Genomic DNA, 56,613 nt, shown 5'->3' with positions numbered 1-56,613 from the left:
GAGAACGCGGTGCGTCCAGCGCCGGCGTCGCTCGGCAGCCGCGCCCCACGGCGTTGCTAGCAGCCGGCTTTCTGTCGGCTTTCTGTCGGCTATTGGTCGGCTTTCAGCCGGTTTTCGGCCGGGTTTGCGCGCGGGTCCACGGTCGCGCCGCGTACGGGGCTGCGTGCGGATCTGCGATCGGTCTGTGTGCGGGGCTGCGGGGAAGAGCGTACGGGCTACGCGGCGCGCGGATGGCCACGATGGGTTGCGCGGGGGTACCCGGCTCGGTCCCGGCGGGTTGCGCGTGGGCGCACGGCCTCGGCTGCGGCGGGTTGCGCGTGGGTGCACGCCGTGGCTTCGGCAGGCTGCGCGGCTCGGTCCGAGCGGGGTGCGCAGGGGCGCGTTCCCGGCCCTAGGTCGCCGGGTGCCGGGGGCTGTCGCGCGGCGGCCCCCGGGTCCTAGGGGCTCTCGTGCGGCGGCCCGTCCGCCGCCGCTACTTCACGTTCTCCTTCTCCATCTCCTCCGCGTCCGCTTCGCGGCCCGGAGTGGGCAGGTCGAATTTAAGAATGATGAGACGGAACAGCACGTAGTACACGACCGCGAAACACAGTCCGATCGGAATGATCAGCCAGGGCTTGGTGGCGAGGCTCCAGTTGATGACGTAGTCGATCAGACCGGCCGAGAAGCTGAACCCGTCATGGATGCCAAGCGCCCAGGTCACCGCCATCGACACCCCCGTGAGCACCGCGTGCACCGCGTACAGCGCTGGCGCCACAAACAGGAAGGAATACTCGATCGGCTCCGTAATGCCCGTCACCAGAGAGGTCAGGCCGACCGACAGCATCATGCCGCCGACCTCCTTACGGCGGTCGGGGCGGGCGCAGTGCGCCATGGCCAGCGCGGCGGCGGGCAGCGCGAACATCATGATCGGAAAGAAGCCGGAGGTGAAGATGCCCGCGCTCGGGTCGCCATTGAGGAAACGGTTGATGTCGCCCTGGTACGTCGTGCCATCGGACGCGGTGTAGTCCCCGTACTGGAACCAGACGAACGTATTGAGGAACTGATGCAGCCCCACCGTCAGCAGCGCCCGGTTGGCGACACCGAAGATGCCCGAGCCCCAAGAGCCAAGGCCGGTCAACCAGTCACTGAAGCTCACCAGCGCATCACCCACCGGCGGCCAAATCCACAGGCACAAGGAAGCGAACAGCAGTCCGCCGAACGCCATCATGATTGGAACGAGGCGCCGGCCATTGAAGAAGCCGAGCCAGTCCACCAGCTTGGTGCGGTGATAGCGCTGCCACACCCGCGCGCTGAGCAGGCCAAGGACGATGCCGCCGAAGACCCCAGGATTCTGCGGCTCACCGTCATCGGGGAACTGTGCCAGCACGTTGTGATAGACGAGGAAGCCCGCGACGGCGGCGAGCGCCGTGGAGCCGTCCGCCTTCTTCGCCATGCCAATCGCGACGCCCACACAAAACAAAAGCGGCAGCCCAAGCACCGGATCGAGCAGCGCGCCGCCCGCGCCCGCGAAGACCTTCGCCACGTTCTCCCAGCCAAGCCCGTCGGAACCGAAGACGTCCTTTTGCCCGAGCCGGTTGAGGATGCCGGCCGCGGGAAGCACGGCAATCGGCAACTGGAGGCTGCGCCCCAGCTTCTGCAAACCCTGGAGGAACGATGACGTCCATGACTTCCGCGCCGCCGTCGCGCTGCTTACGCTCATGACCGTCCTCCCGGCGGCAGTTGATGCCCGCCCTTGGCGCATACTGGTGTAGACCACATATCGCCGCGGTAGGGGCATGCCCGGACCGCGGCGGGTGATCGCCATCCTTCGTTAAGTAACGGACATATGCCCGCGAAGTTGGTCTGAACGTGCGTTACGGTATGACAAACGCTCGGCGGGACCGCCGAAGGGCCGAGAAAACAGGAGTGGACATGGCCAGCAAGGCTGAGAAGATCGTCGCCGGGCTCGGCGGCCTCGACAACATCGAAGAGGTCGAGGGCTGCATCACCCGCCTCCGCACCGAGGTCAGCGACGCCTCCCTGGTCGATGAGGTCGCCCTCAAGGCCGCCGGAGCGCACGGTGTCGTGAAGATGGGCACCGCGATCCAGGTCGTCATCGGCACCGACGCCGACCCGATCGCCGCCGAGATCGAAGACATGATGTGAGCCACGCCCCCACCGGCGTACCCCTCACCCCACCCCCCGGCCGCTGACCTCGCGCCCCTCCCGCCCACCGACGCCCTCCCGCGTCACCGGCCCCTTCGGCGCCACCAGCACCCAGGCCACCAAGGCCCCCTCGCGCCCTGCGGGACTGCTCACACGGCCGGCGCCAACTGCCCGGCCACCAGGGCGACATGGGCCACTCCCGCACCGGGACCCACGGCGGGCCTCGCATCGGGCGGCACACCCCCTCCGCGGGGCGTTCCGCACGGAACGAGGCCCGCCGCATTGCCGATAGGCTCGGGGGCATGTCTCGCATCGACGGCCGAACCCCCGAACAGCTCCGCCCCGTAACCATCGAACGCTCCTGGAGCAAGCACGCCGAGGGCTCCGTCCTCGTCTCCTTCGGAGACACCCGCGTGCTGTGCACCGCGAGCTTCACCGAGGGCGTGCCGCGCTGGCGCAAGGGCAGCGGCGAAGGCTGGGTCACCGCCGAGTACGCGATGCTGCCGCGCGCCACCAACACCCGCGGCGACCGCGAGTCCGTACGCGGCAAGATCGGCGGCCGTACGCACGAGATCTCCCGCCTCATCGGCCGCTCGCTGCGCGCCGTGATCGACTACAAGGCGCTCGGCGAAAACACCATCGTGCTCGACTGCGATGTCCTCCAAGCAGACGGCGGCACGCGGACGGCCGCCATCACCGGCGCGTACGTGGCCCTCGCCGACGCGATCGCGTGGGCCCACGGCAAGAAGCTGATCAGGGCCAGTCGCCAGCCGCTGACCGGCACGGTCGCAGCCGTCAGCGTCGGCATCGTGGACGGAATGCCGCTACTGGACCTCGCGTACGAGGAAGACGTGCGAGCCGAGACCGACATGAACGTGGTCTGCACCGGCGACGGACGCTTCGTCGAGGTCCAGGGCACCGCCGAGGGCGAGCCCTTCGCCCGCGCCGAACTCAACGGACTGCTCGACCTCGCGACCGGCGGCTGCGGCGAACTGGCCACGTTGCAGCGCGCGGCACTCGCCGCGGCAGGCTAACGGCGAACCGGTCGCCGCGGGTCGGGACGTCTGGGTCGGTGGTGCGGTCCGCGGGTTGGTGGTGCGGTGAATCGGTCCGCGAGTCGGTGGCGCGGTGGCGCGGTGGGTCGGTGACGCGGTGGGCGCGGGGCCTTCGTCGCGCCTGGTGCGCCGTGCCTGGCTTGTTTGCTCCCCTAGCCGAGCAACCATCGGTGTCCCCGGCGGCGTTTAGTGAGGTGTCAGGCGCGGGAACCGGGACAACGTTGGGGCCCGCGCGTACCCGCTGGGAGGGGACCGTTCTATGGCCACGCGCCGCCGTATCGCCACCGTCGTCACTGCCGTAGCCGCCGTCGTGCTGACCGTGCCGCTGATGGTGAGCTGTGACGAGGTGGACAAGGCCATCGACTGCGCGGAGCTCGCGGTTGACATCTCACAGGACATCGACGACCTTCAGCGCGCCGTGACGGACTCCGCGGAGAACCCCCGGCAGGCCGACAAGGCCCTGGACGAGCTCGACAGAGACATCGACAAGCTCGGCGACAAGACCGACAACGCCGACGTCGAAAAGGCGGTCAAACACCTCGACCAGGCCGTCGAGAACGTGTCCACGGCCATCAAGAACGACAAGAACCCCGACCTGTCGCCCGTTGGCGACGCCGCCAAGGAGCTCACGAACGTCTGCACCCCCGGATAACTTCGCACCCCCGGATAACGGTGCGGGGCGGGCCGCCTACGGCACCAGCGTGCCGTGCGGCATGTGGCGGCGGCGTACGGCATGGGGCGTGGGGGTGCGATGGGGGCGAGCCTGGCGAGCGACGTTCGAGGTCGAGGTCGAAAGAGGGCCGGTTCGTGGGGCTCGACGGGCTTCACGGGCTTTGACGGGCTCTGACGGGGCCTGCGAGACAGGCGCAGCGGGCTGGGGGAGGGCGGGCCGGAGCAACCAGCCCGTTCACCGGCCCGGATAATCACGAGCATGAAGCGCCTCATCCTTGCCACCCGTAACGCCCACAAGGTCACCGAGCTGCACTCGATCCTCACCGCCGCAGGCTTGGACGTCGAGCTTGTCGGTGCCGATGCTTATCCCGAGATTCCCGACGTCAAGGAGACCGGAGTCACCTTCGCGCAGAACGCGCTGCTCAAGGCGCACACCTTGGCGAAGGCGACCGGGCTGCCCGCGGTGGCCGACGACTCGGGGCTGTGTGTGAACGTCCTCGGTGGCGCCCCGGGCATCTTCTCCGCCCGCTGGGCGGGCCGGCACGGCGACGATCAGGCCAACCTTGACCTCCTCCTAGCCCAGCTCGGCGACATCGCCGACCCTCACCGGGCCGCCCACTTCGCCTGCGCGGCGGCCCTCGCCCTGCCCGATGGCACCGAGCGCGTAGTGGAAGGCCGCCTGGAAGGCACCCTGCGCCACGCACGATCGGGCACCGGCGGCTTCGGCTACGACCCGATCCTCCAGCCGCTCGGCGAGACACGCACCTGCGCGGAACTGACCCCGGACGAGAAGAACGCCATCAGCCACCGGGGGAAGGCGTTTCGCGGGCTGGTGCCGGCGGTGCGGGAGTTGGTGGGCTGAGAACACCTCGGGGCGTGGCACGGTGTCGCGCCACGCCCCGCTGGTGAGCCCGGTGGGATTCGAACCCACGACATACCGGACCTAAACCGGCACCCTCTAGCCGCTGGGGTACGGGCCCGCAGCGCCACCTACTTTACTGTGCCATCCCGGGTTGTCGTCGAGGGCCGTGGGTGGCGCGCAAAACCACTGGTCTGACTGTGACACGACGGGCAGAGGTAGCGAAGGTTGCCGATGCGGTTGTCGAGCCGATCGCCGTTGAGGTGATCGATCTCCAGCACGAGCCGTCTGGCTTGCCACAAGTCGCCCACCCCACACTCGGCACAGACGTGGGGCGCACCGCATTCATCCAGCGCACGCCGCAGCAGCGCCGTCTTGGTGCGGGCAGAACCTGGAGGAAGCCGGCGCAAAATCTGCCCGGCGGATGTGCGTGGGCGCGGCCGACCGGCAGGGTGATGTCCCTGGCCCACGAAATGGGCCGTGGAGATGCCGTGGGCCACGAGGCTGCGCCGCAGCAGCGTTCCGTTGGCGCCGCTGCGGGACAGGCCGAGCGTGCGCAACACCTCGGCCAGACTGCGTGACTCGGCGACCGCTTTACGAAGATCGTCGTACGCAATGAGTCGCGGTCGCCCCGCTCCTCGGCCGGTGAAGTGCGAGGTATCGATCTCAAACTGCCGCAGCCTGCGATGGAGATAGCCGTAGGCGCTGTCATAGGGCGGAACACCCAGGTAGTCGAGCATTCCCCGGATGTCGTGGCTGTTCGCCGCTGCTTCTTCGAGGGTTCTTTTGGAGTACGCCATGCGTGGCCGCGCAGGCAGCGGTTCGCTGACGAAGTGCGCGGTATCGATGTCGTAGTGCCGTAGTCGGTCGCGTAGATATCGGCATGGACCGCTGCTCACGGGGACCCCGAGCTTGCGCAGCATGTCCACGAGGCTGGTGGCGGCCGGAGCGGTACGCGCCAGCACGTCACGTGCATACGGGCTGCTCGACGTCACGGCGCGTTCCCCCGCCGGCGCCCACGGTAGGTGTCGGTCACGGAATGGCAGTTGGGACACAACAACCGAAGATTCTCGGGGCGGTTGTCCCACCAGTTGGCGTTGCGGTGGTCAACCTCCAGGCGCAGCGGTTTTTCGTTCCATTCGGTGCCCGTGCCGCACATCGCGCAGAACTCGGGACGGCCGCGCCGGATCAGCGCTGCACGCAATCGCTCGCCCGATGTTCTGCCGTCCGCCGGGGACCCCAGGACCAGCGGGTCCGGCCGCCGCCTCCTCCGGCGCTCAGGGCCCTGCGCCGTGAAGTGCAAGGTGTCGATACCGAGGGACCTGATCCGCCGACTGATATGCGCGTGATTGCCACCTACCTGGTGGATGCCCAGGCGGCGCACCACTTCGGCCACGCTGGTGGAATGGGCGACCGCGGCACGTAATCGCTCCTCGGTGTGGCGGATGCCGGAAACGCGAAGATGCGAGGCATCGATCCCTGCTGCCGCGAGCTTCTTTCGCAGATATCGCCGGCTGTCCTTGCTCGGTTGGCCGCCGCAGGCGCGTACGACCTCATCGATCGTCTGCGCCTCGCGCACCACATGGACAAGCCCCTCCCGCACATACCGAGCCCCCATGCCCCGTTCCCTCTTCCCGTCGATCGTGGTGAGGGAACGTGCGGGGTCTGGCCGTGTCCCGGGTCGCTCACCGTGGTGGTGGTCGCTACTTCAGGGGTACGGCCGCTTGTTGCAGCCTCGAACTCACTAACGAGCCGGGGGCGGGTAGGTTACGCCGTCCGGGGCCCAGTTTCGGCCCGGCGGTCACGCACCCGCCCGACGAGCGGGGATCGCGTGCCTTGGAGTCGGTGCGCGGTGAGGGGGGTTAGAACTTGGGGTCGGGGGATTGGGACGTCACCATCTCCACGGCCTCCTCGTGGGTGGAGACCGAGGGCTGGGAGCCCTCCAGGGGTTGCCGGGCGGTCTCCTTGATGAAGGTGACGGCGATCAACCCGATCAGGGCCGCCACCATCGCGTAGGCGGCGGGCATCATGTCGCTGCCGGTGATGCTGATCAGACCGGTGATGACCAGCGGGGTGGTGCCGCCGAACAAGGACGCGGCGAGGTTGTAGCCGATGGACAGGGAGCCGTAGCGGACGTTCGTCGCGAACAGGGCGGGCAGGACGGCGGACATCGTGCCGAGCAGACACACCAGGGGCAGGCCCAACATCAACATGCCGCAACTGACGGCCACGAAGCTGCCCTGCTGGAGCAGCCAGAAGGCCGGCATGGACAGCACCACGAAGCCACCCATGCCCGCCGCGAGCAGGGGCTTGCGGCCGATTCGGTCGTTGAGCCTGCCGACCTGGTTGACCAGGCACATCAGCACGAGCATGGCGCCGACCAGGATCAACAGACCGTGCGAGTCGTCGTAGCCGAGCTCGTCTGTGAGGTAGGTGGGCATGTAGGAGAGCAGCATGTAGTGGCAGATGTTGTACGCGGCCACGAGCACCACGCACAACAGCAGGCGCTGCCACTGTGCGACGAAGATCTCCTTGAGTTCGGTGCCCTCGTTGGTGATGTGCTCGTCCGCCATCTCCTCTTCGAGACGTTGGAAGGCGGGCGTCTCCTCCAGCTTGAGCCGCAGGTAGAGGCCCACGAGCCCCAGCGGGCCCGCGACCAGGAACGGCACCCGCCAGCCCCAGTCCTCCATCGTGCCGTCGCCCAGCCACTCGGTCAGCCCGACCACCAGTCCGGCCGCTCCGGCGTAACCGGCCAAGGTGCCCAGCTCCAGGAAACTGCCGAAGTAGCCGCGCCTCTTGTCGGGCGCGTACTCGGCGATGAAGGTCGAGGCACCTCCGTACTCGCCGCCGGTCGAAAAGCCCTGGACCAGCCGGAAGAAGATCAGCAGGACCGGCGCCCAGAAGCCGATCGTGGAGTAGGAGGGGACGAGCCCGATGCAGAAGGTGCCGAGCGCCATCAAAATCATGGTGAGCGCGAGCACCTTCTTGCGACCGACTCGGTCGCCCAGTGGCCCGAAGTAGAGCCCGCCGAGCGGTCGTACCAAGAAGGCCACGGCGAAGGTCGCGAACGACGACAGCAACTGCATCGTGTCGTTGCCGGACGGGAAGAAGACGTGCCCGATGGTGACCGCGAGATAGCTGTAGATGCCGAAGTCGAACCACTCCATGGCATTGCCGAGCGCCGCCGCCTTGACCGCGCGGCGCACCGTCTTCTCGTCGGTCACCGTGATGTCGGTCCGCCGCAGTTTGGGGTTTTTGCGGCGGGCGATGGCCCGGAACAGCGGACGGTGGCGTCTGACGGCCTCCGGGTCCAGCGTGGCGTCATCGGGGGGTGTGCCAGTGGACACGACTCGCCCTTCCCTTCGTGTGCTTCGAGCCGCGTGAGGTGCGGCTTTCGTACGACTGGAGCTGCTGCACCCGATCGGGGGTGATCAAACCCCTTGTCCCAGGTATGAGGAGATTGCTCACATTGAGCGAGCCATCCGGGCGCTTGGCCAGCCGAGCTTCGGGCCCCTGGGCAGCTCGCTGGTCGGGTGGCGGCGCGGCGGGCGGTCGCCGCGTTCGGCGTGGGTGTGTGGGCCCGCGGCCCGGGTCGGGCGCCTGCTGTTACGCGATCTTTACGCCATTGCGCGCTGACCGAGGGGCGGTGGCCATGGATTTGTGTGTCCGTTGCGCAAGAGTGTCCGGGAGTGTCGGCTACCTCGCACCGCGGGCGGTTCCTGACGGCTCGCCGCCGCGTCTCGTCATACCGGCCGCTTGCGCGCGGGCTTTCTCGCCCGTGTGGCGGTGTGTGGGTGGAACACTCAGGGCTGCACAGCGGTACAGCCGTACGGCCGTACCCGTTCCGCTGAGAAAAGAGAATCGATGACCGAGCGTCCGCTCCGGCGCTGGGCCCGTGCACGGGCCGCCCTGGTGACCTTCGCCATGGTGACCGCGCTGGCCTTCGGTGGGGTGTGGCTGATGCGTACGGGTAAGGCGGCCGATGCGATGCAGGAGGCTCCGAGGACGGCGGCCGTGCAGGCGTCGAAGCCGGACCGGGTCAAGGCGGCGGGGCTGCCCGGGGTACGGGACTGCGGCCAGGACAAGCCGGTGCTCAAGCCGGAGATCATCACCTTGATGTGCCCCGATGGCGGAGTGGTGGCCAGCGAGGTGCGCTGGGAGCGCTACGCATCCGATGGCGCGAACGGCACCGGCGTGGTGCAGGTGTCCGGGGCCACGGGCGCCGCCCCGGTGAGCTATCGCGCCGAGTTCTCGCTGTACGGGCCGAAGAACGTGGACGGCGAACTGGCCTTCACCGGCCTTTCGGTGACCTATTTCGGGCCCACCCCGTTCGGGGACTCGTCGGAGACGTACTCGATCGCCTGATGATGGGTATCCGGGGCCGAATCGCGCTGGCCATCTCCTTTGTGACGGCCCTGGCCGTGGTGGTTCTCGGGCTGTCCGTTCACCACATCGCCGAGCGTGATCGGCAGCGGCAGGCGCGCGATTACCAGGACGAACGCCTCAGCTCCGCGCTGCGCGTCTACCAGCGCGACAACATGCTGGTGCTCGGTGCGCAGCTCGACGACGCGGCGCTGCCGCCTGCGCTGACCACCGAGGTCGCGGACGGCGATTCCGCCACCTACCTCAGCGGCGGTGACGATCCTCGGGCCTGGGCGGCGACCGGCGTCGGGGACGGTGCGGTGCTCTCGGTTTCGGCGTCCTTCCCGCGCAGCGACCCGGCGCAAGATGCGCTGGATCGGGCGCTGATCGTGGCGGGTGCGGGCACCGTGGCACTGTCGGCCGTGGTGGCCTGGTTCGTGGCGCAGCGGCTGTCGCGGCGGCTGCGGGTCAGTGCGGCGGCGGCGCGCAGGATCGCGGCGGGTGAGCCGCCGGACGCGGCGGCGCTCACCGGCGGCGGCCGGGATGAGGTGGCCGAGCTGGGGCGCTCTGTGCATCACATGGCCGCGTCGCTTGCGGCTCGGGTGGAGGCGGAGCGGAAGTTCACTGCCGATGTGGCGCATGAGTTGCGTACCCCGGTGGCGGGTTTGGTGGCCGCGGCCGAGTTGCTGCCGCACGAGCGGGCGATCGAGCTGGTGCGGGATCGGGCGCAGGCGATGCGCGGCTTGGTGGAGGATCTGCTTGAGGTGTCCCGCTTGGATGCTGGGGTGGAGAGTGCGCAGCTCGCGGCGGTGGAGCTGGCTGCGCTGGTGCGTGGCATCGTGCGGCGTGCGGTGGGGCAGCGCGGGGTGGTGGAGGGTGAGGTGGAGGTCACGGTGGTGGGCGAGGGCCGGATTGTGACTACCGATGCGCGGCGCGTGGAGCGGGTGTTGGGCAATGTGTTGGCCAATGCGGTACGGCACGGGCGACCACCGGTGGAGGTTCGGGTGGAGGGTGCTCGGATCGTGGTGAGCGATCACGGTGCCGGTTATCCGAGCGAGGTGCTGGCGGATGGGCCGCGCCGGTTTCGCACGGGCGCCCCGGAGCGGGGCACCGGGCATGGCCTGGGGCTGACGATAGCGGTGGGGCAGGCGCGGGTGCTGGGGGCGCGGTTGGAGTTCGGCGCCGCCGCGTCGGGCGGCGCCGAAACGGTGCTGCTGTTGCCGGAGCTGGATGAGCCGCTGGAGCCGGCGGCCGGTGCGCCGGTGACAGCGCGTTAGTGGGTGGGCGCGGAGGCGGGATAGCCCGAAAGGTGGGTAGCGCGTTGGCGCGGCGCACAGCCTGAACTGGCCTCACGCGCCGTGCCTACGGCCTGCTTGACCGGCCCGGGTGGGCCCGCATCCGCCCCACCTGGCCCGTAGGGCTATCGGCCTCACCTGGCCCGTAGGGCTGGGGTCGGCGGGTCGGTGCCGGGTGGGGTGCTTAGAGGGCTAGATCCTTGATGATCTTCGCTACGTGTCCGGTGGCCTTCACGTTGTACAGAGCGCGTTCGACCGAGCCCTGTTCGTCCACGATGACGGTGGAGCGGATGACGCCGGTGACCGTCTTGCCGTACAGCTTCTTCTCGCCGTACGCCCCGTACGCCTCCAGGACGCTCTTGTCCGGGTCGCCGAGCAGCGTGACCTTCAGCTCCTCCTTCTCGCGGAACTTGGCGAGCTTCTCCGGCTTGTCGGGCGAGATGCCGATCACGTCGTAGCCGTGTCCGGCCAGGAATTCGAGGTTGTCCGTGAAGTCACATGCCTGCTTGGTGCAGCCGGGGGTAAGCGCGGCGGGGTAGAAGTAGACGATGACCTTGCGGCCCGCGTGGTCGGCGAGCGAGACCTGCTTGCCGTCCGCGTCGGGGAGGGTGAAGGCGGGTGCGGTGTCGCCGGGCTGTAGACGCTCGCTCATGGATCTCCTTAGTGGGTGATTCCGCTGCCCCCGACACTAGCCAGGTCCGCCATGGGGGGTTCCGTGGGGCATGAATCCGGCCGACCTGACAGACTGTCCCACTACGACCATCGAGAATTGACGGAGGCAGCGAGGTGTCGGAAGCCAGGACCCCTGCGCAGATCGAGGCTGATATCGCCCGCAGGCGGCAAGCGCTCGCTGTGACGCTCGATGAGATCGGCGTGCGGGTCCACCCGAAGACGATCATCGGCGACGCGAAGGCGAAGGTGGCATCGGCCGTGGACCGTACGGCGGGGCAGGCGTATGTGGCCGCCAACCGCGCGGTCTGCGATGTACGGGCCCAGTTCGTCTCCGCGGACGGCGCGCCGCGGATGGAGCGGATCGTGCCGGTCGCGCTCGTCGCGGTGGCGGTGATCGGACTGCTCGCGGTCTCCCGGCGCGACAAGGACTGACACCCCGCGCCTGCCTTCGGCCGGCACCGGCCGTTCGGACCGTCTCGGTTCCGTCTTCTTGCGTACGTCACCGACTCGTTGGCTCCCGTACGAGCGACCCATCGGCGTACGGCGGCCGGCGGGGCAGGTACCTTCATGGCGTGAGTGCCAAGACGTCCCACGACAAACTGCCCATCCGGATGCTGCATGACCGGGTGCTGGTCCGCACCGACATTCCGGAGGGTGAACGCCGCTCCAGCGGCGGCATCGTCATTCCGGCCACGGCCGCCGTTGGCCGGCGCCTTGGCTGGGCCGAGGTGGTCGCGGTCGGCCAGAACGTACGGACCGTAGAACCAGGCGATCGGGTGTTGTACGACCCGGAGGACCGGGCCGAGGTCGAGGTGCGCGGTGTTGGTTACGTCCTGATGCGTGAGCGTGACCTGCACGCGGTGGCCGCGGAGCGGCTGGAGGGGACAGAGGACTCCACAGGTCTCTACCTGTAGGGATCAGCGGGCCTTTTGGATGACCGGTGCGCCGCGGGCCGGGCGGTCGGTGTGCCGTAGTGCGCGAAGATGCGCCGCGCCGGCCGTGGCCGCCCGTTGTGCGTCTCGTGGCAGGCGCTGCGTGTGCCAGGGGCGGCCGTGCTGCGGTGGCCTGGGTCACCACGGTCGGCGCGCCGGGTTGCTAGGGTCGCAGACATCCCGACGAGACGCGCCGTACCGGGTTAAGCAAAGACGACGCACCCCTGTTGAAGCACGTGGTTCACGGAGGTGCCGTCATGGCCTGGGTTTTGCTGTTGATCGCTGGTCTGCTGGAAGTGGGCTGGTCGATCGGGATGAAGTATTCGGAGGGTTTCACTCGGCTGTGGCCGAGCGTGTTCACCGCGGCGGGAATCGTCGCGAGCATGGTGCTGCTGGCGCAGGCCGCCAAGTCGCTGCCGATCGGGACGGCCTACGGAGTGTGGGTCGGCATCGGGGCCGCGGGTGCGGCGGTGCTCGGCATGTTGGTGCTCAATGAGCCCGCGACCGCCGCCCGGATCTTCTTCGTGGTGCTGCTGTTGGTCGCGGTCGTGGGCCTCAAGGTCACGTCGGGCCATTGACGGTTCGCCCCTGGGCGCATCGCCGCATCGCCGCCGCGCCGCCTCCTGGTGTTCCCGCCTCCTCGTCACCAAGTGAGCCCCGCCGTACGGCCGTAGCTGCTTGTAGCCGCTACGTTCCGCCGTACGGCGGGGCTGTTGCACGCCGCTGCCGCTGCCGCTGCCGCTGCCGCTGTCGCGGCTGGGTCACGGGGCGCTGGCCGCGTGCCGGGTGGGGAAGCCGTGTACGCGGGCGGCGAGCACCACGACCAGCACGGGTACCAGGAGAGCCAGCACGCTCCAGGGGAAGGACGTGGAGCCGAAGAGGCCGAGGAGGACACCCCCGAGGACGCCGCCGCCGGCCATGGCCGCGTTCCACAGGGTCACGAGCATGGCTTGGGCGGCGTCTGCCGCCTCGCCTGCGGCGTCGCCCACGGCCGTCTGGAGCAGCGTCGGCGCGCCGCCCCAGCCGAGCCCCCACAGTGTCACCGCCGCGTACACCAAGGCGGGGCTGTCGGACAGTACGGCGAGCAGGGTGGCCGCCGCGGCGAACAGCAGGGTGCTGGCGATGGTGAGGGCGCGCAGTCGCCGGCTGATGTGGACGCCCACGATCCAGATGCTGAGCAGCGAGGCGGCGCCGAAGACGAGGAGTACCAGATCGGTGGAGCCGCCCATGCCGAGTCGGTCGAGGTAGGTGGCGATGTAGGTGTAGAGGATGGTGTGGGCCAAAACGAAGACGAGGGTGACGAACAGGATCGGTGTCACGCCGGGGATGGCGAGGGCCCGTAGCACCGGGGCCCGGTCCCGTGTTCGGCTGCCGGGGTAGTCCGGGACGGCCACGGCGATCCAGCCGATGAGGGCGATGGCGACCACGGTCATCAGTGCGAACGTCACCCGCCAGCCGAGCGCCGAGCCGAGGAAGGTGCCTGCGGGCACGCCGAGTGACAGGGCGAGTGGTATGCCGGTCATCACGATGGCGATGGCCTTGCCGCGCAGCGGGGCGGGCGCCATGCGGCGGGCGTATCCGGCGAGCAGGGCCCAGGCGAGTCCTGCGGCGACGCCGGCGATGAACCGGGCCGTCATGGTCAGCGGGTACGAGGAGGAGAAGGCCGTGACCGTGTTGGCGGCGGCGAATCCGGCCATCGCCGTGAGTAGCAGCCGCTTACGCCGCCAGCCGGCCGTGGCTGCGGACAGCGGGATGGCGGTGAGGGCGGTGCCGATGGCGTAGATAGTGACCGACTGTCCCATCGCGGATTCGCTCACCCCGAGGCTGCCGCTCATCGCGGGCAGTACGCCCGCGGGCAGCGTCTCGGTGAGGCTGGTGATGAAGACGGCCGTGGCCAGCGCGAGTAGGGCGGCCAGCGGAAGCTTGGGCTGCTGGGGCTGACCGGACTGGTTGGCTCGCTGGGGCTGTTGGGACTCGTGGGGAGTGGTGGGGGAAGGGGTTGGTTGCGGGGTGTGGGTTCGCATGCTGGTTATGCTCGAACGGTCACATTGATGTGAAGGTCAAGCCACGGAATGTGAGGTCGGCCACATGCGCATCGGAGAGCTGTCCGAACGCACCGCAACGCCGCGTCGCCTGCTGCGCTACTACGAGGAGCAGGGGTTGATCGTCCCGTATCGCTGCGCGAATGGCTATCGCGCGTACGACGAGCGCTTCGTGGACCGGGTCCTACAGATCCGGGGGTTGCTCGACGCCGGGCTCCCGACGCGGATCATCAAGCAGATCTTGCCGTGCCTGGACAAGCCGCGGACCATTCACTTCCCCGACGCGACGCCGCAGATGCTGGCCACGCTCGAAGGCGAACTCGACCGCATGAGCGAGCGCATCGACTGCCTGATCCGTAACCGGGATGCCATCGCCGAGTACCTCGACGTGGTGCGCGGCACGGCCAGCGGCGCTGCTGCCTCTGCTGTCGCTGCCTCTGCCGTCTCTGCTGCTGCCGCTGAGGGGACGCCGGCAGAGGCTGCCCTGCCGTCCGCAGGAGTGTGCGCGGTGCCCGTCGCCTAGCCGTCGGCCGTGCGGGCGCGGGTCCGCCCGACGAGCAGCCGCCCCGCGAAGGGGGCGGCTGCCGTGGGGTGTTGGTGGCCGCGGGGCCGGCTAGCCGCTGTTTCTCGTGCCGCCGCCTGCGCCGGGGCCGCCTGCGCCACCGCCGAGGTCGGGCAGCGTGCCGCCGGTCGGGTCGCCGCCGGGGCCGCCGATCTGGCCGCCGCCCGGGTCGCCCGTTGCGCCGCCAGGGTTACCGCCTGGGCCACCTATCGCCCCGCCGGGGCTGCCCCCTGGGCCGCCGATCTGGCCGCCGCCCGGATCGCCCGTCACGCCGCCGGACGGGAAGTCGCTCGTCGGAGGGGCCGGCGTGGTCGGGTCGGTGGTGGGCGGGTCCGGCTCGGTGGTGGTCGGGTCGGACGAGGTGGGCGGTGGGCTGGAATCATCCGAAGGAGTGTCGCTCGTCGGCGGCGCGCTGGTGTCGGGCCGCGTATCGGAGGAGGAGGATGAAGAAGAGGTGGGCACCGACGGGGTGTTGGCGCCCTTTTCCAGCTTCAGGCTGAAGTCGGTTGCCTTCTTTCCCTTGAGCGCCTTCTTGGTGTACGCGGCCCAGATCTCGGCCGGATAGCCGCCGCCGTTGATCCTTAGCAGCCCCGTCGCCCCGTACAGCGGCTTCTGCACACCGGTGTTGGAGTCCTGGCCCATCACCGCGACCACGGTCGCCAGGTCGGGCGTGTACCCCGCGAACCAGGCGGCCTTGTCCTCCTCCGCCGTGCCGGTCTTGCCCGCCGCCGGACGGCCCGCGCCCTGCGCCGCCGTGCCGGTGCCGCCTTCGACCACGCTCTGCAAGATCGAGGTGGTGGTGTCGGCCGCGTCGCGCGGCACGGCCTGTTCGGCGGTGCGCTTGGGCAGGTCGATCTTGCCGCCGTCCTTGGTGATCTCCACGACCAGGCTGTAGGGGCTGTGTTTGCCGTGGTTGGCGAGCGTGGCGTACGCACCCGTCATGTCGAGGACGCTGGCGGTGGCGGGGCCGAGCGCGATGGACGGGCTGGCGGTGAGGTCGGGGGTCTTCTCGGGGATGCCGAGCTTGACGGCGGTGTCCTTGACCTTCTCCGGGCCCACGTCCTGCGCCATCTGCGCGTAGACGGAGTTGACCGACTTGTCGGTGGCCTCGGTGACGCCGATCTGCCCGTAGGAGACGTGGTCCTCGTTCTCCGGTGAGTAGTTGGTCCCGCCGCTCGGACCGACGACCTCGCGCTTGTTGGTGCCGTCGTAACTGGTGTTCGGGGTGATTCGCTGGCCGCCCTGGGTGACCGAGTCGTTTTCCACGGCCGAGGTGAAGACGAACGGTTTGAAGGTGGAACCGACCTGGTAGTCGCGCCGGGTGGCGTTGTTGACGTACTGCTTGGTGTAGTCGATGCCCCCGTACAGGGCGACCACCTTGCCGGTCTTCGGATCGATGGAGGCCCCGCCGGCCCGGACGTACTTGTCCACCTTGCTGCCGTCGCGGAGCTTGCTCATCAACTGCTTGTCCACCGCATCGACAAACGCTTCCTGCTTCTTCTTGTCGATGGTGGTGGTGATGCGGTAGCCGCCTGCTGCCAAGTCCTTCTCGTTGATGATGTTGTTGCTGGTGATGTAGTCCTTCACCGCCTCCACGAGGTAGCCGCGCTGCCCGGACATGCTGGACGTGGGCTTGGCTCGGTCGGGGGTGGGGAACTTCATGGCCTTGCGGTCCGACTTGCTGAGCCAGCCCTTCTCCACCATGCCGTCGAGTACGTAGTTCCAACGGGCCACCGCGTACTGCTTGTTGTCCGGGTGCACCACCACGTCGTACGCGCTGGGCGCGTTCAGCAGCGTGGCGAGGTAGGCGCTTTCGGCGATGCTCAACTCGTCGGAGTCCTTGCCGTAGTACGCCTGCGCGGCGGACTGGATGCCGTACGCGTTGCGGCCGAAATAGCTGGTGTTGAGGTAGCCCTCAAGAATGTCGTCCTTGCTCACCTCGCGATCGAGCTTGATCGCGATGAAGAACTCCTTGGCCTTACGGGTAACCGTCTGCTCCTGGTCCAAGTAGTAGTTCTTCACGTACTGCTGGGTGATGGTGGAGCCGGACTGCTTGCCCTTGCCGGTCACGGTGTTCCACGCGGCCCGGACCATCGCTGCCGGGTTGACCGCGGACTCCGAGTAGAAGTTGCGGTCTTCGGCGGCGAGAACGGCATGCTGGGTGTTCTTCGACACACTGCTCAGCGGCACGTTCTCGCGGTTGACCGTGCCCTCGCGGGCGAGTTGGGAGCCATCGGAGTAGAGGTAGACGTTGCTCTGCGCGAGCGCGGCCTTGTTCGCGGCGGGGATGTCCACCAGAAGATAGCCGGTGACCAGCGTGCCGCCGATGAGCACGAGCAGCAGCACGAACGCGCCGAGCATCATCCGCCAAGTGGGCAGCAGCCGGCGCCAGCCGGTGCGCTTCCGACGTTGCTTCTTGGCTTTCCTCTTGGCCTTCTTGGCTTCCTTCTTGGCTTCTTTGGACTCCTTGGCTTGCTTGGGCTTCCCCGTGCTGCCGTTCGCGTTCTCGGGTCGCTCCGGCCAGCCATCGGCGGAATTGCTGCCACCGCTCGTCGGCGGCTCGCCGCCACCGGGCCCGCCCGTACCGGCGCTGCCCGTACCGGGTCCGCTCGTACCGAGGCCACCGCTGGCGGCGGCACCACCCGCGCCGAGGCCCGTGCCAAGCCCCGCGCCGCTGCCCGCGCCCGAGCCCCCGGGCGCGGGGCTGTCGGGGCGCCCGGCGGCCTTGCCGAAGGCGACGCCGCCTGCGCTTGCGGTGCCGCCGGCTGGGCCAGCCGTGCTGCTGCCTGCGCCTGCGGCACTGCCTGCGCCTGCGGCGCTACCGCGGGCCGCGGCGTTGCCTCGCGGCGGTGTGTCGGCCCAGAGCGGTGTGGTGCCTCTGGGGGGTGTGGTGCTTCGAGGCGGTGTGGTGCCTCGGGGTGGCGTGGCGTCCGGGCTCGCTGGGGTGACGCCAGTTGGGGCGCCCGCGGTTGGCATGCCCGCCGCGGGGTTACGGGTGTGCGGGCCCTTGCCGGCGTCGGGGCGCCGGGCGGCGCCCTCGCTGGGGGCAGGCCGCGCGATGGCGGTCTCGTCACCCGTACGACCTGTGCGATCCGCACGCTCCGTGCGTCCCGTACGACCCGCGCTGTCCGTGCGGTCCGCGGCGGGCGCGGCTGCGGGCTTGTTGCCCGCGGCGCCGGCCTTGGCGTCGCGTGGAGCGCTCCGCGGCCCGCCACCAGAGGTGCCGGGCTCTGCGGAGGCGGCGGGGGCACGGGATGTGCCGGGGTCGGCGGAGCTGGCGGTTCTCGTGGGGGCGGCCTTGGACGCGGGGCCGGTGGAGGTCCCCTTGGGGGCGGGGCCGGCCGGGCTGGCTTGAGCCCCCTTGGGAGCGGGCCTGGTGGGCCGCCCGGCGTCGCTGGGGTCGGCACCCTTGCGGGCGGGCTTGTCCTGCGCTGTGTCTGCCGGGCCTGGGTTGTGGGGGCCGGCGCCCTGTGGGGGAGCGCCGGTTCCTCCTGATCGAGGCCGGTCGGCGGCGGTGGTGCCGTCGGGGTTGTTGTTGCTACCGGCGCCCTGGGCGCCGGGGGCACTCCCCGCGGCGGCTTCGCCGTCGCTTTCGGCGCTGTGCTGCTGAGGCTCGTCGGTCATGTGTGTAGGGACTCCTCGGCCGCCGCCCACGGTTCTGCCATGGGTTGTGCCACGGCATAAATCCTGTCAAGTCGGGCGATTCGCGTCTTACGCCCCACAAACCACTGTCGCATCATGCGATCCGCGCGGCGGAGGCGGCGCGCACCTGTGACAGCTCTGTGATCGGCCGCATGGCCTGGGCGACTCACCCCACAGAGTGAATAATGCCTGGCTTGCTGCCTACCTGTCGCTCTAGGCTCGTGCGCTTTGGTGTTCAACGCCGGGGAGGGATACTAAGTGCGGCTGTATACGGCCGTTGTTGCGAGCAGTTTCCGACGTTACGCGACCTACCGGGCGGCCACTGCCGCGGGGGTGTTCACCAACACCGTCTTCGGGTTCATCGTCGCGTACACCTACATCGCGCTATGGGATCAGCGACCACATTTGGGAGGCTACGACCTGGCCCAGGCCATGACGTTCGTCTGGCTCGGGCAGGCGCTGTTGGCCGCATCGGCGCTCATGGGCGGCGGCTTCCAAGAGGAATTCCAAGAACGCATCCGCTCCGGTGATGTGGCGGTGGACCTCTACCGGCCGGTGGACCTCCAACTGTGGTGGCTGGCCGGGGACGTGGGGCGGGCGATCTTCCAACTCCTCGGCCGCGGCATCGTACCCATGATCTTCGGCGCGCTCGTGTTCGACCTCGCGCTGCCCGCCTCGCCGCTGACCTGGCTGTGTTTCCTGCTCGCGGTGGCGCTGGGCATCCTGGTCAGTTTCGCCCTGCGCTATCTGGTCGCCCTCACCGCCTTTTGGCTGCTCGACGGGGCGGGGGCCAACATGATCAGCGTCGTCCTGTCGCTGTTCTTCTCCGGCATGATCCTGCCGCTCAACGTCTTCCCCGGTGCGCTCGGCGAGACGGCCAACGCGCTGCCCTGGGCGGCGATCTTGCAGGTCCCCGCGGATGTGCTGCTCGGTGAGCACCAAGGCGCGGGGCTGGTGGGGGCCTTCGCCTTCCAAGTCGGATGGGCCATTGCACTGCTCGCCGCTGGGCGCCTGCTGCAATCCGCCGCCACCCGGAAGGTGGTCGTCCAAGGTGGCTGAGTCGCAGCTCTACCAGGGACTGCGCGCCTACGCCCTGATCGTGGGCATGTGGGTGCGCTCGACGATGGCGTACCGCACCTCGTTCGTCATCATGGCGCTGGGCAACCTCGCGATCACGGCATTGGACTTCGCCGTGATCGGCCTCATGTTCTCCCACGTGGACGCGCTCGGCGGCTTCGACCTGGCCGAGGTGACCTTCCTCTACGGCACCAGCAGCACCGCCTTCGGTCTCACCGACTTGGCGTTCGGCAGCATGGAACGGGTCGGCCGTCGGGTGCGCGACGGCACGATGGACACCCTTTTGGTGCGCCCGGTGCCGGTGCTTGCGCAAGTCGCCGCAGACCGGTTCGCGCTGCGCCGGGTGGGGCGGATCATCCAGGGCGTAGCGCTGCTCGGTTGGTCACTCGCCCATCTCGACGTGAACTGGACCTGGGATCGGGTGCTGCTGCTGCCCGTGATGCTGCTCAGTGGTGCGGCCATCTTCGCCGCCCTGTTCGTGGCGGGCGCTGCCTTCCAGTTCTGGGCCAGCGACGCCGCCGAGGTGCAAAGTGCGTTCACCTACGGGGGAACGACGATGCTTCAGTTCCCGCCGACCGTCTTCACCACGGAGCTGGTGCGAGCGGTCACGTTCGTCCTCCCGCTCGCCTTCGTCAACTGGTTCCCCGCGCTCCATATCCTCGGCCGGCCCAACCCGATCGGCCTGCCCGATGGGATCGGCTTCGCCGCGCCGCTGGTCGCGGTGGCTTGCTGTGCGTTGGCGGGGCTGGCGTGGGGCGCCGGGCTGCGGGCGTACCGCAGCACGGGGAGCTGAACGGGCCGGGCTGCGAGGTGGGGGGGTACGGGCCGCGGGGCCGGTGCTGTCGGCTGCTGTGCGCCTGGGGTGGGAGCGGTGGGCCGGGCCAGGCCGGATCGGCGAAGCGCGACGCCGCGCGAGGGTAGCGCGATGGCACGGCGAATGCGGGGCCAAGCCACGGCGAATACAGCACCAAGGCCGTGCGAATACGGCACGAATGCAGCGCGAGGGCAGCAGAACAACACCGGAACAGTGCGACAAGAAAGGGGAATGAGGCGATGGCGGCCAACGACGCCGCGTTCATCGAACTCGACGCGGTGGAGAAAGTCTTCACCGTACGACGCCGGGCGGGCTGGATGCGGCGAGAGCGGCACGAGGTACGGGCCGTGGATGGGATCAGCTTCCAGGTGCCGCGCGGCGAGGTGGTCGGCTACATCGGCCCCAACGGCGCGGGCAAGTCCACCACTATCAAGATGCTCACCGGCATTTTGGTGCCCAGCGGCGGGCGGCTGCGGGTGGCCGGCATCGACCCGTCCAAGGAACGCACCCGGCTGGCCCGCCGCATGGGCGTGGTCTTCGGGCAGCGCACGACGCTTTGGTGGGACCTGCCGCTGCGGGACTCGTACGCGCTGGTACGACGGATGTACCGGATTCCAGACGACCGCTACCGGCACAACCTGGAGCGGTGCGTGGAACTCCTCGACCTGGCCGAACTGTTGGAGGTCCCGGTGCGTCAGCTGTCGCTCGGCCAGCGGATGCGCGGCGATATCGCGGCAGCACTGCTGCACGACCCCGATGTGCTCTACCTCGACGAGCCGACCATCGGACTCGACGTGATCAGCAAGGTCAAGGTGCGGGAGTTCCTTCGCGAGGTGAATACGGAGCAGAACACGACCGTGCTGCTCACCACGCACGACCTGACCGACATCGAGCAGCTTTGCCAACGCGTGATGGTGATCGATCACGGACGGGTGATGTACGACGGCAGCTTGGCTGGGTTGCACGCTGTGGGGGAGAGCGAGCGCACCCTGGTGGTCGATCTGGAACGAGAGCTTCCGCCCATCGAGGGGGTGCCGGGCGCGCGAACGGTGCGGGTCGATGGAGCCCGCCAATGGCTGGCGTTTCCGGCCGCGGCCAGCGCTGCTCCGATCGTGGCCGCGGTCGCCGCTGCGTACCCACTGGTCGATCTCTCGGTGCGGGAGCCGGACATCGAGGACGTGATCGCGAAGATGTACGCGGAGCGGTCGGGTTAGGCGTACGGCCGCATCCTTGCGCTGGCCTGCGGTGGCTGCGGTGGCTGGGGTGGCCGGTTCGGCGAGTTCGGCGGTTCGGTGGGCCTGTGTCAATGAGCCGCTGTCGGTGGCCGCTGGTGGTGGCCGCTGCGGAGGTCAAGGCGGGTGCACCGGAGAAGTTGATGGGTTCATGCTCGAACGGTGTGCCCGCGTAGGCTGTTCGCCATGAGCGGTGAACTCTCCCAGATGCGGGCCTCCGATGCCGAGCGTGAGCGCGTCGCCGAGGCGTTGCGCGAAGCCGTCGCCGAGGGGCGATTGGACATGGTGGAGTTCGAGGAGCGTCTTGAGCGCGCGTACACGGCCCGTACGCATGCCGATTTGGAGCCGTTGGTGCAGGACTTGCCGGTGCCCGCATCAGCGGTGGCCCCGGTGGTGGCGCCGGGCCGCCCCCGAGACGGCGCCGGGCTGGCCTGGCCGGAGCGGATCGGTGACCCGCCGACGTCGCGTTGGGGGATCGCGGTGATGGGCGGCTTCCAGCGCTCCGGGGGTTGGGTCATGCCGCGCGCCTTCACCTCCGTCGTGCTGATGGGTGGCGGCGAGATCGACCTGCGCGACGCCCGGTTCGAGGACCGCGATGTGGTGATCCGCTGCTTTGCGTTCATGGGCGGGGTCTCGGTGATCGTGCCGCCGGATGTCGAGGTCAACGTCAGCGGCATCGGCATCATGGGCGGCTTCGACCACACGGCAGCGGGCGAGGGCGCACGCGACGCGCCCCGGGTAACCGTCACGGGCCTGGCGATCTGGGGCGGCGTGGGCATCCAGCGTAAGCGGCGCAAGGCCGATGTGCAGCGCGAGAAGGAAGCGCGCCGCCATGAGAAGGCTGAGCTCAAGCGGATGCGTAAGGAACGGAAGGCGGGACAGCCACTCGGCCGCGGAAGCCAGGCTCAACTGGACGGCGCTGCGGAGGGCGAACGGCCGGGTGGCGCGGACCGGCAACTCGGCCATGCGGAACAGCGGCTCGCCCGCGCGGAGCGGCAACTCGCCCGTGAAGACCGGCACCGTGAAGACCGGCACCGTGAGGACAGCCACGGCGTAGACCGCCACCGTGTAGACCCGGCATCGGGCGACCAACGACGCGCCGGACGGGGCGGGTCCGACGACGCCGAGCCGTCACCGCTGCCAAACGCCGCCCCGGGGCCGCGACATGACGCCTCGCACCGCGCCGACGTGGCGCAGGGCGACCAGGGGCCTGGACGCAAGAACCTGTGACCCCCGGGTGCGGGCCGAGGCCGTGCTGCGTGGCGCAGTGGTCAGCGGCCGTGGTCCGAGCCCGCCGGATGAGCCCGCCGGATCGGCGACGCAGTGGCCAGTACGGCTAGAGCGTTGCCGCGGCCACGCCTCGAAGGTGCTGGAGGTTGAGGGTCTTGGCCATCGCCCTGAAGCCCTCGTCGCTGGGGTGCAGATGGTCGCCCGAGTCGTAGCGGGGGAGTAGCCGCAGTGGGCTGGCCGGGTCGCGCAGGGCCGCGTCGAAGTCCACGACCTCGTCGAAGACCTCGCCCGAGCGAATCTGGTCGTTGACCGCCTGTCGTACCCCGTTGAGCTGCGGCGTAAAGCCTCGATGACCGTAGAAGGGCATGAGCGTGCCGCCCACGACGCGCAGCCCGCGCGCATGGGCCTGCTCGACCATCTGCCGGAGGCCGCCGACGATCCGGTTCGGGTTGGTCTCATGGGGAGTGCGGAGAATGTCGTTGACGCCGAGTTGGATGATCACCGCCCGCACGCCGGTGTGCGCGAGCACATCACGGTCGAAACGGGTAAGACCACTGGGATTGTGCGGTGGCGAAGAGTTGCCGTCCGTGAGGATGCGGTTACCGCTGATCCCCTGGTTGAGGACGCCTAGGCGGGGCGCACCGCGTTCGGTGCGGAGCCGTTCGGCGAGGAAGTCGGGCCAGCGGTGGTTGGCTCCGGTGGTCGAGGTGATGCCATCGGTGATCGAGTCGCCGAGTACCACGACGGACCCGCGCGCCTTGGTGGTCCACACGTCCACGGCGGTCAGATAGCGCCAATACGGGCTCTGTTCGGTGTACGCGAGCCCCGCGGTGTCTTCCGCATGGTCACCGCGCGCCAGGTAGGAGATCTGGCGGGCGTGCGGATGGTACGTAACGGCGCCGGACGGGGTCGGGGAGAACGTGGTGACCAGCACATCGCTGGCGTCCGGGACGCTGAGCCTGGCCGCGTCGCTGATGACGTGCTGGCCGGCCGGAATGGTCACCGAGTGCCGGCTGTTGAACCTCAGCCGGCGCATGGTGTTCGGGGCTGCGGTCGGGTCGCTGGGCGCAGCCGCCAGCGCGACGGAGGCGTGGCTGATGGTGAGTGGCCGGGTGCCGTAGTGGTTGGAGAGTCGGATACGTAGCTGCTCGCCGCCCACGCTGATCCGCACGACATTGCGTATCGACATGTCGGGAAAGCCGTTGACGTTGCGTGGCTCGGCCGCGACGGGCGCGGTGGACCAGGTGCCGATCCAGTTGCCCGCCGATGCGGGCGCCGCCTCGTTGCCGTGGCCGGAGGCTGGTTCCGCGCTGTTGTCGCTCCTGCCGACCCCGACGAATATCGCGGTGGACACGACGATCACCACGGCCGCCAGCGCAGCGAGCACGGCATAAGCCGTACGCCGGGGCAGGGGGCTCACGGTCATGTGCGGGGATCTCCTCGGGCGGGCGGAGCCTGTGACTCCGCAGGTCGAAGGCTGCGGGGTGATCAACAGCGTCGTTGCGGTCCGATAGGCCCCCATGATCCCACGATGGGGGGTGTGTTCGCCCAGCAACCCGTTTTCGCCGCGCCCTGCGGGGCAGGAGCGGCTGTCTGACACACCGGTTTGGGGGGTCGCGGGCGAGGGTCATGGAGACGGCGAGAGCCGGCCGGCAGTTCCAGCCTGGAACTGCCGCAGGTCCCTGCCGGAAACGAAGGTCGAAACTGCCGGGAACCAGCAGTTCGTTCCAGGAGTGGGCCGGGAAGGGACAATGGCCCGGGGGAAACGGCTCGATCGGGTGGAGTGGATGGAACGGACCTACGGGGACACCGGCGACGCGACGAGCGCCGCCCCCAGCAGCGGCGGCTTCGCCGGGCCGGTCGCCTTCAGCGCGGCCGACCGGGAGAAGCAGCGTGCCGTACGACGAATGAAGACGCTGGCCACGGGCCTGCTGCTGGCCGTGGCGCTGGTGTATGTGCTGGCCAAGTGGGCCCAGTCGGCTGGACTTGGCAGCTGGGCCGGCTATCTGGCGGCGGCGGCCGAGGCCGGGATGGTGGGCGCGCTCGCCGACTGGTTCGCGGTGACGGCGCTGTTCCGGCGCCCGCTGGGGCTGCCGATTCCCCATACGGCGATCATCCCGACGAAGAAGGACCAGTTGGGCCAGAGCCTGGGCGAGTTCGTCGGGGAGAACTTCCTCGCCGGCGACGTCGTACGGCAGCGGTTGCGGGCGGTGGGCATCGGTGGCCGGCTCGGCGCCTGGCTGGCCGAACCCGCGCACGTGGACCGGGTCACCGCGGAGTTGGCCACGGCCGTGCGGGGAGCGCTGACCGTACTGCGGGACTCCGATGTGCAAGCCGTGGTCGGCGAGGCGATCACGCGGCGCGCCGACGCCCAGGAGATCGCGCCGGGCCTCGGCACCATGCTGGAAAAGATCGTCGCGGACGGCGGACACCGGCGGGTCGTAGACCTGGTGTGCGTGCGAGCCCACGACTGGCTCGAACTGCACAGCGACTCCGTCATGGACGCGGTGACCGGGGGCGCACCGGGCTGGACACCGAAGTTCGTTGACCGCAAGGTCGGTGACCGCGTGTATCGCGAGGTGCTGCGCTTTGTGACCGAGATGCGCGATATGCCGGACCATCCGGCGCGCGGCGCGGTGGACCGGTTCCTGGCCGACTTCGCCAGTGACCTCCAGTCCGACACGGACACCCGGGCCCGTGTCGAGCGGCTGAAGAGCGAGGTGCTCGGGCGCGGCGAGGTGCAGGATCTGATCGCCTCGGCGTGGAGTTCGGTACGCGCGATGATCGTCGCGGCTGCGGAGGACGAGCGCAGCGAACTACGCCTGCGGGCCCGCGCGGCGATCCTCGCGCTGGGCACCCGGATGGCGAGCGACGGCCGGCTACAGCGGAAGGTGGATGGCTGGCTTGAGGACGCGGCGGTGTACGTGGTGACGACGTACCGGCGCGAGATCACCTCCTTGATCACGGAGACCGTGGCCGGTTGGGACGCGGAGCACACCTCCCGAAAGATCGAGGCCCACATCGGCCGTGACCTCCAGTTCATCCGGATCAACGGCACTGTGGTGGGGGCCCTTGCGGGCCTGCTGATTTACGCGCTGACGCACGGCTTGGGAGGCTAGCGGGGGCGTGCCTGGCTGGGCCGTGGCGGGCGGCCCGTGGTGGGTGGGCCGTGCCCGGTGGGCGGTGCCTGGCTGTTTTCGTGGGCCGTGGCGGGTGGGGCCTTGCCTGGTGGGCCGTGCCTGGCTGTCCCGTGGTTGGCTGGCCCGTGTCGCGGGTGCTGCGCGGGCGGTGGGCTAGGGTCGGGCGCCGTGCTGCGACGATCTTCTCTGCTGTGGCTGCTTGTGCCCTATGTGCTGTATCTGGGTGCGCTGCCGCTGGTCAACCGGGTCCACCCGACCATTTTCGGGCTGCCCTTCCTCCTGTGCTGGCTGCTGCTCGCCACGCTGCTGACACCGGTGGCGGTGTGGCTCGCGTGGCGCGGTGACCGTAAGAGGGGGCGGGCATGAGCGGGAACGCTGCCATTGCCACGTCCGTCTTCGGTGCGTTCATGGTGCTCACCGTGGGACTCGGATTGCTGTCGGTGCGCGCGGACCGCGGCAAGCGAGGCGGTGGGCTCGCGGAATGGTCGGTTGGCGGGCGCAGCCTGGGAACCGTCTTCATCTGGGTATTGATGGCCGGTGAGGGATACACCAGCTTTAGCTATTTGGGCGCGGCAGGCTGGGGATACAACTACGGCGCGCCCGTGTTGTACGTCATCGCGTATATGTCCTGTGGTTACGCCATCGGCTATCTCGTCGGACCAATGCTGTGGGGATACGCCCGCCAGCACGGGCTGGTCGGCATTGCGGACATGGTCGCGCACCGCTATGGGCGGCCATGGTTGGGCGCTGTGGTCGCGGTCGGCGCGACGGTGTGTCTCCTGCCGTATATCCAGCTGCAAATCACCGGCATGGGTGTGGTCGTCTCGACCATCTCGTACGGCGCGATCAGCATCAACTGGGCCTACTTCCTGGCCTTCGCGGTAACCACCGGTTTCGTCGTGGTGAGCGGGTTGCGCGGAAGTGCCTGGGTTTCCGTACTCAAGGACGTACTCGTCATTGGCACGCTGGGCTTTCTTGCGTTCTACGTGCCGGTGCACTATTTCGGCGGCTACGGGAATTTCCTGGATCGGCTCGTCGATGAGAAATCACAGTGGTTGACGTTTCCCGGGCATGCGTCGGGCGGCATGGGTCAGAGCTGGTTCGTATCGACCAGCTTTCTGAACTCGCTGACGGTGGTGATCTTTCCGACGACCGTTGCTGGATATCTCGGCGCGCGCAGCGCGGACACCCTGCGCCGCAATGCCATCGCACTGCCGCTCTACAACGTGTTGCTGCTCGTGCCCATGTTGTTGGGCATGGCGGCGCTGTTCGTGGTGCCGGGGCTCGTGGGCGCAGACTCCAATCTGGCGCTGTTCAGGTTGGTCATCGACTCCCTGCCGGCCTGGGCGGTCGGCGTGATCGGCGTGGCGGCTGCGCTGTCGTCGATCGTGCCGATGGCCGTATTCATGCTGGTCATTGGCACCATGTGGGGCCGCAGCGTGCTCGGTCTCGTGCCCCGCTTGGCCGCGCATCAAAAGCTGGGTTCACAGGTCGTGGTCGTGCTGGCCGGCGCGCTGGCTCTGCTCCTGACGTACACCGCACCCAACACGCTGGTGCGGCTGTCGCTCATCTCGTACGAGGGCATGGCCCAACTCGTGCCGATGCTCCTGCTCGGTCTCGTATGGCGACGGATGACGTTGTACGGGGCGCTGAGCGGCCTCGTCGTGGGCGCTGCCCTGGTATGCGCGTTGGTCTTCACCGACCGTGATCCGCTCTGGGGCGTGAATGCGGGCCTCATCGCACTCGCGGTCAACCTGGTGGTCGCCCTGGCTGTCAGCTTCCTCGGCCCAGGCGACCAAGACGACCGCCCCGATGCGGAGGTATTGGCGGACGTGGAGGTGCCTGCTGGTGAGGCCGATGTGACTGCCGGGACGGCCGAGGGCGCGGATGTCGTACGTGCGGCTGCGGGGGCGGACGCGATGGAGACGGGCACGGGTACGGAGGGGGCGAGGGAGGGGAAAGGGGGCGGGGGACCTCCATAGGCGGGTCGGTTCAGCCGCTGCCTTCGGTCCGCACCCGCACCGTCCGGCGGCGGCTTCGCCTCGGCGGCTCGCTCTACCGCTGCGTTGCGAGCCATTCGTCGAAGGTGGTCGGCGCTATGCGGGCGCCCTCGCCGGGCAGTAGCGCCTCGCCGGCCATCGTCAGGCCGAAGATCGCTGACCAGGTGGGTACGAGCTGCACCGTGTGGCCGCGCGCCTCGTGCGTGCGGCGGGCCATGTCCACCAGGTCCTGTGGTTCGGGCCCGGCGACGTCGGCGTAACGCCCCTGCGGCTGGCCCGTGGCGAGTTCGGCCAGGACGTCGGCCACGTCTGCGGGCGCGATCGGCTGCACGAGGAGTGGCGCGATGGTGGCGACGCCGTCCTGTTCCGTCCAACTCGCCACCATCGCGGCGAAGTCGTGGAATTGCGTAGCCGGCACGATCGTCCATGGCACGGGTCCCGCGGCTACGAGGCGCTCTTGTTCCCGTTTGCCGGCGTAGTGCGCGTTGCCCTCGACGCGATTGGCCCCGGCGATCGACAGCAGTAGGTGGTGGTGGACGCCGGCTCGTTCCTCGGCGGCGAGCAGGTTTCGGGTGCTGGCGCCGAAATACGCCACCGCCTCGGCCCGGTCGGTCGCCGCTCCGTTGGTGGCGTCCACGACGGCCTCGACACCGGTGAGGGCCTCGTCGAGCCCTTCACCTGTGGAGAGGTCCACGCCGAGTGAGCGGCTGATGCGTACGACGTCGTGTCCGTCCCGTTCGAGGGCGGCGACGGTGAGTGCTCCGACATTTCCGGTCGCGCCGGCAACTGCGATTCGCATGATGATCTTCCTCTCTCGCTTCTGTTGGGAAGTTATCATGGACTAAACGGGTCCACAATGTCTGCGATAGACTGGGACACGTGAAGCTGCCTGTAAGCACCGAATGGGTTCTGCACTGCGCCACGACGTTGGCGCAGCTCGATCCGGGAGCCAGCGCGTCGGTGGCGCAGCTCGCGCAGTATTACGACCTCCCGGCGCCCTATCTCGCCAAGCAGCTCAAGGCGCTCGTCAGGGCTGGGGTGCTGACCGCCACCACGGGGCCGCGAGGAGGGTTTCGGCTCGCGCGACCCGCATCCGACATCACGCTCCTGCACATCGTCGAGGCCGTCGATGGCGCCTCCGCGCCGTACGAGTGTCGTGAGATCCGCCAGCAAGGGCGGGGAGCGCTGTCCCCCGAGGAGTGTCAGCGCACCTGCATCCTCGCCGTGAAGATGGCCGACGCACACGAGGCGTGGCGCCGCAGCCTCACCGAGGTCACCCTCGCCGGCATCCTCGCCGAACTGCCCCCGTCGGCACCCGCGCGTACCCGAGCACGTCTTGCGGGGGCGACGTAGCCCAGGCGCCGGCGCGCCGTGCGTACTCCGTTCCGGCGATCTCGCCGGCGGTGGCAGGTCGGTTGGGGAAAGGCTTGCGGTACGGCCCTTGACGGCCCTTGCAGCGGCCCGCGAACACCGCGTTGCGCAGGAACAATCCGGCCGCGTGGCGTGCTGGAAAGATCAGGACCAGCGAACGGCTAGGAGTGGCTGATGCAGGTGGATCTCGCAGGGCGGACCGCGTTGGTGACCGGGTCGAGCCAGGGAATCGGGCGAGCCATCGCGCTGGGTCTCGCGCGATCCGGGGCCCGGGTGGGGGTGAACGGCCGTAGCGTCGAGCGCGTCGCCGCGGCCGTGGACGGCCTACGAGCGGACGCGCCGGGCGCGGAGTTCGTGGCCATCGCGGCGGACGTCAGCACCGAGGAGGGCGCGGCGCGCGCCGTGGAGGCGCTGCCGGGCGTGGACATCCTCACCAACAACTTGGGGATCTTCGGCAGCAAGCCTGCCCTGGAGATCACTGACGCCGAGTGGCGGCAGTATTTCGAGGTCAACGTGTTGGCGGCGGTTCGGCTCACTCGGGCCTACCTCCCCGGCATGGTGGAGCGCAACTGGGGCCGTATCCAGTACATCGCCAGTGATTCGGCGGTCGCCGTCCCGGCCGAGATGATCCATTACGGGATGTCCAAGACCGCACTGCTGTCGGTGAGCCGCGGGTTCGCCAAGGAAGCCGCGGGCACCGGCGTGACGGTGAACTCCGTCATCGCCGGGCCCACGCACACCGGCGGTGTCAGGGACTTCGTCTACGAACTGGTGGACCGGGACCTCCCCTGGGACGAAGCGCAGCGCGTCTTCATGCGGGAGCACCGGCCTCAGTCCCTCCTCCAGCGGCTGATCGAGCCGGAGGAGATCGCCAACATGGTCGTCTACCTCAGCTCTGAGCAGTCGTCCGCGACCACGGGCGGCGCGCTGCGGGTGGACGGGGGATATGTGGACTCCATCCTTCCGTAGGGTGCCCGCTGCCCATCGCCCATCGCTCACTGCGCGTCGTGCACTGCCCGTCGCTCATGGCCCGTCGCGTCGCGTCGCGTCGCCGGGCGTGCGCGGTGCGGGGCGTGTGCGCAGTGCGTTCGGTTGGTCGGGTGGCCCCGCCGGTCAGTGCAGGTGGGGCGTGACCGTGCGGGATTCGGCCGCGGAGCGGCGGGCTGCCTCTAGCACGGCGAGGGTCGCGGCAGCCTGTGCGCCGGTGACCGGCGGGGGGCCGCCGGAGCGCAGCGCGCGCTCGATGGCGGCGTAGAACGCGGGGTAGTTGCCTGGCTCTGTCGGCACCGCCTCGCCGCCACCAGACAGGGGTGACTCACCCGAGCCGATACGTCCCCACGCGGACTCGGCCTCCACGCCCCACTCGGTGCTGCCCTGGCCGGGGCGGCGGCCCTCGCGTAGCGCAGCCTCCTGCGGATCGAGGCCGTACTTCACATAGCCCGCAGTGCTGCCCAACACGCGGAAGCGAGGCCCGAGTTGAGCGGTAGTGGCGCTCGCCCACAGATGGGACCGCACACCCGTCGCATGGGTGAGCGCCAAAAAGGTGTCGTCGTCCGCCTCGGCGCCTGGCCGTCGTACGTCGGACTCCGCGTACACGGAGGTGACCGGCCCGAACAGGGTCAGGGCCTGGTCCACGAGGTGGCTGCCCAGGTCGTACAGCAGCCCGCCGATCTCCGCCGGGTCTCCGGACTCCCGCCAACCGCCCTTGGGGCGGGGCCGCCACCGTTCGTAGCGGGATTCGAAGCGCTGTACGTCACCGAGTACGCCCTCGCCGACGAGCCGGGTCAGGGTGAGGAAATCGTTGTCCCAGCGGCGGTTCTGGAAGGCGCTCAGCAGCAGTTCGCGCTCCTCGGCGAGTGCGGTCAGCTCCTGCGCCTCGGCTGCCGTCGCGGCGAGCGGCTTGTCCACGACGACCGACAGACCGGCCTCAAGGGCGGCGCGGGCGAGCGGTACGTGGGTGCGGTTGGGCGAGGCGATGACGACCAGATCCAGGTCATCGGCCTGGGCGATGAGCTCGTCCGTGGAGGCGACGGTCCGTAGCTCGGGGTAGGCGTCGCGGGCCTCCCGTTGCCGCTCCGGGCGCGCGGTGACGACGGTGTGCAGGTCGAGGCCAGCGGTGCTCGCGACCAGCGGAGCATGGAAGACCGAGCCCGCGAGTCCGTAACCGATCAAGCCGACACGCAGCGGGCCGCTCCGTGTCAGGGGCGGGCGCTTGCGGGGTGTGCCAGTGATGCGATCCATGGCAAGGACTTTGGCAATGCTGTTGCTGAAGTGCAAGCGGCGCGCACAATGGCCGGTGTGAGGGGCGAGGACGACGACAGCGACGGCACGGGTTGCGGTGCTCGCAGCGCCCGCAGCGATCGCACCGACCGGCGCGATGACGGGGTGTGCTGCGGCGATCGGGGCGGCGGGGCGGAGCTGAGGGGTTGGGTAGGGCCGAGCGACGGGGCAGGGCGGGGCGGTGGGGTGAGCGGGAGTGGCGCAGTCGGGTCAGGTGGCGGGCAGGGGGCCAACCTGGCCGTGCTGCGCGAGCACAATGCCGCCCTGGTGCTCGGCCTGCTACGCGCCGCGGGCCCGGCCGGAGCGAGCCGCTTGGAGATCGCCGAGAAAGCCGGTCTCACTCCGCAAGCCGTCAGCAAGATCACCACGCGGCTACGGGCGGACGGTCTGGTGGCCGAGGCAGGGCAGCGGCCTTCGACGGGCGGCAAGCCGCGTACGGTGCTGCGGCTGGTTCCGGAGGCGGGGTACGCGATCGGGTTGCGGCTCGACCGCGATGGGCTGATGGCGGTGCTCACCAACCTGGCCGGAGACGTGCTCGCCCAATGCACCAGCGCCTGCGACTTCGGCGGCAGCGCGAACAATCTCCTGGGCCCCGCCGTCGATGCGGTGACGACCTTGCGGCGAGCCGCGCAGGCGCCTGCGTCTGCGGGCGCGGGGGCCGCTTGTGCACCGGGGGCCGGGCAGCCGGCGCGATCCGTGCTTCTGGGGGTGGGCGTCGCCTGTCCTGGCCCGCTCGACTACGGCTCCGGAACGCTGCACCGGGTCACGGGCTTCCCCCAGTGGGACGGCTTTCCGCTGCGTGCCGAACTGGCGCGACGACTCGGGCTTCCCGTAGTGCTCGACAAGGACACCAACGCCGCCGCCCTGTGCCTGGCCATGCGGGCCGCAACCCCGGGGCCCGCACCGGGAAGCGAGCCGACGCCCGCGCCCACGCCCGCGCCCTCGCCCACGCCCGCGCCCGCGGGTAAGTCCGAGTCCGCGCCCGAGTCCCCGTCCCCGTCCGCGCTTTCGTCCAGCCGCCCACCAACCGCCGCGACCATCGGGTCGGCCTTGGGAGGCTCATCGATGGGTGCGGGCGCCGAGTCGTTCGCGTATCTGCACCTCGGTACGGGGCTCGGGGCCGGGCTCGTCATCGGTGGTGCCGTACACCGGGGCGCACGGACCGGAGCGGGCGAGTTCGGGCATCAGGTGGTGCTGCTCGACGGGCCGCACTGTGCCTGTGGGGACCGGGGCTGCTTGGAGGCGCTGTGCTTGGCGGCCGTGGCGGAGGGCGACGACGTACGGGCGGCCCGGCTGCTTGGGGTGGGCGCCGCCAACCTCGTACGGCTGCTCGACATCGACCGTGTGCTGCTCGGTGGGCGCGTCGTGCTGGACGAACCCGAGACCTACGCGCGCGGGGTGGCTGCCGCGCTCGCCGCCGATGCGGCCCGGGGTGGAGGCGGCGGGGCGGTTCCGGTTGCCGTCGCCGCCGGGGGCGAACGGCTCGTTGCGAAAGGGGCGGCCCATCTCGTCCTGGCCCCATTTTTTGGTCGGTAGGTAGGTAGGTAGGTAGGTAGGGCGGTCAGCCGGGCGGTCGGCCGGGTGAGGAGCCAATCGGCGGGACCGGCGGTGCCCGGGGCGTGCTGAGGTGGCGAGCCGTTCGCGGCAGGAGATCAGCCGTTGAGTGCGATGGCGTTCTTGGCGTGTGCGACGGAAGCCTCGGAGGCGGGGCCGCCGGGGTTCTCGGTGGCCAGGGCCTGATTGAGGGTGACGAAGGGGCGCAGCTGCTGCTCGTAACGGGAATAGGCGGCGCGGTGATCGCCGTGTGCTTGGGCGAGGCAGCTAGCCAGCACATAGGCGCCCACGAGGGCCAGGCTGGTGCCCTGCCCTGAGAGTGGGGAAGGGCAGTAACCGGCGTCACCGAGTAGGGCCACCCTGCCCTGCGACCAGTGCTCCATGCGGATTTGGGCCATGGCGTCACAGTAGAAGTCGGGCGCAGTCTCGACCGCCTTGGCCAGGCGGGCGCCCTCCCACTGTAGGGATGCGAGTTTGTCGTGGACGAGTTGGCGCAGGACATCGCCCTTGCGGAGGTCGTCGGCAAGGGGGGCGGACATGAAGCCGAAGGCGATCCTGAGCTCGGCGTTGTCGCGTACCGGCATGATGCCGAAGCCCGCATCACCGTCCCGCAGCCACATCTGCCAGTTGTCCAGTGCAAGAAAGTTGTCCGCGCTGAACACCGATAGGTAGCTGCCCAAATGGTGAGCGAAGTGCTCCTCGGGGCCAAAGGCCAGCCGCCGTACGGTCGAGTGCAGGCCATCGGCCCCGATGACGAGGTCGAAGGTGCGGGACGCCTCGTGTGTGAAATCGACGCGGACGCCGGTCTCGTCCTCGTGGAGTGCGGTGATGCTGTTGCCGAAGAGGTACTCGACGTCGGCGCGTGTGTGTTCGTAGACCATCTGCACCAGGTCCTCGCGCAGTAGCTCGATGTCGCCGTTGTCCAGCCGGCCGCTGCTGAAGGTTGCCTCGGTGGAGCGGTCGATCTCTTGGCCGTCCGGGGCGAGGACCGACATGCCACGCATCCGAGTACGGACGCGTCGTGCCTGCTCCAGCAGGCCCATCCGTTCGACGACATCGAGCGCGACACCGCGGATGTCCACGGCCTGGCCACCAGGGCGCAGGCCCGGGGCGTGTTCGACGACGGTGGGCGCAAAGCCGTGGCGGCGCAGCCAGTAGGCGAGAACGGGCCCAGCGGTTCCGCCACCTGAGATGAGGACAGTCTGCATGAGAAGCTCCTTTAGTACGCTGTACGCATTGTGAACGTACGCCGTAAGCGCAGCTCTCTCAACTGGACATTTGCAAGCGCTGTACTAGGACAGGTGCCATCCATTCAGCGTTGCCGCTGCTGACCTCTGCACTAGTACAGGCGAGAAAGGACGCAGGACGTGACGAAGCCCACAGACGCATCCGATCAGCCGCCCTATCTGCGCATCGTCGCCGCGGTTCGCCGGCGCATCATCGACGGCGAACTAGCCCCCGGCGATCGGGTTCCCTCGACCCGTCAGATGGCCAGGGAATGGGGTGTCGCACTCGCCACCGCCACCAAGGCCCTGACCACCTTGCGCCTGGAGGGGCTCGTCGAAACCCGGCCCAGGACCGGCACGGTCGTCGCCGGAACCACTCCCGGCACGCCACGACGCAGGCACTCGACACCCGCCCAAGCCTCCGAGCCGGAGCTGACCCTCGACCGGATCGTCCGCACCGCCATCGAGATCGTCGATGCCGAAGGCATGTCGGCGCTCTCCATGCGCGGCGTCGCGGCGCGGCTCGGGGTCGCCGCCATGTCGATCTACCGGTACGCACCCAGCAAGGACGACCTCGTTCTGCTCGTGGCCGACGCCGCATTCGGCGAGGAGACGTACCCCGCCGATGCACCCGACGGGTGGCGCCCCCGCGTCGAGCTGGGGGCTCGGACCCTGTGGACCCTCTACCGCAAGCACCCGTGGTTGGCTCAACTCAACTCCCTCAACCGCCCGCTGCTCGTGCCCAATTTGCTGGTCCACGGCGAATGGATGCTGGATGCCCTCGACGGCCACGGCCTCGACCCCACCAGGCTGTTCGACATCCACGTACTGATCTACAGCCACGTCCAGGGCTTGGCAGTGCACCTGGAGTGGGAGGCGCACGCCGAAGCGGCCACCGGCCAGTCGGAGGATCAGTGGATGGACAGTCGCGCCCCCGCCCTACAGAAGCTGGCAGAATCCGGCCGTTTTCCGACCTTCGCCAAGGTGATTGGAGCCTTCGACGACGGCTATGACCTACGTCTCGACGTTCTCTTCGAATTCGGACTCAAGGCACTCCTCGACGGTCTGACTCCCCTCATCGAAGGTCAGGAAGCCGTCGCGTAGACAGTTGAGCGCCTCGCGCTGCCCGTTGGCCGCTGTCCGTTGGCCGTCGCCCGTTGCCGTTGCCGTTGCCGTTGCCGTTGCCGTTGCGAGCAGGAAATGGGCTGATCGGGCGGGATTGCGAGGGGGCCTTGGGCCCGATCGGTCGTGCCGACCGGCCCTCGTAGCGCCGGGTGGGATGGTGCTGTGGCCGGGGGAGGGGTCGGTAGCGAAGGCCCCGATGTAGGCGTTCGCCCAGCGCCCCGTCCCGCCCCCGTGATCCGGTTCCGCTCGACCTCCGGCAGATTCCGCGCGGGGCCGGTGCGGTTGGCGGTTCTCCTCGTATCGCTGGGTAGTGCGATGATCACCGCGTGGATTACCCGAACGACCAGGCACCTGGCGCACCCATCAGAGCGGGCGTTCCCGAGCACGGGCGCATCCCCAAGTATTACGCCGTGAAGACCCAAGTGTCGGCGCTGATAGCTGAGTTGGGGGAGGGCGAGCTGCTCCCCACGGAACGGGATCTCGCGGTCCGGTTCGGGGTCTCGCGGGAGACGCTGCGGCAGGCGCTGCGCGAACTGTTGCTTGAGGGCCGGCTGCGACGAATGGGACGCGGCACGGTAGTTGCCGGGCCCAAGCTGGAGCAGCCGCTCTCGCTGGCGAGCTACACCGAGGGCGTGCGACGACAGGGCCGCAGGCCTGGTCGTACGCTCATCGGCCTCGACCGCTTCCCCTGCTCGGCGAAGCTCGCCATCGATCTTGGGCTCGAACGAGGCGACCCCGTGTGGCACTTGGAGCGGGTGCTGCTTGCCGACGATGAGCGGGTGGGGTTGGAGAGTACATACGTGGAGGTCGCGCGCGTTCCGGAGCTGGACACCGACTTCGAGCCCGACTCGTCCTTTTATGGGTATCTGCATGACCGGCTCGGTATCGGGTTCGGCGATGCGGACGAGCGGTTGGAGACGGTGCTGGCCACGCCGCGCGAGGCGCTGCTGATCGGGACGCCGCCCGCGCTGCCGATGTTGCTGATCCACCGTGTGTCCCGGGATACGACGGGGCGCCCGCTGGAGCGGGTGCGGTCGCTGTATCGGGGCGACCGGTTCAGCTTCACCACCCGTCTGGGCCCGTCAGCCGGCTGATCTCAGCCCCCCGGCCTCAGCCCCCAGTCCCCGGTCCCCGGTTCCCAGCCCCCGGGCCCCGGGCCCCGGCCCCAGGCGCCGCGCGCCGGCTGTTCGCTCCCGCGCCATCCCCGGAAAATCGCCTAACGCAGCCCATAGGCACCGCAAAACCTCACCATATTGATCACAGAAAGATAACGGGTCTAGGCCAGGTTTGCGCCCGTGTTCACCTCGACGTCGCCGTCTGGATTGTTGCGAGTCATGCCGCGCGGCGACCGTCAGGGTCATGCGAGTGATAGTCGTCGGAGCCGGCGTGGTGGGTACCATGCACGCCTGGCAGGCAGTGGAACGCGGCCACGAGGTCGTACATATCGAGCGCGAGGCCGAGGCCCGCGGCGCCTCGGTTCGTAACTTTGGTCTGGTTTGGGTTGGTGGCCGGGCCAGCGGCGCGGAGTTGGAGACCGCGCTGCGCGCCCGGGAACTGTGGGAGGGCATCGCCGCTCGGGTGCCCGGTCTTGGGTTTCGGCCCAACGGCTCCCTCACCGTCGTCACCAATGAGGTCGAACTAGCGGTCGCCCGGGCCGCGAGCGAGCTGCCGGACGCCGCGGAACGCGGCTACAAGCTCCTCGGTGCCCAGGAGGCGCGTGCCCTCAACCCGGCGCTGCGCGGCGAGATCGCCGGCGCCCTGTGGTGCGAGCGCGATGGCGCCGTGGAGCCGCGCGTCGCCCAGCGTGCGCTGAAGGACGCGCTGCTGGCCTCGGGCCGCTACACCTTCGTCGGCGGCCGTGAGGTCCGCGACGTCGTCGGCCCCGGCGCGGTCCGCGACGACCACGGCACCACGCACACCGGGGACGCCGTGGTGCTGTGCACCGGCGCCTGGCTCGGCGGCCTGGTGCGCGAGCTGGCCCCGGAGCTTCCGGTGCGCCGGGTCCGGCTCCAAATGATGCAAACCGCCCCGCTCGGCGAGAAGTTGACCACCTCGGTCGCCGACGCGGACAGCTTCCGCTACTACCCGGCGTACGCGGGAGATGCGCTCACCGCACTCGCCGCGGCGCAGCAGCAGCAACCGATCGCAGCCGAGCACAAGATGCAGCTGTTGATGGTGCAGCGCGCGGATGGCGGGCTGACCATCGGCGACACCCACGAGTACGACGAGCCGTTCGGCTTCGACGTCGTCGAGGACCCCTACGAGCATCTGAGCCAGGTAGCCGAGAGCATCCTCGGCCGCCCCCTGCCCGCCATCCGTCACCGCTGGGCGGGCGTGTACGCGCAGTGCACGGCCACTGGTCGTGTGGTGCACCGAGAGCGGGTCGCCGACGGCGTTTGGCTGGTCACCGGGCCCGGTGGGCGCGGCATGACCTGCTCTCCTGCCATCGCTGAAACCACCGCAAACGAACTGGGCTGGTGAGCGACGTGACGCAGCAGCACCCCGACCGCACCGACATCGACCGCACCCCCGACCCCAGCAGCACCAACCCCAGCACCCCCGACCCCAGCACCCCCGACCCCAGCACCCCCGACCCCAGCACCCCCGACCCCAGCACCCCCGACCCCAGCACCCCCGACCCCAGCACCACCGGCGCCGAGCGCGCCGTGCGGCTGGTCGTCCTCGATATGGCGGGCACCACCGTCTGTGACGACGGCCTGGTCGAGCAGGCGTTCTCCGCTGCGGCCAGGCGGCTCGGCGTTGAGCCCGGCAGCCCCGAACACGCGGCACACCTCGCCTACGTACGGGCCACCATGGGCGAGTCCAAGATCTCCGTCTTTCGGCACCTGTTCGGTGACGAGGACCGCGCGCAGCGCGCCAACGAGGCGTTTGAGGGGGCGTACGGGGAGCTCGTGGACGCCGGGCAGTGCGCGCCGGTGCCCGGTGCCAGGGAGGCCATCGAGGAGCTGACCGGGCAGGGCCGTACCGTCGTGTTGAGCACCGGGTTCGCCCGCGCCACGCAGGATGCGATCCTCGCCGCGCTCGGATGGCGGGACCTGGTCGCGCTCACGCTGTGCCCGGCCGACGCGGGTGGCCGGGGCCGCCCGTACCCGGACATGGTGCTCAGCGCGCTGTTGCGTACCCACGCGGCTGACAGCGTGCAGCAGCTCGCGGTCGCCGGTGACACCGCCTATGACATGCTCTCCGGCCGCCGCGCCGGCGCGCGCCTGGTCGCCGGGGTGCTCACCGGGGCGCACGACGAGCAGCAACTCCGCGCGGCGGGCGCCACCCACGTGCTGGGCTCCGTCGCCGCGTTGCCCGCGCTGCTCAGCACGTACGAGAGCGGTGCCGCGGCCCGAGGGACGGCGCCGTGAGCCGGCAATCCGCGCCCAGCAGCGGCATTCGCTTCGAGCGGGTCTCGGTCGCGTACGGCAAGCGCGGCGGACTCGGTGCGCGCGGCGCGAACGGCACGTATACGGCCCTGGACTCGTTCGATCTGACCGTCGAGCCGGGCGAGGTGATGGCCCTGCTCGGCCCCTCCGGGTCCGGAAAGACCACCGCGCTGCGGGCCGTCGCCGGGTTCGTCCAGCCGGTTTCGGGGCGGGTGCTCATCGGCGACCGTGACGTGACGGCGCTGCCGCCGCATCGGCGGGGCATCGGCATGGTGGTCCAGCAGTACGCGCTCTTCCCGCATATGCGCGTCGAGCAGAACGTGGCCTTCGGGTTGAAGGCGCAGCGGGTGCCGCGCGGTGAGATCGCCGGGCGGGTCGCCGAGGCGTTGGAGATGACCGGCATGGCCGCGTACGCCCGGCGCTATCCGCGCGAGCTGTCCGGCGGCCAGCAGCAGCGCGTGGCCATCGCCCGCGCGCTGGCCATTCGCCCAGGCGTGCTGCTTTTGGACGAGCCGTTGTCCGCGCTCGACGCCCAGTTGCGCTCCGGAATGCTCGCCGAACTCGCCCGTCTGCACCGGGAGTTGCCCGATGTGTCGATCCTGTACGTCACCCATGACCAGGTCGAGGCGCTGACCTTGGCCGACCGGATCGCGGTGCTGGACAAGGCCCGGCTCCAGGACTGCGGCACCCCGCAGGACCTGTACCGGCGTCCGCGTACGGAGTTCACCGCCTCCTTTGTCGGCAACGCCAACCTGCTGCCGGTCTCGGTCGGCACCGGTGGCGTGCGCTTCGCCGGTACGGAGTTGGCCGTGGCCACCGTGGACGTCATGCCGGGCGCTGACGCGATCTTGTGCGTACGCCCGCATCTGGTGGGCCTCGGGGAGGGTGAGAACACGCTGCGCGGCACGATCGCCGAGGTGCAGTGGCGTGGCTCCACGCACCGGCTTTTCGTGGACGTCGCCGGCCATCGCGTCAAGGCCGATGTGCGGGAGTTGCGTGAGACGCCCGCCCTGGGCGCCGCGGTGGCACTGCACTTCGCCGCGCACGATGCGGTGCTTCTTCCGGCCGGTACCGGCCAGGCGGCCACTGGCCCGGTCGCCGGTGAGACCGACGCAGAGGCCGCCGCCTCAACTCCCTCTGTTACCGCGGTTGTTGGGGCGATCTCCGTAGCCAAGGGCGCGGGCGGTGACATCGATGGCTAGTGCGAGCGCCGACTCCCGGCCGGCCGGAGCCGATGAGACCGCGCGGCCGAGCGGGAAGCGGCGGACCACAGGGGAGCCCGCCGCACCACAGGAGTCCGTGGCTCAAAGGCCTGCCGCAGCACCCGGGCCCGCAGCACCCGGGTCCATATCACCCAGGCCCGCGCCGCAGGTGCCCACCGCGCCGAAGCGGCGGGCCGGTCGGTCGGGTTCGCTGACCCGCCTGCTGTGGACGCTGCCACCGATCGCCGTGCTCGGCCTGGTCTTTTTGTATCCGCTGTATCTGGTGGTCGAGCAGTCCTTCCACCCGGACGAGGGCGGCACATCGTTGGCCCCCTACCGGGAGGTGTTCGCGTCCGAGGCGTTCCGCGAGGCGCTGTGGACGACGGTATGGATCGCTGTCGGCGCCACCGTGGGCTGTCTCATTCTCGGCTTCGTCCTCGCGTTGATCATCGCGTTCGTGCCGTTTCCCGGCGGCAAGGCGGTCGCCAAGTTCATTGACGTCTTCCTCTCCTTCCCGTCCTTCTTGATCACGCTGGCGCTGCTGTTCATCTACGGCACGGTCGGCATGGCCAACGGGGTGTGGACGGATGCGACGGGCGCGGCGAGCGGGCCCTTCGACTTCCTGACCACGCCCTGGGGCGTACTGCTCGCCGAGATCACTTACTTCACGCCGTTCGTGATGCGCCCGCTGCTCGCGGCGTTCTCCGGCCTTGACACCGCCCAGCTTGAGGCGGCTTCCTCGCTGGGTGCGCGGCCTGCGCGGATCATCCGGCAGGTGATCTTGCCCGAGGCGCTGCCCGCACTCGCCGCGGGCGGCAGCCTGGTCCTGGTGATGTGCCTGAACGAGTTCGGCATCGTCTTGTTCACCGGCGCCAAGGGCGTCACCACACTGCCGATGCTCGTCTACAGCGAGGCGATTTTGGAGTCGGACTATCCGGCCGCCTGCGTCGTCGCCGTCGTCAACATCGCCATCTCGGTGAGCCTGTTCGGGCTCTACCGGGTCGTCGTCGCCCGCACCGGGCGCGGTGCAACGTCCACGCTGTCCAAGGGGGCCAGCCGTGTTGGTGCATAGCCGAACGGGGCGCTGGGCGACGTGGATCGTCTTCTTCGCACTCTTCTTGCCGCTGTTCGCGCTGCCGCTCCTGGTGATCGTGGCCGCGTCCTTCTCCACCCACTGGAGCGGCGCCTTCCCCTCCGGGCCCACCACCGAACACTATGGCGCTGCGGTACGCGGCGAGTCGCTTGAGGCGCTGACCACCAGCTTGATCACCGCGCTTACCGCCAGCGTGCTCGCCCTCGCCGTGGGCACCTGGGCGGCGCTTGCCGCCGCTGCGCTGCGCCGGCGCGGCAAGCGCGTGGTGGACGCCTTGTTCATGCTGCCGGTGGCCGTGCCGTCGGTGGTCGTGGGGCTTGCCGTACTCGTTGCCTTCAGCAAGCCGCCCATGCTCCTCAACGGCACGCGCTGGATCGTGATCTTGGCGCATGGGGTGCTGGTGACGGCCTTCGCCTACCAGTCCGTATCGGCCGCGGTCACCCGCCTCGACCCGGCGTACGAACAGGCCGCCGCCAGCCTCGGCGCCCGCCCCTGGCTGGTGCTGTGGCGGGTCAAGCTGCCGCTGTTGCTGCCCTCCCTCAACGCCGCAGCCGGGCTGTGCTTCGCCCTGTCCATGGGCGAGTTGAGCGCCACGATGATGCTCTACCCGCCGGACTGGATGCCGCTACCGGTACGCATCTTCACCGCCACCGACCGGGGCTCCCTGTTCACCGGCTCGGCCGTCGCCGTGGTGCTGATGGGCACAACGCTCCTCGTACTGCTTGCCGTCTCCCGCATCCGTACCAGGGCCAGTTACCGCTGACCCCGCACCGTCAGCCCCCACCCAAGGCCCCGCCCCCCACGTGCTGTCCCCGACCGTCCCCCCGTCCCGGCGGCAATTCCGTCCCCGAGACGTCCCCCGTCATGGAGATACGACACGTCATGCGCACACGCATCACCAACCGCAAGCACCCCAAGCCCCTGCGGCGTTTGCCGCACGTCAGCTACCTCAAGCCGGTTGCCGCCATCAGCGGTGCCCTCGTCCTCGCCGGGTCGCTGGCCGCCTGTAGCGAGACCGCCGACAAGAACGCCAAGGTCATCACCGTCTACAGCGCGGACGGTCTGAAGGGCGAGGACGGCAACGGCTGGTACGACACGGTCTTCAAGGACTTCGAGAAGGAGACCGGAATCAAGGTCAAGTACGTCGAGGGTGGCTCCGGCGAGATGGTGCAGCGCGCCACCCGCGAGAAGTCCAACACCCAGGCCGATGTACTGATCACCCTGCCGCCCTTCATCCAGCAGGCGGACAACAAGGGTCTGCTCCAGACGTACACGCCCAAGGGCGCGCAGCAGGTCGCGCCCAGCGACAAGGACCCGGACGGCAAGTGGACCTCGGTCGTCAACAACTACTTCTCCTTCGCCTACAACAAGAAGGAGTTGAAGCAGCCCCCGAAGACCTGGGAGGAGCTGCTCGACGGCAAGTACAAGAACAAGCTCCAATACTCCACGCCGGGCGTTGCAGGCGACGGCACCGCTGTGGTCATCAAGGCGATGCACGACTTCGGTGGCAAGGACGCGGCCATGGACTACCTGGGCGACCTCCAGTCCAACAACGTCGGCCCGTCCTCGTCAACCAGCAAGCTGGCGCCCAAGATCGACAAGGGCGAGCTGCACATCGCCAACGGTGATGTGCAGATGAACTACAAGCAGTCCAAGACGATGCCCCACCTCGGCATCTGGTTCCCGGCCAAGAAGGGTGGCAACCCGACCACCTTCGCGCTGCCGTACGCGGCCGGCTTGGTCAACAAGGCCCCGCACAGCGCCAACGCCAAGAAGTTCCTCGACTACCTGCTGAGCGAGACCGCTCAGCGCCAGGTCAGCGACATCGGCGGCGGCTTTGCGGCCCGTACGGACATCAATGCCACCGACCCGAACGCCACCGCGCTCGCCCAGATCATGAAGGGCGTCGAGGTCTTCAAGCCGGACTGGAAGGACATCGACGAGAACTACGAGGAGTACATCGACGCGTGGAAGTCCGCCACCGGCAACTGACGCGGCACGCCCAGCCAGCGGGGTGCACCTGCACGCTTGATGAGATGCGAACGGGGCGCCGCAGCGCTGACCCGGTGCTCAAGCGCGCGGGTCGCGCTGCGCTGACCTGGTGCCCAAGGGCGCGGGCCGCATCGCGCATCAGGCGCGCCCGGGTGGGGTCAAGGTCACTTCCGGCTGATTAGGCTGTGGGGACGCCCGTCGTACAGCGCGGTACGGCCGGCGTCCCCGCACGCGTCGTACGGCAGGAGTCCGGTAATGGCAGAGCGCAAGCCGATCGAGTCATGGCTCACCGACATGGACGGGGTGCTGATCCACGAGGGCACCCCGATCCGGGGGGCGGACGTCTTCCTCAAGCGCCTGCGCGATTCCGGCAAGCCCTTCCTCGTACTGACCAACAACTCCATGTACACCCCGCGCGACCTGCACGCACGCCTCACGCGCATGGGCCTTGACGTGCCGGTGGAGAACATCTGGACCTCGGCGCTCGCCACCGCCCAGTTCCTGGACGACCAGCGCCCAGGCGGCAGCGCGTATGTCATCGGCGAGGCGGGTTTGACTACCGCGCTGCACGACATCGGCTATGTGCTCAGCGACTCGGAGCCCGATTACGTCGTCCTCGGTGAAACCCGTACGTACAGCTTCGAGGCGCTGACCAAGGCGATCAGGCTGATCAACGCGGGCGCGCGGTTCATCGCCACCAACCCGGATGAGACCGGCCCATCGGCCGAGGGCGCGTTGCCCGCCACGGGATCGGTCGCCGCACTGATCACCAAGGCCACCGGCCGCGACCCGTACTTCGTCGGCAAGCCCAACCCGCTGATGATGCGGGCCGGGCTGAACGCGATCGGCGCCCATTCGGAAACCTCGGCGATGATCGGGGACCGCATGGATACGGACGTGCTGGCGGGCCTGGAAGCAGGCATGGAAACGTTTCTTGTCCTGACTGGCCTCACGCGCCCCGAAGAGGTCGATCGCCATCCCTTCCGCCCCTCCTGGGTGGTGGATTCCATCGCCGATCTGGTGGACCGCCTTTGACGAAGCCGGCCGGCCGCCATGGCCGCCGCATGCGCCGTGTACCCACGCGAACGGAGCAACTACAGGCCGGAGCGGATGCGCGGGGACGCAGGGAGCGAGAACCCTGGTTGCAGGAGGTTCACTATGCGCTCTCTGTCCCTCACGCTGTGTGCGGTGGTTGCCGCCACCGGCGCGGCCATAGCCGCCCCTACTTCTGCCTTCGCTACCGACAAGCCCTTGCCCCCCGGCACGCTCTTCGTCAGCCCGGCCAATGCCCAGCCAGGCGACGGGGTGGAGCTGCGGGTCTGGGGCTGTGAGAGCAGGACCGGCACCGCCATCTCCAAGGCGTTCGTCGTGGACGCCCAACTCGCCCCTGCGGGCGGCCAAAGTGGTGGCGGCCTCTACGCCGAGGCGACGATTCGCTCCGCGGCGGCGGGCGGCATCTACGACATCACCGTCCGCTGTGACGGCCGCGACGGCGTGGCCAAGGCGAACGTCCACGTCGGTGCCGTTGGCTTCCGCCGCGACCGCGACCCGCAGCACTACCAGCAGCAAAGTCGGCAGTACGGTCAGCGCCACGACGAGCCCCAGCACCACCCCGACGCTTTCGGGCGGCCCGATGGCTTTGTGCGCGTGCAGCCCATCGGACCGGTACAAGCCGGCGGTGGCGGCGCGGCCGACAAGACCCGCAAGCCCGCTGACGACAAGCGCATGGCAGCTGCCGATGGCCTGGACGGCGCCGAGGTGTACGGACTGGCCCTCGCGGGCGGCACCGCGCTGACGCTGGGCGGCCTCGCGCTCCACCGACGCGGCCGATCCGGCCGCTCTGTCGGCTGAGCTGTACGGGAGCGACGCCGATGACGGAGGCACCTGCGACGAGCGGCGGTCGGGGGAAGCTGCTCATCGGACTGGCCTGGGCCGTGTTGCTGGTGGCGCTGTGGCTGTGGGGCAAGGAGGGCGGCGGCGGCATATTCGCGGAGCCGACGACCGGCGATGTGGCCGCCGTGGGACGCCCCGGCGAACGCGCCCTGCCGCCCCCGCACGAGCCGCTTGCCGCCGCCGAGCCCCGCACCATCGATATCAAGGCCGCCCATGTGCGCCACGCCCGCATCATCGGCCGCGGCCTGGACTCATCGGGCGCGGTCGCCCCGCCCCCGTACGACAGACCGGGTGACGTCGGCTGGTACCGCACCGGCACCCGGCCGGGCGCCGCGGGCGCGGCGGTGCTGGTCGGCCACGTGGACACCAAGTCCAAGCCGGCCGTCTTCTACGCACTGAGCACCCTGCGGCCGGGCGAGCGGGTTCGGGTCGCGCGCGCGGATGGCGCGATCGCCGAGTTCACCGTGGAGGACGTCGAGGTCGTCACCCGCGACCAGTTCAACGCCCGGCGCGTCTACGGCCCGCGCGAGCGGGGCCGGGCCGAGTTGCGGCTGATCACCTGCGGCGGCAGCTTCGACCGCGACAGCCGCTCGTACACCGCCAACGTCGTGGTCTCCGCATACCTGACGGGGGTGCGCCAGCAGGGCTGACGAGGACGGGTGAGATGGGTGGGACGGGGAGCGGGACGCCATGTCGCCACCCCCTCGCGGGGCTCGGCCGCGATACAACAGGGGACCTACAGACATACGGACATGGGTCGCGCAGGGACGGTGGGTAGGGGTTTGTTTCGACTGGTCGCGTTCCGTGCGGAGCCCGGTGGGACTTCGCACGGGCCATCCGATGGGGAGAGGGTGCCCGGCAGCCGAACCGGCCTCCCCCGCGTGTTCGCCCGGTTGGCGCCGGCCGCTGGGTTGGCGCTGCTGCTGCTCTGCGGATGCGGTGGCTCGTCCGAGCCAGCCGGTGACCGTGAGCCCGCCAAAGGTCGTGAACCCGCCGCCGACAAGCCGCTGGGCCAGCGCCCCAAGGCGGTCGTGCCGTACTGGGTCAATCCGCAGGGCAACGCCGCCCAGCAACTCGCCAGGTATCGCGCGGCCGGGCGCGCTGGCGCGGCGGAACTGATCGAACGCATCGCCCGGCAGCCGGTCGCCGAGTGGATCGGGGTGGATGACCCCAGGGGGCAGGCGCACGCGTTCACCACGGCGGCGATCAAGGCCGACCGGGACGCGTTGCTGGTGCTCTACAACATCCCGCACCGCGACTGCGGCCAGTATTCCAAGGGCGGCGCGGCCGATGGCGACGCCTACCGGGCCTGGCTGGACCAGGTGGCCGCCGGGATCGGCAATCGCCCGGCCACCGTCATCTTGGAGCCGGACGCGCTGCCGCACGTGGAGGACGGTTGCACGCCGCACCGCTACCACGAGGAGCGGTACGCGCTGCTCGCCGAAGCGATCAGCAAACTGGCTGAACTGCCGTACACGAAGGTGTACTTGGACGCGGGCAACCCGCGCTGGATCACCAAAGTCAGCCGGATGGCGAAAGCGCTCCAGCGGGCCGGTATCGAGCAGGCCGATGGCTTTGCCCTGAACACCTCGAACTACCAGACCACCCGGGACAACATGGTGTACGGGCGGAAGCTGTCGGCGCTGGTCGGCGGCAAGCACTTCGTGATCGACACCGGTCGTAACGGCCGCGGGCCCGCCCCCGGTGCGGACGACCCGCAGGCGTGGTGTAACCCCCAGGGACGCGCCCTGGGCGAGCCCCCCACCACCGAAACGGACGACGAACTGGTGGACGCCTATCTCTGGGTCAAGCGCCCCGGCGAGTCGGACGGCCCCTGCAAGGGCGGGCCCCAGGCAGGCGAGTGGTGGCCGGAGTACGCGCTGGAACTGGCCCGCAACGCGCAGCCGGCGCGGCGGACGGGCCCGGCGGTTGGTTAGCGCGGGACCAGCGGGACCAGCGAGACCAGCGGGGCCAGCGAGCCCGGCCGTGCTAGCAGGTGGCTAGCAGGGCGCCGGCAGGACCGATCGGCCCCGCCAGCGCACGGGGTGGGGGAGGGGAAGCGGGGACTGCGCGAGGGCGCCTCTTCGGCGGCGCTCAGTCGTGCTATGCGAGGGCGCCTCTTCGGCGCTGCTCAGTCGTGCTGGGCGGTGGAGCGCAGCCGGGTCCTTATGTTGCCGAAGTGGTCGCGTACGGCAGCCTCGGCCCGCACGGTGTCGCCCGAGCGGACCGCCGCCAGGATCTCGCGGTGCTGCTCGCAGGTGACCTTGGGGTCCGGAACGCCGTCCACCAGGTCCGTACGCACCCGGTGGAAGGCGTCCCAGAACGCCTCAAGCACCTCGCTGAGCAACTGGTTGTCCAGACCCCGATAGAGCGCGGCGTGAAAGGCGCGGTCCGTGTCGGCACCCACCGGACCCTTGGCCGCCTCCGCCTGCATCCGCTCCACCAGCGCGTCCAGCTCCGCGAGGTCGGCGGCCGGAAGCCGCCCGACCAGCCGGGCCAGCAGCCCGGTCTCCAGCGCCTCGCGCAGCTCAAGAAGTTGAAGCAGACTGTCCTCGCCCCGGTAGTGCCCGGCGACAGTGCGGAAGGTCAGGCCCTCGATCATGGGTGCCATCGACATGGCTCCGACATAGGTGCCGAAACCATGCCGAATCTCTACGATGCCCATCGCCTGGAGCGCCTTCAGGGCCTCCCGCACCGAGTTCCGGCTGACGCCCATCAGCTCCATCAGCTCGGTCTCGGTAGGTAGCGGAGCCCCGGAGGGCAGCCGCCCATCGATGATCAGTCGCTTGATCCGCTCCTGAATATCGCTCGCCATGCCGCGACTGTGCACCGCTACCTCCGATTTGACCATCCCCCCACCGCGCGGCCAGGGGCCCAGCGCGGACGGTCGCGATGACTACGGAACGACTGTGGGCCTCCTCGTCTATGACGAGAAGGCCCACAACGCGACGTGCGCCGCCAGGGACTCGAACCCCGGACCCGCTGATTAAGAGTCAGCTGCTCTAACCAACTGAGCTAGCGGCGCTCGCTGACGTCAGAAATCTTACCCGACGCTGGAGCGTGCTTTCGACCGCCGCCCGGATGGCCCCCGCGAGCACTCCATCGGTGATCACTGCCGAGTTCTGGAGCGGCCGGGCTGCACCCCTTTAAGCCCCCCTTGCGGCGGCCCTTGGGGTCACTCGGGGCCCGTTGTGCAGTCGGCTTTGCGTGCGGGCTCTCGCATTTCTCATGTCGGCAATACGCGCGGGTCGATGCCCCGTACATGTGGTCCACGCGTATGCGTCTCGCTGCACCGCGGCGAATTCGGGTGCCGTATTCGCTGGCGAATCCGGATGGCTGGCCGCGCCGCATTGTGGCGCAGTGCTGTGCTGTCGAGGCTGAGCGAGAACGGAAAAACCAAAAACCCCAGCGAGCCCGAGCAATCTGCAAAAACCCGCAGAGCCAGGTAGCCCAAAGGCGCAGATAGCCCAAAAGCGCTGAATGCGTCGGCGGGGGTCGGGGCGGTGGATGTGCGGGTAGTCGGGGTGTGGCGCGTGTGCCGGACGTACACGGCCGAGGAAGAAGTGACGGTAGGGACAAGGGTCGATGACAGACCAGATCGAATGGCGACGGAGGGGGTAGGCGGTGGAGCCGAGGGCGTCAACGGCGCTGGCCTGCTCAATCAGCGCGCAGTGCGGCGTCGGGAAACCGGACGAAGGGGCGTAGGAATGTCGGCAATATCAACCGTGGCGGACTCCACACAGCCCACTGCTCCCGCGGCGCGCGCCGCGGGAGCAGTGGAAGGGGCGAACACGACGGGGCGCGCCGGCGCCAGTGCGGAACCGGGGCTCCGCGCGCGCGGCAGAGCCGTGGCGTGGCGGGAGCCGGTGGCGCCCTCGTGGTACGAGCTCGGGGAGCGGCTCGCGCATGGCTTCCTCCCTGCTCGGCCACCGGTGCGAGCCATGATCGGCACCTGGGTGCAGTTGGACGCGCTGGCCGCCGAGGTTGCCCTCGCGCCGTCGCAGGCCGCCGCCCGTGCGTTGGTGGCGCGCGCCGAGCAGGCTGGGGAGCTCCATGCGCTGCGGGTACGGGTGGCCCGGTTGACGCCCCGCAATGCGGAGGCGGCGGCCATGCGTGTCGCCGTGTTGACGCTGGCCTGTGGCTGGGCGCATCTGGACCCGATGAGCCCGGTGCACGACGCGGAGGTCAACGCGGGGCTGGTCGAGCTGTGGTCCGTGCTCGCGCACCGCCTCGACCACCCGAACTTCGTGGCGCTGCCCGCGCTCGCGCTGCACAACTGGGCGCCCGCCCGGAAGCCGCGCCGCCATCTGCCCATTGACCAACTGGCGCGCGTGGAGCGGCTGGTGCCGGTGGTGCGCTGGTCACCCAAGGGCGAACCGCTCAGCCGGCTGGACCACTTCATGTTGGCCACGACTCGACTTGAGGCGCGCGGCGTATGGCTGTTCCGGCTTGCCGAGACCCTCGCCCACACGCTGGCCGACCTGGGCCCGGATGCCCCGGCGACGGCCACGGCGCTGCGCAGGCTGGCCCGGGTGCTGCATACGCTGCGGGCCCAACTGGCCGCGGAGCAACGGGTGGTGGAGGCCGCGCGGGTGACCGACCAGCAGCGTACGGCCCTCGCCGCACTCGTCCGCGCTGCGGCCCCTGGCCGGCGGGGCGGCCCGGCAGCAGGAGCTGGCCCCGGGCGCGTTACTGACCACGGTGCTCTGCCCCGCGTTGCCGCTGCCCGCCCGGGCGGGCTGTTGCCGGGCACGCTCGAACCGCCGGTGATCCAGGCGGCGGAGGCGGCGCTCGGCATGGGTGCGTACCGGCTGGGTGAAAGCGGCCGGCAGTCGGGGCGCCGTCACTTGCCCGCTGCACAGCGCGCCTGGCTCACCGCCCTGGAACGCCACTGCGCCCCGGTCCGCGGCCTGGGCACGCGCGGCGGCCCGGCCGCCGCGGCGTATCACGAGGCCCGCACGTCGCTCATCACCCTGCGCCACAGCTACGCCCATCTCCTCCACACCGCCCAGGCGCTGCCCCCGCCCTCACGCGCGCGCGAGGTCGCCTAGGCGCCGGGTCGGGGAGCGCCCGCGGCGCAGCCGGCTGGCGGGTGGTGGCCGGCGGCAATCCGGTAGGGGTTCGGCTGCGAACAAGGGTGCGGAGAGCGGGCACCCCGGTCTCCTGACCGAAGGGCGGACCCGTGCTCACTTTGATCTTGATCGGCTTGTTGGGAGGGCTGATCACGGCGGTCTCGCCGTGCATCTTGCCGGTCCTGCCCGTCGTCTTCCTGGCCGGCGGACCCGGCAGCGGACCACCGCCCGCGGGTGGCTCACCGCCTGCGGGCGATTCACTGCCCACGGGCACCGCGCCAACCGACGCGCCACGATCGGCGACGCGGCGACTGAAAGTGTCCGCGGGGCCGGCAGCGTCCCCTACCGCGGGTGGGGCCCAGGCTTCGAACGGTGCCCAGGCGTCGGACGGCGCTCAAGTCTCGAACGCGGCCGGCCGGGCCGGTCCCGCGACGGCGCGCAGGGTGCGTAACCGGCGCCCGTACGCCGTGGTGGGCGGCCTCGTCATCAGCTTCAGCTTCTTCGCCCTGCTCGGGGTGACGCTGATTTCCGCCCTGGGGCTGCCCGACGACATCCTGCGCTATGTCGGCCTGACGCTGCTCATCTTCATCGGTCTCGGGTTGGTCTTCCCGCAGGTGGAGAGCCTGTTGGAGAAGCCGTTCGCTCGCATTCCGCAGCGGCAGGTCAACAAGGAGGGGAGCGCGTTCGTCCTGGGTCTTGGCCTTGGGCTGCTGTACGTGCCGTGTGCAGGGCCGGTGCTCGCGGCGATCACCGTCGCCGGGGCGCGCGGACGCATCAGTGCGGACATCGTGGCGCTGACCCTCTCCTTCGCGGTGGGCACCGCGATTCCGCTGCTGGTCTTCGCGCTCGCCGGCCGGCGGGTCGCCGAGCGGGTCGCGTCCTTCCGCACCAGGGCCCGCGGGCTACGGATCGTCGCGGGCGTCGTGATGATCGCGCTGGCCGGTGCGCTGGCCTTCGACGTCACGGCCGCCATCCAGCGTTCCCTGCCCGACTACACCGCATCGGCGCGGCGCGGCATCGAGGACAGCGACACCGCCCGGCAAAAGCTCTCCGGCCTCTACGGCAAGGAGAACAAGGAGCTTTCGCGGTGCGAGGACGGCGTTGCCGAACTTCGTTCGTGCGGTACGGCACCGAGCCTTAAGGGCATTTCCCAGTGGCTGAACACTCCGGGCGGGCGATCGGTGAAGTTGGCGGCACTGCGTGGCAAGGTCGTTCTGATCGACTTTTGGACCTACTCGTGCATCAACTGCCAGCGCAGTTTGCCGCATATCAAGGACTGGGACCGCACCTATCGGGACGCCGGGTTGCAGGTAATCGGGGTGCACTCACCCGAGTTCGCGTTTGAGAAGAACGCCAAAAACGTCGCCGACCAGACCAAGAAGATGGGCATCGACTATCCGGTTGCCCTCGACAACGAACTCGCCACCTGGGACAACTACCGCAACCGCTACTGGCCCGCGAAGTACCTCATCGACGCCACGGGCACCGTGCGCTACTTCACGTTCGGCGAGGGCAGGTACGACCAGACCGAGGGCCTTATCCGCGATCTGCTGCGGCAGGCCAACCCCGGTGTTGCGCTCCCCGACAAGACCACAGGGCGCACGGACGACCTCACCGAGGGCCGCACTCCGGAGACGTACCTCAGTACCCATCGCATCAGCCGGTACACCGGTGACCCGCTCGCAGCGGACACCGCCAAGCGCTACCGCTTCCCCGCCGACGCACCCCGCGACGCGGTGACGCTCGACGGCATCTGGACGGCCGGCTACGAGCACTTCACCGCCGGCCGCGACGCACGGCTCGCCCTCACCTACCGAGCCAAAAAGGTGCATCTGGTCCTCGCAGGGAAGGGGCCGGTCGAGGTGCTCGTAGATGGCAAGGTCACCAAAACCGTGCAGGTCAACGGCGTTCCTACGCTCTATACGCTCGTCGATGAGGACACGCCGCACACGGCACGCATCGAGGTGCGCCCCGCGCCCGGCATCGAGGTGTACGCCTTCACCTTCGGCTGATCCCGGCCCCGGGCCCCTCTTCCGCGGCGACCTGCCGACGCCGCGGGGGAGGGGCCTTATCTGTGTGCCGCTGGCCGAGGCCCGTACCGCTGGGCAGGCAGCTGAGGGCCACTAGGCAGGCAGCTGGAGCGCGGCCACCGGCGATGTCGTCGGGTGCGGCGAGCCGCCCGCCGGTTCCACGGTGATTCCCATGCCGGACGCGTCCTCGATGGCGCCGGACATGAGGGCCGCCGCGCTGGAGCCGCCGCGGCCAAGGAGCCCCGCCGGGCGCATCGTGCCGCCGTCGTTGAACCACATCTGGTAGACCTTGCCGGCCGGCAGCTCGGGGGCGCCGGCGGCGAGGACGGCGACCTTGTTCTGAGAGCGGGAGGCGATGACGGTGGCGACGCCGCCATCGGCGAGCCGACCGTTCGTCGTCTTCGCGTCGGGTGCCGCGATGACCCTGGTCAGAGCCTCGGCCCGCTGCTGCGCTCGGTCGGCGGTGCTCCGCGCCTGCTCGGCCTCCTGGTGTTGCCACAGAGCGACACCGCCCAGGGCCGCAGCCGCGCTGACGCAGGCAGCCAACGCCAGCTGCGTGGTGCGCCGGGTGATCCAGCCCAGGCCGCGGCCGTTGCTCACGCCCCGCCGGAGGTCCTGCGGCGGCGTCTGACGCACGGAGCTGATCCGGCGCAGCACGCGATCGCGCAACTCCGGCCGGGGCAGGATCGAGGCGGCCAGGCCGAGCCGGGTGGTGGTCTCGGTGAACTCCCGAACCTCCTGGGCGCATGCCTCGCATGCGGCCAGATGTCGCTCGAAGCGTTCCCGCTCGGGCCCTGGCAGGGCGTGTAGGGCGTACGCCCCGGTCAGGGTGTGCAGTTCTGCGGTCATGAGCCGCCCCCCAGGCAGTCGCGGAGTCGGATGAGACCGTCCCGCATTCTCGTCTTGATGGTGCCCAGCGGCAGCGTGAGGAGTTCCGCCACTTCGCGGTAGGTCAAGCCCCGGTAGTAGGCGAGGGTGACCGCCTGCCGCTGTCTTTCGGTGAGGCCGCCCAGGCAGCGGCGTACCTGCTCGCGCTCCAGCCGGCTTTCGACCTGCTCGCTCACATGGTCGTAGGCCGGCATGTGCTCCAGCCGGGCCACGCGCTCCTCGCGGTCGGTCCGCGCCTGGGCGGAGCGCACCCGGTCCACGGCGCGCCGGTGCGCGAGCGTCATCACCCAGGTCATGGCCGAGCCCCGCTCGCGCTGGAAGCGGGCGGCGGTCCGCCACACCTCAACGAATACTTCCTGCGTGACCTCCTCCGACTGCGCGGGGTCGCACAGCACCCGGCGCACCAGGCCCAGCACGGGACCGGCGACCGCGTCGTAGACGCGAGCAAAGGCATCTTGGTCGCCCTGAGCAACCTGCTCCAGCAGCTCGGTGAGCCCCGGCCCGTGCTCGGCGGTACCGCCGATGCGTACGGGTTCTCGCACGATGTGGCCCTTTCCCTGGCGAGGTACCTGCGTACGCAGGCCCACTCGCACATTCGTAGCCGCCCACGGTGTGGATTGGTCGTAAGCGGCCGACAGTGTGGCCCGCCCGACCGGCAGCCCAGGGGCCTCCCGAGAGCCCGGGGGCCGGCGGGCCGGCGCGCAACTCTTTTGGATGAAGGGGCAATCCGGCCCAGCCACCGCTCCGAATAGCGACTGTGAAGGCTCCCCAGACGTTCGCCAGACCCTGACCCCGAACTGCTGTCCCGACCCGTGCACCGCGTAACGCACGACCCGCGACCCGCAGCGCGCAACCCGCGGCGCACGACCCGCGGCGCACGACCCGTGATGCACGACCCGTGATGCACGACCCGCAGCGCACAACCCGTAACGAACGACCCGCGGCCCACGCCAACCGGCAAATCCCCAGGCCAGAAACCCCACTGAAGGAGTACGACCATGCGTACCACCGCCCGCGCCCCCCACACCCCTCGCACCCGCCGCACCCGTCGCCTCGCGCTCGCCCTGGTGGCCGCAGCCGCGCTGCCGCTGTCGCTGACCGCGTGCTCGGATGGCGGCGACGACAAGAGCAAGGACCAGGACAGCGGCGCGGACAGCTCCGCATCGGCCGAGGAGAAGCCGGGGCCTTCCGATGAGCAGCCGAGTTCGGCGGACAACGCCATGGCCAAGCCGTTCGGTATGGCCTGTTCCACGGTGCCCAAGGAGGGATCGGGCAGCTTCGACGGCATGGCCAAGGACCCGGTCGCCACCGCCGCATCGAACAACCCGGCCCTGTCCACCCTGGTTGCCGCCGTCAAGAAGGCGGGCCTGGTCGATACGTTGAACAGCGCCGAGAACATCACCGTGTTCGCCCCCACCAATGAAGCCTTCGACAAGATCCCGAAGGCCGATCTGGAGAAGGTGATGAACGACAAGGCGATGCTGACGAAGGTCCTCACCTACCACGTGGTGGGCCAGCCGCTGTCGCCGGAGAAGCTGGCGAACGGCTCGTACCCGACGTTGGAGAAGAGCAAGTTGACGACCGCCGGGTCGGGCGCTTCCTTCAAGGTCAACGACAGTGCCCAGGTCGTGTGTGGTGACGTCAAGACCTCCAACGCCACGGTGCACATCATCGACTCCGTGTTGATGCCCCCGATGTAATCCGTACGCGCCAGCCGCTACGGGCTTCGCCAGTGACCAGCCGGCGAGACCCGTAGCGGGCGTGCGGCAGCTGCCTGGATGCCTGGCTGCCTGGCTGCCTTGTTGCTTGGCCAGTGTGCCCGGGCTGCATCCGGAGGCCATAGCCTGCCGTGCCATGGGTGATCTCTTCGCACGCACGCAGCTGCCCGCACTCGCCGCCGACGCCTGGGCGCTCGCCACAGCGCACGGGCGATCCGACACGCCACCGCAGGTGGAGGCACGCCCGGCGCGGTGCGTCCTAGGGATCGCCGGGGCGCCAGGCGCGGGAAAGTCAACGCTCGCACGAGCCCTGGTCGCCGCGCTGGAGGAACGGCACGGCGCCGGCACCGCCGCGTATCTTCCGCTGGACGGCTTCCACCTCTCCCACACACAGTTGCAGCGACTCGGCCTGACCGACCGCAAGGGATCGGCACCGAGCTTCGACGTCTGGGGCTACGCCGCGCTCGTACACCGGGTGAGTCAAGAGCGGCAGCACGATGTGTATGTGCCCGACTACGACCGCACGTTGCACGAGCCGGTTGCGGCCCGGCACGTGGTGCGGCCCACCGCGGGCCTAGTGATCACGGAAGGGAACTACCTCGCGTGCGATGCGCCGGGTTGGCGCGACGCCCGGCGATCGATGGCAGCTGTGTGGTACCTGGAGGCCCCCGACGAGGTGCGGGAAACGCGCCTCGTGGAACGGCAGTTGGCGGGCGGCAGGGATGCCGCGCACGCGCGTGCCTGGGTCGCGGGGAACGATCAACCCAATGGTGAACAGGTCAAGGAGTCGAGGCGGCTATGCGACCGCATCGTCTCTCCTGTTGATATGGACGTGACGAAACGGCGAGGCTAGGAGGCCGTAGGGGATGTACGCACCGGCGAGCCGATGCGGGGCCTCGCGTTCGGTGCAGGGGACGGACCGACCGTTCCACTCCTTGGCGGCGCAGAAATAGCTAAACGCGTCCCCGCCAGCTCGGCCCCCAAGGACGCCCCGCACGGGCGCTTCGCCGTCCCGGCGCGCGGCGACGGCGATCCGCTGCTGGAACGAGCCCCCATCACCCCGATGCGGATGAGGTTCCTCGGGTTCACCACAGGGTGGGCTCCTGTTCTGGTTCGGGGGTTCCGGGCGGAACGGCGGCGGTCACGAGCTGCTCCCAGCTCTCGTACCGGTCGGCCATGGTGATGAGGAGCTGGGCGGTCGCGTAGGCGTCGAAAGTGGCTCGATGACGCTGCCCGGGGGCCTGGCGCAGGTCTGGTTCGACGTGCTCGATCAGGGCGTCGAGGCTGTACTTGGACAGATCGGGGTAGGTGGCCTTGGCCAGCCGAAGCGTGTCGATGACTCCGGCGGGTTGCCACTGCGGAAGGTGCGCGGACAGGACGCGGTAGTCCACGTGGGCATTGTGGGCGACGACCCACGCCGTACCCAGCAGGTCATGGACCGCGCCCTTGGTCTCCTCCCAGCCCGGCTTGTCTTCGAGGGCCTGGTTGGTAAGGCCGTGCACCCGGGCGGCGAAGGGCGTGACGGGCCGCTTCGGCTTGATCAGCCACGCGCCGGCAGTGGCCGTGTCGGGCTGTCCTTCGATCATGGGGAGAGCAGCGACCTCGACCAGGTCGGGCGGGTTGGTGCCGTTGCCCCTCGACATCGACAACGAGGAGCGCGGGCCAGGAGGAGAAGTTCATGAGGCTGGTGTTCCGTCCTCCGCCTTCCAGCCGATCTCGGCTCGGCCGTGCTGACGGTAGTGGTGGGGCTTGGCTTGGTCGTGGCACTGGTAGCCGAAGCCGTGCTGAAGGTAGTAGCGCGGTGGTTCGTCCAGTCCCTCAACGACGATGGCACGGTCATTGACTTCGACCCGACCGGTCGCGCCGAGTTCACGCGCCTCCCGCGTGACGCGCTCTCGCCGGTTTCGCTCCGCCCCGCGGACGCGGCACGGGTTCGTCGCTACGCACTCGTCGGGACGGGGCAGCTTCCGGTGTGTCCGGCGAACAGCGGACAAACGACGTCACTGTTCGGGGAACTGACACAGTCGGGGAGAACGACCAGTTCGC

51 protein-coding genes, 2 tRNA genes, 1 pseudogene and 1 riboswitch are annotated in these 56,613 nt (G+C 69.6%); of the genes and pseudogenes, 36 read left to right on the top strand and 18 right to left on the bottom strand.

Annotated elements, in window-relative coordinates; all coding sequences use genetic code 11:
* Positions 1-472: 472 nt before the first annotated feature.
* Complete coding sequence (locus FHS42_RS10750; protein ID WP_184571387.1) at positions 473-1,699, bottom strand: PTS transporter subunit EIIC; 1,227 nt, start codon at positions 1,697-1,699, stop codon at positions 473-475.
* Between the two features lie 161 nt (positions 1,700-1,860).
* Between FHS42_RS10750 and FHS42_RS10745 the strand changes: the two genes are divergently transcribed.
* The 4 genes from FHS42_RS10745 to rdgB all read left to right on the top strand — a co-directional run bounded on the left by FHS42_RS10745 (position 1,861) and on the right by rdgB (position 4,734).
* Positions 1,861-2,145 carry a PTS sugar transporter subunit IIB gene (locus tag FHS42_RS10745; protein WP_184571385.1) on the top strand — a complete coding sequence of 95 codons (285 nt, stop codon included), beginning with the start codon at positions 1,861-1,863 and terminating at the stop codon, positions 2,143-2,145.
* Positions 2,146-2,447: 302 nt separating this feature from the next.
* Positions 2,448-3,179 carry a ribonuclease PH gene (gene rph, locus FHS42_RS10740; RefSeq protein ID WP_184571383.1) on the top strand — a complete coding sequence of 244 codons (732 nt, stop codon included), beginning with the start codon at positions 2,448-2,450 and terminating at the stop codon, positions 3,177-3,179.
* A gap of 280 nt (positions 3,180-3,459) precedes the next feature.
* Positions 3,460-3,852 (top strand): hypothetical protein, encoded by a 393-nt coding sequence (locus tag FHS42_RS10735; RefSeq protein WP_184571381.1) that lies wholly within the window; start codon positions 3,460-3,462, stop codon positions 3,850-3,852.
* 279 nt (positions 3,853-4,131) lie between these two features.
* The gene (gene rdgB, locus FHS42_RS10730) at positions 4,132-4,734 is read left to right on the top strand and encodes an RdgB/HAM1 family non-canonical purine NTP pyrophosphatase (protein WP_184571379.1); all 603 of its coding nucleotides are present in this window, start codon (positions 4,132-4,134) and stop codon (positions 4,732-4,734) included.
* A 41-nt stretch (positions 4,735-4,775) separates the two neighbouring features.
* On the opposite strand, the gene FHS42_RS10725 is transcribed toward rdgB, so the two are convergent.
* The 4 genes from FHS42_RS10725 to FHS42_RS10710 all read right to left on the bottom strand — a co-directional run bounded on the left by FHS42_RS10725 (position 4,776) and on the right by FHS42_RS10710 (position 8,078).
* Positions 4,776-4,852 (bottom strand) — tRNA-Leu (locus FHS42_RS10725).
* Between the two features lie 10 nt (positions 4,853-4,862).
* Positions 4,863-5,726, bottom strand: a complete 864-nt coding sequence (locus FHS42_RS10720; protein ID WP_312866820.1) for an HNH endonuclease signature motif containing protein — start codon at positions 5,724-5,726, stop codon at positions 4,863-4,865.
* Positions 5,723-6,313, bottom strand: a complete 591-nt coding sequence (locus tag FHS42_RS10715) for an HNH endonuclease signature motif containing protein (protein ID WP_312866819.1) — start codon at positions 6,311-6,313, stop codon at positions 5,723-5,725. Before FHS42_RS10715 ends, FHS42_RS10720 begins: the two co-directional genes overlap by 4 nt.
* 280 nt (positions 6,314-6,593) lie before the next feature.
* A complete protein-coding gene (locus tag FHS42_RS10710; protein WP_184571375.1) occupies positions 6,594-8,078 on the bottom strand; it encodes an MFS transporter in 1,485 nt (494 codons plus the stop codon).
* A gap of 517 nt (positions 8,079-8,595) precedes the next feature.
* On the opposite strand from FHS42_RS10710, the gene FHS42_RS10705 reads away from it, so the two are divergent.
* Positions 8,596-9,096, top strand: coding sequence for a hypothetical protein (locus FHS42_RS10705; protein WP_184571373.1), 501 nt, complete (start codon positions 8,596-8,598; stop codon positions 9,094-9,096).
* A gap of 2 nt (positions 9,097-9,098) precedes the next feature.
* Positions 9,099-10,370, top strand: a complete 1,272-nt coding sequence (locus tag FHS42_RS10700) for a sensor histidine kinase (protein ID WP_184571658.1) — start codon at positions 9,099-9,101, stop codon at positions 10,368-10,370.
* A 202-nt stretch (positions 10,371-10,572) separates the two neighbouring features.
* On the opposite strand, the gene bcp is transcribed toward FHS42_RS10700, so the two are convergent.
* Positions 10,573-11,040: a thioredoxin-dependent thiol peroxidase gene (bcp, locus tag FHS42_RS10695; protein WP_184571371.1), complete on the bottom strand. Its 468-nt coding sequence runs from the start codon at positions 11,038-11,040 to the stop codon at positions 10,573-10,575.
* A gap of 134 nt (positions 11,041-11,174) precedes the next feature.
* Here bcp and FHS42_RS10690 point away from each other — a divergent pair, with 134 nt between their 5' ends.
* The 3 genes from FHS42_RS10690 to FHS42_RS10680 all read left to right on the top strand — a co-directional run bounded on the left by FHS42_RS10690 (position 11,175) and on the right by FHS42_RS10680 (position 12,570).
* The gene (locus FHS42_RS10690; protein WP_184571368.1) at positions 11,175-11,492 is read left to right on the top strand and encodes a DUF3618 domain-containing protein; all 318 of its coding nucleotides are present in this window, start codon (positions 11,175-11,177) and stop codon (positions 11,490-11,492) included.
* A gap of 179 nt (positions 11,493-11,671) precedes the next feature.
* Positions 11,672-11,974 carry a GroES family chaperonin gene (locus FHS42_RS10685; protein WP_184571657.1) on the top strand — a complete coding sequence of 101 codons (303 nt, stop codon included), beginning with the start codon at positions 11,672-11,674 and terminating at the stop codon, positions 11,972-11,974.
* 175 nt (positions 11,975-12,149) lie between these two features.
* Positions 12,150-12,215: riboswitch (guanidine-III (ykkC-III) riboswitch) on the top strand.
* 34 nt (positions 12,216-12,249) lie between these two features.
* Entirely contained in the window at positions 12,250-12,570 is a 321-nt protein-coding gene (locus FHS42_RS10680) for a DMT family transporter (protein WP_184571366.1), read from the top strand.
* A 183-nt stretch (positions 12,571-12,753) separates the two neighbouring features.
* Here the strand turns inward: FHS42_RS10680 and FHS42_RS10675 are convergent, their stop codons facing one another.
* Positions 12,754-14,016, bottom strand: a complete 1,263-nt coding sequence (locus FHS42_RS10675) for an MFS transporter (RefSeq protein ID WP_184571359.1) — start codon at positions 14,014-14,016, stop codon at positions 12,754-12,756.
* Between the two features lie 64 nt (positions 14,017-14,080).
* On the opposite strand from FHS42_RS10675, the gene FHS42_RS10670 reads away from it, so the two are divergent.
* Positions 14,081-14,557 (top strand): MerR family transcriptional regulator, encoded by a 477-nt coding sequence (locus FHS42_RS10670; RefSeq protein ID WP_184571357.1) that lies wholly within the window; start codon positions 14,081-14,083, stop codon positions 14,555-14,557.
* A gap of 90 nt (positions 14,558-14,647) precedes the next feature.
* Here the strand turns inward: FHS42_RS10670 and FHS42_RS10665 are convergent.
* Positions 14,648-17,200 (bottom strand): annotated as a pseudogene (locus FHS42_RS10665) (transglycosylase domain-containing protein); the annotation flags it as partial.
* A 1,296-nt stretch (positions 17,201-18,496) separates the two neighbouring features.
* Here FHS42_RS10665 and FHS42_RS10660 point away from each other — a divergent pair.
* The 4 genes from FHS42_RS10660 (at position 18,497) to FHS42_RS38575 (ending at position 22,591) form a co-directional block, all read left to right on the top strand.
* Entirely contained in the window at positions 18,497-19,297 is an 801-nt protein-coding gene (locus FHS42_RS10660) for an ABC transporter permease (RefSeq protein WP_184571355.1), read from the top strand.
* A 46-nt stretch (positions 19,298-19,343) separates the two neighbouring features.
* Positions 19,344-20,108, top strand: coding sequence for an ABC transporter permease (locus tag FHS42_RS10655; RefSeq protein WP_184571653.1), 765 nt, complete (start codon positions 19,344-19,346; stop codon positions 20,106-20,108).
* 260 nt (positions 20,109-20,368) lie between these two features.
* Positions 20,369-21,343 (top strand): ABC transporter ATP-binding protein, encoded by a 975-nt coding sequence (locus FHS42_RS10650; protein ID WP_184571353.1) that lies wholly within the window; start codon positions 20,369-20,371, stop codon positions 21,341-21,343.
* Between the two features lie 204 nt (positions 21,344-21,547).
* Positions 21,548-22,591, top strand: coding sequence for a DUF1707 domain-containing protein (locus tag FHS42_RS38575; RefSeq protein ID WP_312866818.1), 1,044 nt, complete (start codon positions 21,548-21,550; stop codon positions 22,589-22,591).
* Positions 22,592-22,697: 106 nt separating this feature from the next.
* Here the strand turns inward: FHS42_RS38575 and FHS42_RS10640 are convergent, their stop codons facing one another.
* The gene (locus FHS42_RS10640) at positions 22,698-24,017 is read right to left on the bottom strand and encodes an SGNH/GDSL hydrolase family protein (protein ID WP_184571346.1); all 1,320 of its coding nucleotides are present in this window, start codon (positions 24,015-24,017) and stop codon (positions 22,698-22,700) included.
* A 361-nt stretch (positions 24,018-24,378) separates the two neighbouring features.
* Here FHS42_RS10640 and FHS42_RS10635 point away from each other — a divergent pair, with 361 nt between their 5' ends.
* The 3 genes from FHS42_RS10635 to FHS42_RS10625 all read left to right on the top strand — a co-directional run bounded on the left by FHS42_RS10635 (position 24,379) and on the right by FHS42_RS10625 (position 27,713).
* Entirely contained in the window at positions 24,379-25,710 is a 1,332-nt protein-coding gene (locus tag FHS42_RS10635) for a DUF445 domain-containing protein (protein ID WP_246494458.1), read from the top strand.
* Positions 25,711-25,899: 189 nt separating this feature from the next.
* Positions 25,900-26,097, top strand: coding sequence for a DUF3311 domain-containing protein (locus FHS42_RS10630; RefSeq protein WP_184571342.1), 198 nt, complete (start codon positions 25,900-25,902; stop codon positions 26,095-26,097).
* The gene (locus tag FHS42_RS10625; protein WP_184571340.1) at positions 26,094-27,713 is read left to right on the top strand and encodes a sodium:solute symporter family protein; all 1,620 of its coding nucleotides are present in this window, start codon (positions 26,094-26,096) and stop codon (positions 27,711-27,713) included. Before FHS42_RS10630 ends, FHS42_RS10625 begins: the two co-directional genes overlap by 4 nt.
* Positions 27,714-27,786: 73 nt before the next feature.
* Here FHS42_RS10625 and FHS42_RS10620 read toward each other — a convergent pair whose 3' ends face one another.
* Positions 27,787-28,530: an SDR family oxidoreductase gene (locus tag FHS42_RS10620; protein WP_184571338.1), complete on the bottom strand. Its 744-nt coding sequence runs from the start codon at positions 28,528-28,530 to the stop codon at positions 27,787-27,789.
* 80 nt (positions 28,531-28,610) lie between these two features.
* Between FHS42_RS10620 and FHS42_RS10615 the strand changes: the two genes are divergently transcribed.
* Positions 28,611-29,084 (top strand): RrF2 family transcriptional regulator, encoded by a 474-nt coding sequence (locus FHS42_RS10615; protein ID WP_184571336.1) that lies wholly within the window; start codon positions 28,611-28,613, stop codon positions 29,082-29,084.
* 192 nt (positions 29,085-29,276) lie between these two features.
* Complete coding sequence (locus tag FHS42_RS10610; RefSeq protein ID WP_184571334.1) at positions 29,277-30,071, top strand: SDR family NAD(P)-dependent oxidoreductase; 795 nt, start codon at positions 29,277-29,279, stop codon at positions 30,069-30,071.
* Positions 30,072-30,215: 144 nt separating this feature from the next.
* Here the strand turns inward: FHS42_RS10610 and FHS42_RS10605 are convergent, their stop codons facing one another.
* On the bottom strand, positions 30,216-31,343 hold the full coding sequence (locus FHS42_RS10605; protein ID WP_184571332.1) for a Gfo/Idh/MocA family oxidoreductase: 1,128 nt from the start codon (positions 31,341-31,343) through the stop codon (positions 30,216-30,218).
* 225 nt (positions 31,344-31,568) lie between these two features.
* On the opposite strand from FHS42_RS10605, the gene FHS42_RS10600 reads away from it, so the two are divergent.
* The gene (locus tag FHS42_RS10600; RefSeq protein ID WP_312866829.1) at positions 31,569-32,918 is read left to right on the top strand and encodes an ROK family transcriptional regulator; all 1,350 of its coding nucleotides are present in this window, start codon (positions 31,569-31,571) and stop codon (positions 32,916-32,918) included.
* Between the two features lie 116 nt (positions 32,919-33,034).
* Here the strand turns inward: FHS42_RS10600 and FHS42_RS10595 are convergent, their stop codons facing one another.
* Complete coding sequence (locus FHS42_RS10595) at positions 33,035-34,144, bottom strand: FAD-dependent monooxygenase (RefSeq protein WP_184571330.1); 1,110 nt, start codon at positions 34,142-34,144, stop codon at positions 33,035-33,037.
* Between the two features lie 159 nt (positions 34,145-34,303).
* On the opposite strand from FHS42_RS10595, the gene FHS42_RS10590 reads away from it, so the two are divergent.
* The 12 genes from FHS42_RS10590 (at position 34,304) to FHS42_RS10535 (ending at position 46,796) form a co-directional block, all read left to right on the top strand.
* The gene (locus FHS42_RS10590; RefSeq protein ID WP_184571328.1) at positions 34,304-35,266 is read left to right on the top strand and encodes a TetR/AcrR family transcriptional regulator C-terminal domain-containing protein; all 963 of its coding nucleotides are present in this window, start codon (positions 34,304-34,306) and stop codon (positions 35,264-35,266) included.
* 347 nt (positions 35,267-35,613) lie between these two features.
* Positions 35,614-36,381 carry a GntR family transcriptional regulator gene (locus FHS42_RS10585; RefSeq protein WP_184571326.1) on the top strand — a complete coding sequence of 256 codons (768 nt, stop codon included), beginning with the start codon at positions 35,614-35,616 and terminating at the stop codon, positions 36,379-36,381.
* Between the two features lie 265 nt (positions 36,382-36,646).
* Positions 36,647-37,768: a TIGR03364 family FAD-dependent oxidoreductase gene (locus FHS42_RS10580; RefSeq protein WP_184571324.1), complete on the top strand. Its 1,122-nt coding sequence runs from the start codon at positions 36,647-36,649 to the stop codon at positions 37,766-37,768.
* A gap of 185 nt (positions 37,769-37,953) precedes the next feature.
* A complete protein-coding gene (locus FHS42_RS10575; RefSeq protein ID WP_312866828.1) occupies positions 37,954-38,661 on the top strand; it encodes a phosphonatase-like hydrolase in 708 nt (235 codons plus the stop codon).
* Positions 38,658-39,881: an ABC transporter ATP-binding protein gene (locus FHS42_RS10570; RefSeq protein WP_184571322.1), complete on the top strand. Its 1,224-nt coding sequence runs from the start codon at positions 38,658-38,660 to the stop codon at positions 39,879-39,881. Before FHS42_RS10575 ends, FHS42_RS10570 begins: the two co-directional genes overlap by 4 nt.
* A gap of 97 nt (positions 39,882-39,978) precedes the next feature.
* Positions 39,979-40,953, top strand: a complete 975-nt coding sequence (locus FHS42_RS10565; protein WP_184571320.1) for a 2-aminoethylphosphonate ABC transporter permease subunit — start codon at positions 39,979-39,981, stop codon at positions 40,951-40,953.
* Positions 40,940-41,737, top strand: coding sequence for an ABC transporter permease (locus FHS42_RS10560; protein WP_184571318.1), 798 nt, complete (start codon positions 40,940-40,942; stop codon positions 41,735-41,737). The genes FHS42_RS10565 and FHS42_RS10560 overlap by 14 nt, the downstream gene beginning before the upstream one ends.
* Positions 41,738-41,856: 119 nt before the next feature.
* Complete coding sequence (locus FHS42_RS10555) at positions 41,857-42,966, top strand: 2-aminoethylphosphonate ABC transporter substrate-binding protein (RefSeq protein ID WP_184571316.1); 1,110 nt, start codon at positions 41,857-41,859, stop codon at positions 42,964-42,966.
* 255 nt (positions 42,967-43,221) lie between these two features.
* Positions 43,222-44,001, top strand: a complete 780-nt coding sequence (locus FHS42_RS10550; RefSeq protein ID WP_184571314.1) for an HAD-IIA family hydrolase — start codon at positions 43,222-43,224, stop codon at positions 43,999-44,001.
* 123 nt (positions 44,002-44,124) lie between these two features.
* Positions 44,125-44,817: a hypothetical protein gene (locus tag FHS42_RS10545; protein ID WP_184571312.1), complete on the top strand. Its 693-nt coding sequence runs from the start codon at positions 44,125-44,127 to the stop codon at positions 44,815-44,817.
* Between the two features lie 20 nt (positions 44,818-44,837).
* Positions 44,838-45,509, top strand: a complete 672-nt coding sequence (locus FHS42_RS10540) for a class F sortase (RefSeq protein WP_184571309.1) — start codon at positions 44,838-44,840, stop codon at positions 45,507-45,509.
* 201 nt (positions 45,510-45,710) lie between these two features.
* Positions 45,711-46,796, top strand: a complete 1,086-nt coding sequence (locus FHS42_RS10535; RefSeq protein WP_312866816.1) for a glycoside hydrolase family 6 protein — start codon at positions 45,711-45,713, stop codon at positions 46,794-46,796.
* A 194-nt stretch (positions 46,797-46,990) separates the two neighbouring features.
* Here the strand turns inward: FHS42_RS10535 and FHS42_RS10530 are convergent, their stop codons facing one another.
* Both FHS42_RS10530 and FHS42_RS10525 read right to left on the bottom strand, forming a co-directional pair.
* Entirely contained in the window at positions 46,991-47,674 is a 684-nt protein-coding gene (locus FHS42_RS10530) for a FadR/GntR family transcriptional regulator (protein WP_184571305.1), read from the bottom strand.
* 136 nt (positions 47,675-47,810) lie between these two features.
* Positions 47,811-47,884: transfer RNA gene (locus tag FHS42_RS10525), tRNA-Lys, on the bottom strand.
* Positions 47,885-48,566: 682 nt separating this feature from the next.
* Here FHS42_RS10525 and FHS42_RS10520 point away from each other — a divergent pair.
* Together FHS42_RS10520 and FHS42_RS10515 are read left to right on the top strand one after the other, a co-directional pair.
* Positions 48,567-49,910 (top strand): hypothetical protein, encoded by a 1,344-nt coding sequence (locus FHS42_RS10520; RefSeq protein ID WP_184571303.1) that lies wholly within the window; start codon positions 48,567-48,569, stop codon positions 49,908-49,910.
* Between the two features lie 131 nt (positions 49,911-50,041).
* Entirely contained in the window at positions 50,042-51,943 is a 1,902-nt protein-coding gene (locus tag FHS42_RS10515) for a cytochrome c biogenesis protein DipZ (protein WP_184571302.1), read from the top strand.
* Between the two features lie 111 nt (positions 51,944-52,054).
* Here FHS42_RS10515 and FHS42_RS10510 read toward each other — a convergent pair whose 3' ends face one another.
* On the bottom strand, positions 52,055-52,810 hold the full coding sequence (locus FHS42_RS10510; protein WP_184571301.1) for an anti-sigma factor: 756 nt from the start codon (positions 52,808-52,810) through the stop codon (positions 52,055-52,057).
* On the bottom strand, positions 52,807-53,391 hold the full coding sequence (locus tag FHS42_RS10505) for a sigma-70 family RNA polymerase sigma factor (protein WP_184571299.1): 585 nt from the start codon (positions 53,389-53,391) through the stop codon (positions 52,807-52,809). Before FHS42_RS10505 ends, FHS42_RS10510 begins: the two co-directional genes overlap by 4 nt.
* Before the next feature lie 456 nt (positions 53,392-53,847).
* On the opposite strand from FHS42_RS10505, the gene FHS42_RS10500 reads away from it, so the two are divergent.
* Together FHS42_RS10500 and FHS42_RS10495 are read left to right on the top strand one after the other, a co-directional pair.
* The gene (locus FHS42_RS10500; RefSeq protein ID WP_184571297.1) at positions 53,848-54,549 is read left to right on the top strand and encodes a fasciclin domain-containing protein; all 702 of its coding nucleotides are present in this window, start codon (positions 53,848-53,850) and stop codon (positions 54,547-54,549) included.
* Positions 54,550-54,703: 154 nt separating this feature from the next.
* Positions 54,704-55,420, top strand: a complete 717-nt coding sequence (locus tag FHS42_RS10495) for a nucleoside/nucleotide kinase family protein (RefSeq protein WP_221476311.1) — start codon at positions 54,704-54,706, stop codon at positions 55,418-55,420.
* Positions 55,421-55,652: 232 nt separating this feature from the next.
* On the opposite strand, the gene FHS42_RS10490 is transcribed toward FHS42_RS10495, so the two are convergent.
* Complete coding sequence (locus tag FHS42_RS10490; protein WP_246494457.1) at positions 55,653-56,210, bottom strand: 3'-5' exonuclease; 558 nt, start codon at positions 56,208-56,210, stop codon at positions 55,653-55,655.
* Between the two features lie 33 nt (positions 56,211-56,243).
* On the bottom strand, positions 56,244-56,561 hold the full coding sequence (locus FHS42_RS10485; protein ID WP_246494456.1) for a hypothetical protein: 318 nt from the start codon (positions 56,559-56,561) through the stop codon (positions 56,244-56,246).
* Between the last annotated feature and the right edge of the window lie 52 nt (positions 56,562-56,613).

Origin of the sequence: Streptomyces zagrosensis, assembly GCF_014203645.1 — a bacterium.
Taxonomy (GTDB): Bacteria; Actinomycetota; Actinomycetes; order Streptomycetales; family Streptomycetaceae; genus Streptomyces; species Streptomyces zagrosensis.
The sequence above is the reverse complement of the archived record's forward strand: the minus strand, read 5'-3'. Positions and strand labels throughout refer to the sequence as shown.

Bases quoted from the DNA above. Each gene is read 5' to 3' on its own strand.
- FHS42_RS10750 (WP_184571387.1), bottom strand. From the start codon at position 1,699: ATGAGCGTAAGCAGCGCGACGGCGGCGCGGAAGTCATGGACGTCATCG.
- FHS42_RS10745 (WP_184571385.1), top strand. From the start codon at position 1,861: ATGACAAACGCTCGGCGGGACCGCCGAAGGGCCGAGAAAACAGGAGTG.
- rph (WP_184571383.1), top strand. From the start codon at position 2,448: ATGTCTCGCATCGACGGCCGAACCCCCGAACAGCTCCGCCCCGTAACC.
- FHS42_RS10735 (WP_184571381.1), top strand. From the start codon at position 3,460: ATGGCCACGCGCCGCCGTATCGCCACCGTCGTCACTGCCGTAGCCGCC.
- rdgB (WP_184571379.1), top strand. From the start codon at position 4,132: ATGAAGCGCCTCATCCTTGCCACCCGTAACGCCCACAAGGTCACCGAG.
- FHS42_RS10705 (WP_184571373.1), top strand. From the start codon at position 8,596: ATGACCGAGCGTCCGCTCCGGCGCTGGGCCCGTGCACGGGCCGCCCTG.
- FHS42_RS10700 (WP_184571658.1), top strand. From the start codon at position 9,099: ATGGGTATCCGGGGCCGAATCGCGCTGGCCATCTCCTTTGTGACGGCC.
- bcp (WP_184571371.1), bottom strand. From the start codon at position 11,040: ATGAGCGAGCGTCTACAGCCCGGCGACACCGCACCCGCCTTCACCCTC.
- FHS42_RS10685 (WP_184571657.1), top strand. From the start codon at position 11,672: ATGCTGCATGACCGGGTGCTGGTCCGCACCGACATTCCGGAGGGTGAA.
- FHS42_RS10680 (WP_184571366.1), top strand. From the start codon at position 12,250: ATGGCCTGGGTTTTGCTGTTGATCGCTGGTCTGCTGGAAGTGGGCTGG.
- FHS42_RS10675 (WP_184571359.1), bottom strand. From the start codon at position 14,016: ATGCGAACCCACACCCCGCAACCAACCCCTTCCCCCACCACTCCCCAC.
- FHS42_RS10670 (WP_184571357.1), top strand. From the start codon at position 14,081: ATGCGCATCGGAGAGCTGTCCGAACGCACCGCAACGCCGCGTCGCCTG.
- FHS42_RS10655 (WP_184571653.1), top strand. From the start codon at position 19,344: ATGTGGGTGCGCTCGACGATGGCGTACCGCACCTCGTTCGTCATCATG.
- FHS42_RS10650 (WP_184571353.1), top strand. From the start codon at position 20,369: ATGGCGGCCAACGACGCCGCGTTCATCGAACTCGACGCGGTGGAGAAA.
- FHS42_RS38575 (WP_312866818.1), top strand. From the start codon at position 21,548: ATGAGCGGTGAACTCTCCCAGATGCGGGCCTCCGATGCCGAGCGTGAG.
- FHS42_RS10640 (WP_184571346.1), bottom strand. From the start codon at position 24,017: ATGACCGTGAGCCCCCTGCCCCGGCGTACGGCTTATGCCGTGCTCGCT.
- FHS42_RS10635 (WP_246494458.1), top strand. From the start codon at position 24,379: ATGGAACGGACCTACGGGGACACCGGCGACGCGACGAGCGCCGCCCCC.
- FHS42_RS10625 (WP_184571340.1), top strand. From the start codon at position 26,094: ATGAGCGGGAACGCTGCCATTGCCACGTCCGTCTTCGGTGCGTTCATG.
- FHS42_RS10620 (WP_184571338.1), bottom strand. From the start codon at position 28,530: ATGCGAATCGCAGTTGCCGGCGCGACCGGAAATGTCGGAGCACTCACC.
- FHS42_RS10610 (WP_184571334.1), top strand. From the start codon at position 29,277: ATGCAGGTGGATCTCGCAGGGCGGACCGCGTTGGTGACCGGGTCGAGC.
- FHS42_RS10605 (WP_184571332.1), bottom strand. From the start codon at position 31,343: ATGGATCGCATCACTGGCACACCCCGCAAGCGCCCGCCCCTGACACGG.
- FHS42_RS10595 (WP_184571330.1), bottom strand. From the start codon at position 34,144: ATGCAGACTGTCCTCATCTCAGGTGGCGGAACCGCTGGGCCCGTTCTC.
- FHS42_RS10580 (WP_184571324.1), top strand. From the start codon at position 36,647: ATGCGAGTGATAGTCGTCGGAGCCGGCGTGGTGGGTACCATGCACGCC.
- FHS42_RS10555 (WP_184571316.1), top strand. From the start codon at position 41,857: ATGCGCACACGCATCACCAACCGCAAGCACCCCAAGCCCCTGCGGCGT.
- FHS42_RS10550 (WP_184571314.1), top strand. From the start codon at position 43,222: ATGGCAGAGCGCAAGCCGATCGAGTCATGGCTCACCGACATGGACGGG.
- FHS42_RS10545 (WP_184571312.1), top strand. From the start codon at position 44,125: ATGCGCTCTCTGTCCCTCACGCTGTGTGCGGTGGTTGCCGCCACCGGC.
- FHS42_RS10540 (WP_184571309.1), top strand. From the start codon at position 44,838: ATGACGGAGGCACCTGCGACGAGCGGCGGTCGGGGGAAGCTGCTCATC.
- FHS42_RS10530 (WP_184571305.1), bottom strand. From the start codon at position 47,674: ATGGCGAGCGATATTCAGGAGCGGATCAAGCGACTGATCATCGATGGG.
- FHS42_RS10520 (WP_184571303.1), top strand. From the start codon at position 48,567: ATGTCGGCAATATCAACCGTGGCGGACTCCACACAGCCCACTGCTCCC.
- FHS42_RS10510 (WP_184571301.1), bottom strand. From the start codon at position 52,810: ATGACCGCAGAACTGCACACCCTGACCGGGGCGTACGCCCTACACGCC.
- FHS42_RS10500 (WP_184571297.1), top strand. From the start codon at position 53,848: ATGCGTACCACCGCCCGCGCCCCCCACACCCCTCGCACCCGCCGCACC.
- FHS42_RS10495 (WP_221476311.1), top strand. From the start codon at position 54,704: ATGGGTGATCTCTTCGCACGCACGCAGCTGCCCGCACTCGCCGCCGAC.
- FHS42_RS10490 (WP_246494457.1), bottom strand. From the start codon at position 56,210: ATGTCGAGGGGCAACGGCACCAACCCGCCCGACCTGGTCGAGGTCGCT.